This is a genomic window from Thermoplasmata archaeon (assembly GCA_036395115.1).
Classification (GTDB): Archaea; Thermoplasmatota; Thermoplasmata; order RBG-16-68-12; family RBG-16-68-12; genus RBG-16-68-12.
In genome coordinates this window covers 1-57,671 of record DASWDU010000007.1, presented here as the reverse complement: position 1 = coordinate 57,671, position 57,671 = coordinate 1, and the positions used below count along the sequence as shown (strand labels likewise).

The following is a 57,671-nucleotide window of genomic DNA, read 5'->3' as shown; positions in this document are numbered from 1 at the left end:
CAGGGTCGCGACAAATCCCTTATTCGAAGATTGCGAACTTCGATCCCAGAGAAGATTCTTGGGTGTTTCAGTTGATGCTAACGAACGGGAGAAAGATCTACCTGTCCAAGGTCCGAATCGCCTCACAGTCGGCATTCTTCGATGAGCTGAGGCGTCGGGTCGGTGAAGAGGGATCCTGAAATGCTACGGGGCCACGGTCGTCGGCGTGAACGCGGTCGTCGTCCCACGCTCGATCTTCCTCGACTCGAAGTTGCGGAAGGACTTCGACGGCGGGACGTTCTCGCCACTGACGTACGCGCCATTGTACGGGGAGAATCTGAGCCAGTCGAAGGTCTCGGAGAGCGTCGCGGGGACGATCGCGACGTCGCTCTCCGGCGCCGACGCCTATGACGTCCTGAGCCGGCTCCTGCGGAACACGACGAACGTCGTCGTGTATGCGTACGTCGACGTCACGTCGTACGTCGTCCTGATGAACCTCCCATCCGACGTCGTGAAGATCCTCCCCTGGGCCTCCGTGACGATCGGCCCGACCGGCGCGATGCCGCAGGACTTCTGGCAGAAGATCGGGGCCGCCGCCTCGACGGTCGTCAACTCCGTCCTGTGCGTCGGCCAGAAGATGCAGAGGCCTGGCTTGCTCCAAACGTTTTATGCCGCGGCTCGGACCTAATGGCGACGAACCGAGCGGTCGTCGATGCGAATCTGGAGGCGCCGGGCTGCCCAAGACGCGGAGCGGGGAATGCTGCGCGGATACGCGCGCCGTTCCGCCACCCAGGAGACCGAAATCGAGACGCTCCAATTCCTCCTGACGCGGATCAAGAAACGCCACACGTGGGATTGGATCAAGTGCACGATCGCGACCGCGATCCCTGTCTTCTGGATCCTGATGATCGGCCTGAAGCCGTACATCCCGGCCTGGCTCCACCCGCTCCTCCAGGGTGTCCCGGCGATCTGGACGATCGCCGCCTCCCTCGCCATCGCAGGATTCCAGTGGCGCAATCTCATCGACTACCAGCGTCACGTCATCCCGTTGGTCCAAGCGATGTACGAGGCGGCTCTCGCGAGACGGGATCGGGAACTCCTCTCGTTCTTGGGCAAGGTCCTTCGGATCGGCAAACTGAGGGGGTTCTTCCGCAGCCTATTTTCGACGTCGAAATGAGACCGGCGGACCCGCCCGCGAATGGGTTCCTGCGGCCAGTTCGCAAACATTTAAGGCCGTGAGTCCATCGCGACGCCCACCATGGCCCGGGTCGGCTTCTTCGTCGGTTTAGTCCTCCCGGTCATCCTGCTCGGTGTGAACGTCGTCCTGGGATACGGCGGCATCGTCGGGACCATCGCCTTGATCATCTGGATCGGACTCGGCGTGTCCCTCTCGCCCGGTTCGGACGAGGAAACCTAGCCGCCGTCATAGAGGGATTCGCCGGACACGGAGAGTTCGACCCACTCGTCGATCGACCGGACATCCTCGAGGAGGACCGTGACCATCTCGCCCTGCTCGTCTTCGACGATGAACGAATCGAGGACGTCTTCGGCCTCCATCGTGTCCTTCACGACGCCGACGAACTCGCCTTCCGAGTCGACCACGTTCAAGCCGGTGAAAATCTCCGCCGCAGGCCCTTTCAGCGTGACGCGATCTAGGATCTCCGCGACGAACCGCCGGCCGAGCCGCATCCGCCCGGACGAACCCTCGCCCAGGAGGAGGGCGTTCGGCTCCTCGACGGACACGTACCCGACCTCGACGCCTTCGCTGTCGACGACCGCCATGCCGACGAGGGACCGCCCGCGCCGCGCCGCCAACCGAGCACCCCCGGAGCGCCCCGGCGGGACGTCCGGCCGGGCCGTCGAAGGCCTGCCGGCTACTGAAGCTTTTCGGGTGTCGGGGGGACGCGCGTCCGGGCCATATGGTTATCATGCAGGATATCGAAAGCGCGCGATTTATACCCGCCAAGCGGGCATCCGACGCCGTCTGCCCTCCCGTCGCGGAGGGTATCCCCTCGGTTGGAGGCCATGGCCCACTGCCCACTCTGCGAATCGGAGGTCTCGGATGGACGCACCACGTGCGACGTCTGCGGGCAGCCGTTCGACCGCGCGCCGACGGCGCGTGCCGCGCCCGACGTCGTGCGAAAGGCGATCGATGCGGCGCGGAAGGACCTCGTCGCGTCGACCCCGGACTCGGTGGACGCCTCGTTCGCGCGACGGCTGACAGAGCGGGCGGAGCAGACGGAAGCCGCGGGCGACCTCGGCAAGGCCCTGGATCTGGCCCGTGCCTCGCGACGCACGCTCGAAATCGCGAAACGCAAGGCGCGGGTCGTCGAGGTGCTCGCCCGGTCGGATACGATCCTAGAGGAAGCGAAGGAAGCGGGCATCGAAACCCTCGCGTTCCAACGGAATATCGAACAGGCTCGGGCGATCAGTGCCCGCGGGGACTTCGTCACCGCCGAGAAGCTCCTGCGGCGCGTCTCGACCCGGACGCTGGACCAACGCCGCGAGAGGGCGCTCCAAGGCCTGCTCGACAAGGCGGCCTCGCAGGTCCGGTACGCGAAAGAGCGCGGGGGCCACGTCGAGGACGCGGAGGCGCTCGTCGCAGACGGCCGGAAGGCGCTCGCGCGCCGGGAATACGGCAAGATCCGGACGCTCACCGCGAAGGCGATCGAGAAGGCGGAGCAGCAGCGGAAGTACGCCCGGGCGGAGGACATCCTGGACCGCGCGGCGGCGGACGTCGATGCGGCCCGGAAGGACGGCGTCAACATCACCGACGCCCGGAAGGTCCTCACCCAGGCGCGGGATGCGCTCCGGCGCGGCGTGTTCGCGGACATCCCGCTCCTCGCCCAGCGGGCGCGGAACAGCCTTCGGGAGGCGCGGCGGTACGCTGCGGCCGAATCGTCCCTCCGAGAGTCGGAACGCGAGTCGTCGCGCGAACGGCGGAAGGGCGCCGACGTGAGCCACGCGGAAGCGATGTTCGGACAGGCCTCGACGGCCCTCGCATCGAAAGAGTATGCGAAGGTGCGGGCCCTCGCGCGGGACGCTCACGAGGCGGTGCGTGAGGCCGCCCTCCTGAAGTCCGTCCAAGACGCGTTCGCGAGCCTCCGGCTCGACGCGGAAGACCTGCGGAAGCTCGGTGCGGAGGCAGGCGAGTTCGAGACGACCTTGGTCGACCTGACGCGTGCGCTCGAAGACCACGACCTGCCGAACGCACGACGTCTCGTGGCCCGGGCGCGTCGCACCGCGGAATCGGCGCGCGACGCGCACCACCGCTCGATCATGGAGCGGTCCTTGCAGATCATCCTGGCGAACGCGGCCCGGGGCCTCGACCCCGCGGTGGCGCGGCAGCTCCTCCGGGAGGTCGACGACGCGATTTCGCTGGGACGACAAATCGACATGCAGGCGATCATCGACAGTCGGATGGCGGACGCCGACGCCCAGACGGAGGCCCGCCTGAGCGAACACGTGCTCCGCGCCCGCGACGACATCGTCGGATTGCGCCAGGCGGGCCAGACCGACACGGTGGCCCTCGAAGGCAAGCTCGCGGACGTCGCGATCGCGGTCGAGGAACACCGGTTCCTCAACGCGGACGCTCTCCTCGACGGCATCGAGCACGACATCCACGCGACGCGCGAGCTGTTGCGCAGCGCCGCCGCGGAGGTGCTCGGAGAGGCGCGCGGCGTCGTCGTGGGCGCACGGTCGGACGGAGTCCCGATCGAGGGGGCAGAACTGATGCTCTCGCAGGCGGGGACCGCGTACGCGGAGGCGCGATACGGCGACACGCTCTACATCGGCAAGGCCTGCATCTCCGAGATCGAGGAAATCACGCGGACCGCGAACGACACGAAACAGAAGACGGTGAAGGAGGAGGTCCGGGCGAAGCAGGAGCGCACGGAGGCGATCCATCGCCGCACGGAGGCGGTCCGCGCGCAGATGGCGGACCTCGTCGCGAACCACCTCGACCTCGAGAAGGCCACGGAGGTCCTCGACGCGGCGGAACGGGCGATCGAGGGCGGGGCGATGGACGAGGCGGAGCACCTCGTCGCCTCCGCGGAAGGGATCGTTGAGGGCGTCAAAGTCACCTTGCAGTGGCAGGCACGGGAGGCGTCCGAGCGCGCCTGGCGTCTCGCTGACGAGGCGAAGAAAGAGGGCGTTCCTCCGGACGATCTGGATCCGATCCTCGCGACGATGGAGACGGCCGTGAACGAAGGCCGGCACGCGGCGGTCCTCGATGCGCTCGGGGAACTCGAACGGAAGGTCGCGGAGCGACGGAGGGAGCGGTACCTGGAGGAGCAGCGGCGCGTGCTCGACAAGGCACGCGGCGCCGCGACGAAGTTCATCACGGTCAAGAAGCTGATCGAGGACCTCCGGAAGGCGGACATCGACATCGCCGGGGCCGAGGAGGGCCTGCGGGCCGCCGAGCGGGCGCTCGAGAAACGGGACTTCGACGACGTCGACGCGATCTTGGCGAGCCTCGACCGCACCGCGAAGGAGCTGATGGACGAGCTCGTCGCGGCCTCGCGGAACCTGATCGGACGCGCGGAACGGAAGATCCACGATGGCCGCGAAGCCGGGATCGAACTCGCGGAGGCCGTCGGCCTGCTCGACAAGGCCGAAGGACACTTCGAGCGAGGCGAGTACGCGGATGCGGTGGAACACGCGCGGGCCGCCGAACAGAAATTGGCGGAGGCGCTCCGGGCGCAGACGGACGCGAAGGCGGAAGGGCTCCGGAACGCCCAAGAAGCCGCCCGCGCCGAACTCGCCGCGATCCGGAAGACGATGTTGGACTTGGCCCGCGCGGACATCTCGATCCTCGGGTCGGAACGGGCGCTCGCCCGGGCCGAGGCCGCGTTCGAGGCGGCTCGCTACCAGGAGATCGGGCCCGCCCTCGCGGAGACGCGCGACATGGCCGCCGGCCTCACGGTCGGCCTCGAGGCGGCAGCGAAAGACCTCGTGGGGTTCGCGCAGACCGAGATCGAGGAGGTGCGCGCCGGCGGCTTGGATCCGGGTCGAGCGGATTCCGTCCTGCAGAACGCGCGCGAGGCAATCAACGACGGCCGGTTCGTCGAGGCGATCGAATACAAGAAGGTCATCGAGGACATCCTCGAAGAGACGCGCCGCGCGAAAGAGGCCGACGCGGCCCGGGAGGGACTTACCGAACTCCGCGCGAGGGTGGAGGCCACCGCGAGGCTCGGGGCCGACGTCCGCATGGCGTCCGAGCTCCTGTCGAAAGCGCAGGCGGATATCGACGCCGGCACACTCGACGAGGTCGGCGCCTTCTCGAAGCGGGTCGCCGAAGAGATCGACATGGCGCGCAAGGCCCACCTCGGCTCCCTCGTGGACTCGTTCGCGCCCTTGGTTGAGGAGGGCACTTCCCTCGGCCTGCGCCCGGAAGAGCTGGACGAGTACCGGACACACGCCGCGGACGCCGCGCAGGCGGACGACCTCGAAGCGGTGTGTCGCCTTCGGGAGGAGCTCCAGGGACGACTCCTCGACGCGAGACGACATTCCCTCAGGAAGCGGTCGATGGGCGAGATCCAGTCCCTCGAAGAGGTCGTGACGCAGTCGGAGCGACTCGGGATCCCGGCAGGCGACGCGCGGGCCCACCTCGAGGAAGCGAGGACCGCGATCGCCCAGGGGGACATCGAGCGGTTCCAGGCAGGCCTTTCGGAAGCGCGCGCGGCGCTCGACGAATCGCGCGGCCGCCACTTCCTCGACAAGTACGAGTCCCGGGTCCACGCTGTCTCGACGATGATCGCGAACGCGAAGCGCCTCGGCGCGGAACTCGGAGACGCGGAGAGCTCGCTCGACCAGGCGGAAGCCGCGCTCCGCGCGAGCGACATGGCCATGGCGGACATCCTGATCAAGCAGGCCGAGGTCTCGATCGGCATCCAGATCCAGAACTTCATCAAGAACCGCTATCCGAACCTGGCGCTCCGCCTCCCGACCGCGGGCCTGCAGGCGGGCGAGTGGAACCAGTACCTGCTCGAGGTCGAGAACCGCGGGAAGCTGCCGGCCCGGAACGTGCACATCGAGTTCTCCGGGGACATCGAGTCGAAGGGCGTCCAGACGATCCCCGAGATCGGGGTGGGAGAGTCCGTGCCGGTGCGGGTGGGCCTGAAGCCGAAGGGCACCGGCTCCGTGCCCATCGCGGTCGGCATCTCGTACCAGCGGCTGTTCGACGAGAACCGCTACGAGGTCCGCGATACGAAGGAGGTCCGCGTCGAGCCCGAAGCCACGTACCTCGTCGAGGACGTCTTCTTGATTCACTCGGACGGCCGGCTCATCGCGCACCACAGCCGGAAGTTCCGTGAGGAGATCGACGAGGACATCTTCTCCGGGATGCTGACGGTCGTCCAGGATTTCGTCAAGGACTCGTTCAAGGCGCGGACGCGGGTCGGTATGAAGCGGCTCGACTTCGGGGATTCGAAAATCCTGATCGAGCGGTCGCCGCACACGTTCCTCGCGACGGTCCTCATCGGCCAGGAGCCGAAGCTCCTTCCGCTCTACATGCTCCAGATCCTCAAGGAGGTCGAGGACCGGTACGGGAATGTCCTCGAGAAGTGGACCGGCCTCCTGCACCAGCTCGAGGGCGTCGAGGAGGTCATCAAGAAGCTCCTGTTGGTCGCGAAAGATCCCTCGGCGGACATGGGAGCGCTGTCGGACAGCCCCGTGACGCTGACCGCGAGGGTCATCGAGGCGCTCGGTGCGGAGCAGGCGATGGCGGCGAACGAACTCCTGCGCCAGGCGCAGTCCACGCTCGAGAGCGACATCCAGCTCGCATGGCAGTTCATTGAGAAGGCGAAATCCCAGGCGGACTCGATCCAGGCGCAACTCCGGGACCGCATGGCGGACATCCTTGCGGCCGCGCGCGACACCGTCGCGGAGATGAAAGGGATCGGCGCGGACACGAGCCAGGCGGAGCTCCTGCTCCGCGAGGCGGAGGAGGCGTTCGCCGAGGGCAAATACGAGCGGGTGCGGGAGATCCAGCAGGGCCTCCACGAGTCCCTCGAGCGCCAGAAGGGGGAGGTCGCGTCGAAGAAAGTCGAAGTCGAGCTCGCGTCCCTGATCAACGACATCCAGATCGCGAAGAGCCAGAACCTCGACGTCCGCGAGGCGGAATCGTACCTCACGAAGATCGAGGGGGCGATCCAGAAGAAAAATCCCCGCCAGATGGAGGACTTCCTCCGGCGGGCGAAAGAGTCGCTCGCGCGCCAACGCCGGCGGACCATGCTCGAGAAGGGCCGGGCCGACCTCGCCAAGGTCCAGGCGATCGTCGCCCACGCGAAAGCCGTCCACGTGGACGTCAGCGACGTCGAGGCCCTGCTCCAGAAAGCCGAGGACGCCCTGCGGACCGAGGACTTGACGGGGCTCGAACCGCTCATCGATCGCGCCGGACAGACCGCAAAGGCACGCGTCGAGCAAATCCTGAAAGACCGCTACCCGCGGCTCTTCCTCGAGACGAAGGGCCCGGGCCTTCAGGCGAACCGCTGGAGCCGGTTCGAGATGGCGATCACGAACAAAGGGAACTGGCCCGCCGAGCACGTCACTCCGATCGTCACCGGGCCCGTCGACGTGCAGGGACTCAAGGTCATCGAGAAGCTCGAGCCGAACGAAAAGACGACGCTCGAGTTCGGACTCAAGCCGAAGGAGGCGGGCACGATGGACCTCGACTTCGAGGTCCATTACACGCGCCCGCTCGACGAGGGGAAGCACCAGACGACGGACACCGCGATCGTGCGCGTCGAACCGGAAGGCGGCTACGTCATCGAGGACGCCCTCCTGTTCCATTCGACCGGGGCGATCGTGTGCCATGAGGCGCGCGCGTACCTCCCGGTGGAAGACCTCTCGAAGGCAGCGGCGTTCGAGGAGCAGATCAAGGCGTTCGTCGCGAAGGCGTTCCCGGCGGGCGCGAAGCCGGTGAAGCGCACGACGATCGCCGGCGTGCCGATCGTCGCCCTGCGCGCGCCGCAGGCGATCCTCGTCGTCTCGATCCAGGGACGCGAGCCGTCGATCCTCCTGCTCTACCTCATGCACATCCTGCGCGAGATCCACGACGTCTACGGACCGCGCCTCGAGGCGTGGACCGGCGACCCCGCCGAACTTGTCGGCATCCGCGACCTCGTGCGGAAGGCGCTCTTCGCGACCGATGTGGACGGCGTCTCCCTCGGGCCGCTCGAGGACACCGCCGTCAGCAAGATCCCGATGATGATGGAGCGCGGGCTACTCGCCGGCGAAGGAAATCAGGACTTCGTGGGCTGGGCGAGGGCCGCGATCGAGTCGAGAGGGTACGAGCAGGGGGTGGCGGTTCTGCAACAGATCTCGAACGCGACCGTGGGCCCGACGGAGGAGATCGCGAAGCAGATCCGGCAGGCGATCACCGCCTCGAAGGAGGCGGGCACCCTCCAGATCTCGGACGAACAGGTGAACTCCTACGTCGAGTTCCTGCGGCTCACGCTCGAGGCCACGTTCCAGGCGAAGCGCCGCGCGGGAATCGAGCGGTATTGGCCCGTCGCCCGGATCGCTGTCAAGACGGCGGATCAGGCCGGCTACGATGCCGTGAGCGCGTTCCGGAAGGTCATCGTCGGCCAGAGCGGCGCGAAGGAACTCGACCTCGTCCTCCCGGACGACACGTGGCGCGGGATGAAAATCGACGTGCAGGTGCACATGGACTCCGTGAGCGCGTCCTACAAGCTCTGGGCGAGGAAGATCGAGATCCTGCTGCGCTCGCAGGACGCCTGGAAGATCAAGGCGGGCCTCGAGCGAGGCGAATACTCGGTCGGGATCGAGGGACAGAAGGTCCGGATCGATCCGTCGATGGTGTCGTTCGTCGAGTCGGTCCCCGATCACGTCGTCGAGGAGCCGTTCGAAGGCGGCGTCGTGTACCTCGACACGCGCATGACGAAGGAGCTGATCGCGGAAGGCTACGCGAAGGAAATCGTGACGCTCGTCAAAGAAGCCCGCAAAGACATGCACATCGCGGAGGACCGCGTCGTCGAGATCGAGCTGGTCGCGGCGCAGGGGCTGCGCGCCATGTTGCAACCTTGGAAAGACATGGTCCTCCGGGAGGCGAACGCGCTCGAGGTGACGTTCGTGCAGGAGCCGGCGGACGACGCGTACGTCATCGAGGCGGGCTTGGGCGAGGAGACGTTCCTCCTCGGCGTGCGCGCCGCAGAGATGTAGAGACGGTTCTGTGACGTTTGCGGGTAGTGGCGTCTATCGGACCACATCCGCAAGGCACTCGACTCCGCTCGGCTCGTCCCGTGCGCCCGTCCCTCCTCGGGACAAGTCGTAGAGGGGACTCACGACATCATCGCGGAGGGCACCGGGCCGGAACCGTACGGCCCTTGCCAAGGCCTCGTTCGAGGCCACGGCGGTCTTCAGGATGTTCATGCCTGCGTTGATCTGCCGGTCCATCTCCCAGTCGCACGCAAGGCACACGAAATCCTGGCCCACCCTATCTCGGCGCCGGGCGCCACACACTGGGCAGGTCTTGCTGGTCCAATGAGGGTTGACCTTGATGACCGGCACGCCGGCGAGGGGGGCCTTGTACTCGATCTGACGGTGGATCTCGGAACGAGGCCAGGAGGACAGGCGGCGGTTCATTCGACGGGAGCGGCCGCCCGCGCCGTGGAGGGTGAGGTCCTCGAGGACGATCGCCGCCTTCTTGACTTTGGCCGCTGCGATGAGGGCCTTGCTGACCCGGTGGAGCCGCTGACTCACGCGATTTCGCTCGCGCTTTCCCTCCCTGGCGAGCAGACGCCGTTTGACGCGGCGGTCGTGGGCCTTCTTCTTCGCTAAGAGCCGCCGTCGACGGAAGTGAGTTGCCTGAAGCTGGCGAACGCCGCCGAACGGCAGGCTCAAAAGACGATTCGTTTCGCCGTCCGCCTCGACGCCGTCCAAAGAATCCTCGTTCGTATCGAGGGCGACGACAGCTGTCGGTTCGTACGGCTCGGGCGCATCCTTCCGGACGGCCACGACGATCTTTCCGGGTGTCACGGTTAGGGAGCCTAGTCCCCATGCGAGGTCCGACAGGAACGATCGATGCCATTCCGAAACGGGTAGGCTGACCTCGACGCATTCTCCGCGGCGGATTGGGATCCGTAGCTGGCCGGTGGTGCGATCAAGACGGTAAGACTGGTTCTCCGCCTTCAGGAGTAGGCGGCGCATGAACGGGGCCGCGGTCCGCTTTCCCTTCCTCACCCGACGCCGATATACTTTTAGGGCGGCCAAGGCAACTTCGAACGCACTCGGGATGTACTGCTTGTACACACGATGTTCCTCGGACAATCGTCGGTACGCAGTCCTCGCGAGGCGGACCCGGGACCGGATGTCGTCTCGGAGCGCGATCCGGATCGACTTGTTGACGATGAGCCGGAACTCAGCGAGCAGGCCAAGGAGGGAGGGCGGCAGATCCCCTGCGGGGAAGGAGAGGCTGCGGACGACGCGCGGGACGGCCATCGAGGTTGTCATGGCCTTTCGTGGCTTGAAGCTCCAAGGGGGAGGGGGGTGAAAGTGACGATCTCCCGGATGAGTCACAGAACCGTAGAGGCAAAGGCTTTACCGCCGCGCCCCGCATCGCCCCGGAGATGGGGCTGAATCTCGCGGACCTCGTCGCGTCCGAGCCTCGGACCCTCGAGGACTTCTCCGGGAAGATCCTCGCGATCGACGCGTTCAACACGCTCTACCAGTTCCTCGCGATCATCCGCCAGCCCGACGGCACGCCGCTCATGGACCGGCAGGGCCGCGTGACGTCCCACCTGTCCGGCCTCATCTACCGCCTCTCGAACTTCGTCGCCGCGGGAATCCGGCCCGTGTTCGTGTTCGACGGGGAGCCGCCGCGGCTGAAGGCACGGACGCTCGTGGCCCGCGGGGAGGTCAAGCAACGCGCGGAACGGGAGTGGAGGGAAGCCGTCGAGATCGGCGACTTCGCAACGGCGCGGACGAAGGCGATGCAGACCTCGCGGCTCACGGACGAGATGGTCGAGCAGTCAAAGAAGCTCCTCGAGTTCCTCGGCCTACCGTGGGTGCAGGCGCCCGCGGAGGGGGAGGCCCAGGCGAGCGCGATGGCGCGCGCCCGGGTCGCCTACGCAGCGGCGTCGCAGGACTTTGACTCCCTCCTCTTCGGCTCTCCGCGCCTCGTGAAGAACCTCGCGATCTCCGGCCGCCGGAAACTTCCCCGCAAGGACGTTTACGTCGATGTCCAGCCGGAGGAAATCTCCCTCGAGGCCACCCTCGCCGCGCTCGGGATCGCACGGGAGCAGCTGGTGGACGTCGGGCTGCTCATCGGAACGGACTTCAACGACGGCGTGAAAGGGATCGGCCCGAAGAAGGCGCTCGGCCTGATCAAGAAACACGGCTCTCTCGAGCCTGCTCTCGGGGAACTCGGCGTCGACATCGAATCGAAAGAGGAGGTCCGCGAGATCTTCCTTCACCCGAAGGTCATCGAGGACGTCGAGATTGGGTTCCGCGATCTCGATACCGAAGGCGTGCGGCGCATGCTGTGCGACGAACACGATTTCTCCCGCGACCGGATCGACGCCGCCCTCGAGAAATTCGGCAGCGCGCGGTCGGAGCAGAAGCAGCGGTCGCTCGACTCCTGGTTCGGCTGACGGCGAGGGTGCCGCCCGAACTCCCCTTTCTCTTCCGGTGAGAATCGCTCAGGAAAGGCTTTATCGGGTCCCCCATTTTGCCCGCGCGCCGATGCCGATGGACTTCGCGTCCTCCGTCGCAATCAGCACCCTGCTGACCGGGGTCCTCAGTTCCCTCGCGTACTGGAAGCGCGTCCTGACGTGGGACGGCAGCGTCGCGGGGTTCTTCATCGGCATGGTCATCGGTGTCTTCGGCGATGTCACGTGGCTCCTCCTGCTGGTGTTCTTCCTCCTCTCGAGCTTCCTAGCGACCCGCTATCGATTCGCGCTGAAGGAGGCGCTCGGCGTCCAGGAGGGATCGCGCGGCGAGCGACGGGCGACGAACGTCCTGGCGAACGGCATCGCACCGATGTCCGTCGCCGCGGTGTCCCTCGTCATGCCGGATAACCTCCCGAAGGTCATCAGCGGTGTCATCTTCCTCTCGGCGCTGTCCGTGGCGGGGGCGGATACGCTCGCGAGCGAGATCGGCGTCCTGTCGAATCGCGCGTACCTGATCACGAATCGGAAGCCCGTGCCCGCGGGGACGGACGGCGGCGTATCGCGCCTCGGGCAACTGTGCGCGATCGGCGCCGCCGCGTACACCTCCGCCGTCGGATGGGTCGTGCTCTCCGTCCTCGCGCGCATGTACGGAGTCGAGGCGACGATGCCCGCCAATCCGGCGTACCTCGTCATCCCGGCGGTCATCGGGTTCCTCGGCTGTCAGCTCGATAGCGTGATCGGTGCGACGCTCGAGCAACGAGGCCTCGTGAACAAGAAGATCAACAACTTCATCTCGACCAGCACGGGCGCGATCGTCGCGTACGCCGTGCTGATCTCACTGGGTCCGCTTCCCCTGGCCTAGCGCGTTCCGGATGAGCTCAACGCCTTCCGCGGCGAGCGCGTCCGCCCGAGCCAGCGTGCGGGCCTCCGCGTACACGCGGAAGATCGGCTCCGTCCCCGAAGGCCGGACGAGGACCGAGCCGTCCGCCTCGCGGATCTTCACACCATCCGTCGTGTCGACGGATCGGCCTTTCGCGAGCCCGACGAGCGCCGTCAGGACCGCGTCGCGCTCCTCGACCGGCACGGGGACGTTCGCCTTCTTGATGTGATATCGCGGCAACGCCGCCACGAGCTCCGAGAGGGGTTTGCCCTCTTTCGCCAGGAGCTCAAGCATCTTCGCCAGCGCCATCGCGCCGTCCCGACAGAACTGGTGCTCGGGGAAGATCACCCCGCCGTTCTCCTCGCCGCCGAACGCCGCGCCGGTCTCGAACATCGTCCGCGCGACGATCGGCGAACCGACCCGCGTCCGCACGACCGTGCCGCCCTCTCCCTTGACGACGTCGTCGATCAGGCTCGACGTGCTGACGGGCGTCACCACGGTCCCGCCGTGCGCGCGAATCGCGGCCCGCGCGAGGAGCGCGAGGCTCTTGTCTCCCTCGACGAACGCTCCGCGATCGTCGACGAACACCGCTCGGTCCGCGTCGCCGTCATGGGCCACGCCGAGGTCCGCGTGCGTCTCGGACACGACGCGCAAGAGGTGGTCCAAATGCTCCGCGGTCGGCTCGGGCATCCGACCCGGGAATGCGCCGTCCGCCTGGCCGTTCAGGGAGATCACGCGGCATCCTAGGTCGCGCGCGAGGTACGGGGTCGTGATGCACCCCGCGCCGTTCCCCGGGTCCACCACGACCGTCGGGCCGCGCTCGCGGATCGATTCGACGTCGACCATCGCGCGGATCCCGTCGAGGTAGCGCTCCGGCGCCGAGTCGTCCGGCCGGATCGAGCCGACGTCGGACCACGCCGCGATCCGGTAGCGACCCTCCGACAGGATCGACTCGATCGACTCCTCGTCCTCGCGCCGCATCTCCATCCCGCGTGCATCGATCGCTTTCAGGCCGTTGAACTCCCGGGGGTTGTGGGACGCGGTGACGACGAGTGCCCCCTTGAGGCGACCCGACTTCGCGACGTAATACTGTGCGCAGGGCGTCGGGACGACGCCGAGGTCGATCACGTCGCAGCCCGCGGACATCAGCCCGGACGCACCGGCGCGGGCGAGCATCGGCCCGGAGAGGCGGGGGTCGCGCGCGAGGGCGACGGGACCCCCCTCAAAGAACGTGCCGGCGGCGTGACCGACCTTGACTGCGAGGTCCGCCGTCATTTCCTGTCCGACGACGCCCCGGATCCCGTTCGTGCCGAACAGCCGGGTCACGCGGTCACCCGTTCGTCCACGACCGTCGCGTAGGGCGGCACCTGGGCCCCGTCGGCGAGGATCGAGTCGCGCACGTGGGCGCCCTCGCCGATCGCCGCGCCCGCTCCGGCGATCGAGTCGACGACGTCCGCCTTGTCGTCCACGCTCACGCCTTCCAAGAGCGTCGCGTTCCGGACGGTCGCTCGCCCGATCCGGCACGCCTTGCCCATGACGACGTACGGCCCGACGCGCCCCTCGACGAAGGTCCCCGGGCCCGCATACACGGGCGGAAGCAGTTTCCCCGATGCGACGTCCGCATCCCCGGAGATCTTCGCGCGGCCCGCCTCGAGCAGGAGGCGCTGCGCGTTCAGGTAACTCGGCAGGGTGCCCGCGTCGGACCAGAACCCCTCGTACCGGAACGCCGTGAGCCCGCGCGGAATGAGCCGGGGGAACACCTCTCGCTCCAAGGAAACGGCGCGGCCCCCCTCGATGAAATCGAACACGTCGGGCTCGAACACGTATCGTCCCGCGTTCACCAGATTGCTCGGCGCCTCGCCCTTCGCGGGTTTCTCGACGAACTGAACGACGCGGCCTTTCTCGATCGCGACGACGCCGTACGCGGACACGTCGGCCGTGGGCCACACGGCGATCGTCCCGATGCCGCCGCCCGTCTCGTGGGCCTTGACGAGCCGATCGAAATCGATCGTGTCGACGACGTCGCCGTTGTAGACGGCGAAGGGACCGTGGAGGTGTCGTTGCACGTTCTTGATCGCCCCGGCGGTGCCGAGCGGCATCGGCTCGTCGACGACGCGAACGTCCACGCCGAACTGCCGCATCCGGAAGAAGTCCCGCACTTGTTCGAACATGTAGTTGACCGCGACGATCACCTCGTCGCACGAGGCCGGCAACGCCTCCAGGATGTGCGCGATCTGCGGGCGGTCGACGAGCGGGATCAGCGCCTTCGGCCGATACAGGGTGAGCGGACGGAGCCGGGTCCCGAGGCCTCCGGCGATAATCACGAGCTGCATCGGGCGGTCCGATGCGGACCGCTCAATATCTATTTTCTGGCCCCGGGCGTCACTTCGGCACGATCGTGACGACGTTGTTCCCGCGCAGCACGACGGTCCCGACCCGCCGGACGTTGTCTTCTTTCGTCTCCTCGGTGTCCTCGAGGACCATGTTCATGTAGTCGTCGTAGCCGACGAGCTTGCCTTCGAGAATTCGGTTGTCCTTGAGGAGAAGCTGAACGCGCTTGTTGATGGATTTTTCAAGAACGTTGAGAGGCATCACCATAGAAGGACGTTCCCCCCTTCCGATGCCGCGGTATCGTGTGGCCCCACTTAAGACTTTCCGACATTGCGCGATCGGACCTGCGTGCACGGGCACTCTTGCGAATCTTTTTACCGCGTCGCGCGCATTCCTCGGCGGTCCCGATGGAGCGCAAGAAGGTGGGCGAAGTCTTCCACTTCTACGGGAAGATTGGCGTCGCGGCGATCCGGCTGACGGACAGCACGCTGGCGATCGGCGATACCGTGCAAATCCAGGGACCGACGACGAACCTCGAGCAGACGGTCGACACGTTGCAGATCGAGCACGCGGTCGTGTCGCGAGCGGAAATCGGGCAGGAGGTCGGTATGAAGGTCCACGAGCGCGTGCGCGAGAGGGACTTCGTGTACAAGCTCGTCTCACCGAAGACGGCGATCGAGGCGGCACCGGCTCCGGTCGCACCCGCCAAAGCGGCCCCCTCGAAGGCGAAGGCGGCCAAGAAGAGGCCCGCCAAGAAGAGCTCGGCGAAGAAGGTGGCGGCTAGAAAAGCCAGCCGCGCACCGCGTAGTAGAGGGCGCCGAGGCTCCCGAGGATCGCGACCGCGTTCAAGATGACGTCCAGGGCCGCCTCCGCGCCGGGGCTCCTCACGCCGGCGTCGACGAGCATGAACTTGAGCCGGTGGGTCCCGTGGAACAGGGAGCCGCCGATCAGGACGAAGAAGTACACCCGGACCAACGGGCCCTGCCACAGCGCCGAGAACGCGGCGTACGAGGCCGAATCGGTCGGCCACAAACCGAACGGTGCGGCGAAGAACAGCAGGAAGAGGGTCACGGGGAAGAGGAACGCGGTGATGAAGCCGCCGAGGGAGAAGAGGCCCCAGAACAGCGGCTCTACGACGACCTCGGGCTCCGCTTCGGGCATGTCCGCGTGGACGGTCTCGCGGCCGGGACTCCATGCCGTCGTGTCTCGGACCGCCGAGACCTCCTCGGCCATCTCAGAAACCCCCGAAGATCAGATAGACGACCGCCCCGCTGACCCCGAGCCACAGGAGCACGTTGATCGCGAACGCCGTCTTCCATGGCACGGGCTTCGCGGTGAACTGGATCGGCTGCGCCTTGCCGATCAGCATGAACCACGTGATCGCGTGCCACATCACGAGGGCGAACAACACGAGGTTCACGTAGAGGATCGGCGGCGTGCGCAGGACGTCCAGGAACGCCGTGTACGCGGATTCGCCGGCGCGGAGCTCGCGGAGCAGGTTCAGCAAGATGAGGCCGTAGAGGGCGCTGATCACGCCGCCGAACTCCCGCAGCTGGAAGCCGAGGTACCGCGGATTCCGCAGCCACCATCCCGCACGCCGCTTCGCCGGGTACGCGTGGGCCGTCGCATCACCTCGGAACGGACTTGGGCATGAGCAGCCGCCGCATGTGCCGCGTCGTCGCGAGGAACTTGAGCGTCTGGATCGCGGCCGCGGGGTCGACGCCCTTCGGGCAAGCGACGGAGCACTCGCCGACGAAGGTGCACTCCCACACGCCCGACTTCGTGTTCAGACGTGCAAGGCGGGCGTCCGCCCCTTCGTCCCGCGTGTCCCGGATGTACCGCAGGGCGAGCGCCGACGCGGCGGGTCCGACGAATCCGGGGCTCGCGCCGAAGACCGGGCACGCAGCGTAGCAGAGCATGCAGTTGATGCACAGGCTCTGCTGGCGATACGCCTCCACGTCCTCCGGATACTGGACGTATTCGTGCTTGAGGTCGCCCTCCTCCTCGCGGACGATGTACGGCGTGACGGAGGCGAGCTTGTTGAGGAAGTCGTCGAAGTCGACGACGAGGTCCTTGATGATCGGGAAGTTCGCGAGCGGGTCGACCGTCACGACGCCGCGGCGGTACTCCCGCACGTAGGTGCCGCACGTCAGCTTGGGGTGACCGTTCACGTCCGCGCCGCAGGAGCCGCAGATCCCCATGCGGCACGACCACCGGAACGCGAGGGTCGGGTCGACGTGGTCCTTGATGTAGTTCAGCCCGTCCAAGACGACCATGTCGTCCCGATACGGGATGCGGTACTCCTGGTACCTCGGCCGGGAATCCGAGGCCGGCCGATACCGCTTCACGCGGAACACGACGTCGGCGTCGGGCATGTCAGTACTTCCTCTCGACGGGCTGCCACTTCGTGATCGTGACGGGCGCGTAGTCGATCCGCGGCGCGCCGTCCGTGCGGAAGGCGAGCGTGTGCTTGAGGTAGTTCGCATCGTCGCGGTTCGGGTGGTCCGAACGGCTGTGTGCGCCCCGCGACTCCCGCCGGCCCAGCGCGCTGTGCGCGATCGTCGCCGCGACGTCGAGCATGAAGTCGAGCTCCAGGACCGCCGTGAGTTCCGTGTTGAACACGCGGTCTTTGTCCGCGAGGCCGACGAGGGCGAAGCGTTCGCGCAGTTTCGCGAGCTTTCCGCAGGCGTCGCTCAAGCGGGCGTCCTCCCGGAAGATCCCGACGTCCCGGTCCATGAGCTGCTGCATCTCCACGCGGATCCCGGCGACGGTCTCCTTCCCGCGCTCCCGGCCCAGGAGGCCATCGAAGACCCGCGCCTCTTCCACCTTTAGCGCCGTGCGCGCGGCCGAGGTGCTCGGATAGCGGGTGCGTTGCTTCGTGTACTCGGCGACCGCCCGCCCGGTCCATGCGCCGAAGACGAGGCACTCGCTGAGGCTGTTCGAGCCGAGCCGGTTCGCCCCGTTGATCGACACGCACGCCGTCTCGCCGACCGCATAGAGGCCGGGGACGTTCGTCTCGCCTCGCGTGTTCGCCGACACGCCCCCCATCATGTAGTGCTGGCCCGGCCGGACCGGGATGGGCTCGTGGATCGGATCGAGGCCCATGTACTTCTCCGCGAGCTCGCGGACCATCGGGAGGTTGGTGTTGATCGTCTCCTCCCCCAGGTGCCGCAGATCGAGGCCCAGGTACTGGCCGTACGGGCCGTCGAACGCCCGGCCCGCCTTCATCTCCTGGATCATCGCGCGCGAGAGGATGTCCCGCGGCCCGAGCTCCATCTTCCCCGGGAGGTAGCGCTGCATGTATCGCTCGCCCTCCTTGTTGATGAGGTAGCCGCCCTCGCCCCGCGCCGCCTCGGTGATCAGGATGCCCGTGCCCGGGAGGCACGTCGGATGGAACTGGACCATCTCCATGTCCTTCAGCGGCACCCCGACCCGGTAGGCGAGCGCCATGCCGTCCCCCGTCTTGATGAACCCGTTCGTCGTGAATTCGTAGACGCGGCCGCACCCGCCCGTCGCGAGGACGGTCGCCTTCGCGCCGATCGCGACCATCCGCCCGCCTCGGAGATCGATCGCCGTCACGCCGACGCATGCGCCGCCGTCGACGATCAGCGACGTGACGAAGTACTCGTCGAACCGCTCGATCTGCGGGTACTTCATCGACGTCTGGAAGAGCGTGTGGAGGATGTGGAATCCCACCTTGTCCGCCGCGAACACGGTCCGCTTGACGGACATGCCGCCGAACGCCCGCTGGCTCACGCGGCCGTCGGGATCCCGAGACCACGGGCAACCCCAGTGCTCGAGCCGGATGACCTCCTCGGGACACTTCGCGACGAAGAACTCGACCGCGTCCTGGTCCGCGAGGAAGTCGGAGCCTTTGATCGTGTCGAGGGCGTGGAGGTCGAAGGAGTCGTAGTCCCGCAGGACGGCCGCCGTGCCTCCCTCGGCGGATACGGTGTGGCTCCGCATCGGGTAGACCTTCGAGACGAGGCCGATCGACAGGTCGGGGTTCTCCTCGGCCGCGGCGATCGCCGCCCGCAATCCCGCGGCCCCGCCACCGACCACGACGATGTCGTACGTGGCCCGTTCCACGGCCCGCGGAACCGAGTCGGGAGAATAAGCTTTTGGCACATACGGACCGAAGCGTTTCGGGACCCGTCCGCCCACGATCGGTCCAGCCGGCGGAACGGCACGTCACGGTGCCCGGTGATTGTGACGCACACACCCGCGCTTGACGGTTCGGCAAGCGGCTTCGTCTCCCTCCGAGCGGAGTGAGTCGCACGGCTCCGCGCAGAAGTCTCAAGTAGGACGCGCCCGTACGCCGCGAGGCATGGCGGTCATCGAGGTCGAAGGGCTCGGGAAGACGTACCCGGGCGGAACGAAAGCCCTCGAAGACGTCTCGTTCTCAATCCAGAAGGGCGAGATCTTCTGCCTCCTCGGTCGGAACGGCGCCGGCAAGACGACGCTGCTGCGGATCCTGGCGACGCAACTCAAGCCGACGCTCGGCCGTGCGTCCGTCCTCGGCCACGACGTCCTGTCGGAGCCGAAGGCGATCCGGCCGCACATCGCCGTCGTCCCGCAGGAGGCGCGGCCCCAGATGCTCCTCTCGGCGTACGACCACATCTACTACATGTGCCTCATCCGGGGCCGGTCCCGCGAGGACGCCCGCGCACGGACGCGGAAGGTCATGGACGACCTCGGGTTGTGGGAGAACCGCGACACGCTCAACGCCGAGCTGTCCGGCGGACTCCGGCAACGCGTGATCATCGCGATGGCGATGGTCGCCGACCCCGAGGTGTTCTTCCTGGACGAGCCGACGATCGGACTCGATCCCCTCGGCCGGCGGTCCGTGTGGGCCATGCTCCGCGACCTGACGAAGCGGGGCACCACGATCCTCCTGACGACCCACTACCTCGACGAGGCCGAGATGCTCGCGGACCATCTGCTGATCGTCGACAAGGGACGCACCGCGTTCCTCGGGACGGTCGAGGCGGCGAAGGGAGACACGGGGATCGGCATGCGCGTCATCGTGGAGCCAACCTCGGGCAACGGGGCCGAGCGGGAGATCCTCGTCCCACGATCGGACGAAGAGATCCTGGCCATCGTCGAGCGCGGGCTGCGCGAGAAGCGCAGGGTGACGTTCAAGCCGGCGAGCCTCGAGGAGGCGTTCATCAAGATCGTGGGGGGATCGATTGAGAGCGAAGATACGTGAGGCGTTGTACATCGGGCTGTTCGACGCGCTGCCGCTCCTGCGGGACCCGATGCTTCTCGTCGTGATCAGCCTCTTCTCCTTCCTGCCGGTCATCTTCATCTTCGTATTCGCGAACCAGGCGTCCGCCGTGCAGTCGCTCATCGGGGCGATCGTCCTCACCTTCTCCTTCACCGGGCTCTTCGCCTCGCAGAGCGTGTACTTCAACAAGCAATGGTTCCGCTTCCAGGACATGTTCGTCGCGTCGAGAGTGTCGCCGGCGTCCTATGCGCTCGGGCTGTCCGTGAGCGGACTCGTCGTTGCCTTGCCATCCGTCGTCGTCGCGCTCAGCATCCTGATCCTGTCGGGAGTCGCCAGCGTCGTCGGGATCCTCTTGGTCATCGCGACGTCCGCCATCCTGTGGATCGGACTCGTCTTCGTCGGCTTCGCGATCGGCGCCACCACGAAGAACGCGCGCCGGGCGAACTCGATCCCCCAGGTGCTCAGCATCGCTCTCGGCTTCCTCCCTCCGGTGTACTATCCGCTCGACCGGTTGCAGTCGTTTCCCATCGCACAGGCCCTCGCGATGCTCATCCCGACGACCCACGCCGCGCAACTCTCGAAGTACTACCTGGGGCTCATCTCGATGCCCGGGTGGCAAGTCGGGGTTGGGTGGGCGTACCTCCTCGGCTTCGCGGCGCTGATGGGCGTCTTCGCTTCGCGTCGCGCGCACTGGGTCGACCCGTAGGACGGCTCAGTCTTTATCCAGCGGCCGTCGCATCCGCGTCGGATGCGTTTCGAGTTCGAGTACACCGGCCTGCGCGTCCGGGACCTCGACGCAGCGATCGACTTCTTCACGAAGGTCCTCGAGATGAAGCTGGAAGCGCGGGTCAAGGCGGACTGGAACAAGGGGGAATTCGCGAACCTCTGGAGCCCGGACCGCAGGCACAAACTCGAGTTGAGCCGGTACGAGGCGGACAGTCCCGTGGCGGGTCCCTTCCGCGAAGGCGACGAACTCGACCATCTCGGATTCGGGGTCGACGATTTCGACGCGGCCTTGCGGCGGTTGGAGGCCGCCGGCTACAAGCCGGCCCTCGGCCCGTTCCATGAAGGCGTCTGGCATATCGCGTTCGTGCCGGTCGTCGAAGGGATCTGGCTCGACGTATACCACGTCGATGCGCCGAAACAGGCCAAGCGAAAGCGTCCGAAGCGGACCGGGAAGCGCCGGAAACGCTGAATCGGCTCAGGCGACCTTGCCCTCGACCGCTTCGAGCCACTTCCGGACTTCGTCGACGGCTCCGGGGTCCTCGAGCGTCGTCGTGTCGCCGATCTCCTGGCCCGACACCACGGACCGGATGACGCGGCGCATGATCTTCCCGCTCCGAGTCTTCGGGAGCTTCTCCGTGATGTAGATCTCGTCCGGGACCGCGATCGAGCCAATCGCGGAGCGGACGTGCCTTCGCAGGTCCTCGCGCAACGCATCGGATCGCTTGTATCCGGACTTCAGCACGACGTACGCGACGAGCGCTTGGCCTTTCAGCGGATGCGGCTTCCCGACGACCGCCGCCTCGGCGACCTTCGCGTGGCTCACGAGGGCGGATTCGACCTCCATCGTCCCGATCCGGTGCCCCGCGACGTTGATCACGTCGTCGATGCGGCCCATCAGCCAGAAGTACCCGTCCTCGTCGATCCGCGCGCCGTCCCCCGTGAAGTACTTCCCGGGGATCTGGGACCAGTAGACCTGGCGATACCGTTCCGGGTCCTTGTACAGCGTCATGAGCATCGCGGGCCAAGGTTTCGAGATGACCAGGTACCCGCCCTTGTTCACCCCGACGGGCTGGCCCTTGTCGTCGACGACCTCCGCCTCGATCCCGGGGAACGGGAACGTCGCGGACCCGGGCTTCGTCGTCGTGACGCCGGGAAGCGGCGTGATGAGGATCATGCCGGTCTCCGTCTGCCACCACGTGTCGACGATCGGACAGCGGCCGCCGCCGATCGCCTTGTGGTACCAGCGCCACGCCTCCGGGTTGATCGGCTCCCCGACGGTCCCGAGGAGGCGGAGGCTCGAGAGGTCGTGCTTCTTCGGCCACTCGTCGCCCCAGCGCATGAACGCGCGGATCGCGGTCGGCGCGGTGTAGAGGATGGTGATCCCGTACTCCTGGATGAGGGACCACAAGCGGTCGGGATGGGGCCAGTCGGGAGCCCCTTCGTACATGAACGTCGTGGCGCCGTTCGCGAGGGGCCCGTAGACGATGTACGAGTGACCGGTCACCCACCCGATGTCGGCGGTGCACCAGTACAAATCGTCCTCCTTGATGTCGAAGATCAGCCGGTGCGTCGTGGCGACGCCGACGAGGTACCCGCCGGTCGAGTGCAACACTCCTTTCGGCTTGCCCGTCGTGCCGGACGTGTAGAGGACGAAGAGCGGGTCCGTCGCCTCCATCGGCTCGGGGTCGCACCGTGGGTCCGCCTTCGCGACCGCCTCCTCCCACCCGATGTCCCGGCCCGCCTGCATGGGGACCGCCTCCTTCGTCCGCGCGTAGACGACCACGTGGCGCACGACCGGGAGGTCGGCGACCGCCTCGTCCACCGTCCGCTTCAGCGGCACGATCTTGCCCCGTCGATAGCCGCCGTCCGCCGTCACGACGACCTCGCTCTCCGCGTCCTCGACGCGGTCGTGGATCGCCTTCGCGCTGAACCCGCCGAAGATCACGCTGTGAATCGCGCCGATCCTCGCGCACGCCAACATCGCAATCGGGAGCTCGGGGATCATCGGCATGTAGATCGTCACCCGGTCCCCGCGCTTGACGTCGAGGCCTTTCAGGACGTTCGCGAAGCGGTTCACCTCGCGCGACAGCATCGCGTACGTGAGGACGCGCTTCTCCCCCGGTTCGCCCTCCCACACGATCGCGGCCTTGTTCCGCCGGGCCGAGACTGCGTGGCGATCGACGCAGTTCTGCGACACGTTGATCGTCCCGCCGACGAACCACCGCGCGAACGGCAGCTTCCACTCGAGAAGGGTCGACCACGGCCTCGACCAATCAAATTCCTTCGCGCGCTCGCTCCAGAACCGCTCCGTGTCCTTTGCGGCGTCCCGCGCAAACTGATTGTCGTGGACCCAGGCGACCTTGCGGAACGACGCAGGTGGCGGGTACTGTTCCTTCTCCTTCAGCAGGCTGTCGATGGTTGTGTTCGGGACGACCATGTTCGATCCCCCGAGGACCGATGCCCATCCGGCCGATGCAGCCGGTAGAGCCGTTTCCCGTTAAATAGGGTATGAGTCACCGTGACTCTGTCCACAACCCGGATGGCACGCCGCCGGCCGATTCGCTCGGCCTTAGAACGTGCGACGAACACACATGATATCGTATGTAAACACCCCGCTCTTACCGACGTGCTAATTCCTGGCGCGGCATGGCGACGGCGGTCGGGCAGGTTGCGGGTCCTCAAGCTGTCACAAAAACGTTCAGCATGCCGTTTATCGTCGCGGCGTCCGGCACCGGGACGCTCATCGAGTGGTACGACTTCTACATCTTCGGGTCTCTGGCCACATTGATGGCGGGGATATTCTTTGCGCCCGGTTCCGGAGCGTTTCTCCTAACCCTTGCGACGTTCGCGGCTGGCTTCGCGGTCCGGCCGTTCGGGGCGGTCGTCTTCGGACGAATCGGTGACTTCGTCGGTCGAAAATACGCCTTCCTCCTCACGATTACAATCATGGGCATCGGGACAACCCTGATCGGGCTCCTGCCGACGTACGCACAAGTCGGGGTCATCGTTCCGATAACGCTCCTAGGACTGCGGGTGATCCAGGGACTCGCGCTCGGAGGCGAATACGGCGGCGCAGTCGTCTACGTCGCCGAGCACGCGCCGGATGCGAAGCGAGGATATTGGACGAGTTTCATCCAAACCACGGCCACGCTCGGATTGTTTCTCGCCCTTGGAGTCGTTCTCATCCTCAAGGCAGTCATGGGCCTCGCGGCGTTCAACGAATGGGGATGGAGAATCCCCTTCCTGCTCTCCTCGGTGCTCGTAGCGGCGTCCCTTTACATCCGCTGGAAACTTCGAGAGACCCCGCTGTTCGCGCGGCTCAAGGCGGAGGGCCGTACATCGAAGGCGCCGTTGCGGGAAGCCCTCGCCCATTGGGCGAACTGGAAGCTCATCCTGCTTGCGCTCTTCGGGGCCACTGCAGGCCAAGCGGTCGTCTGGTACACCGGCCAGTTCTACGCCCTGTTCTTCATGCAAACGTCGCTGAAGATGGATGCCACGCTTGCCTCCCTCATCATTCTAGTCGCCTTGGCCCTTGCCACGCCGTTCTTCATCGTTTTCGGTCGACTGTCGGACCGGATCGGACGAAAGAAAATCATCATGGCGGGATGCCTCCTCGCGGCCGTGACGTATTACCCAATCTTTGCCGGGATCGCGGCGTTCGCGAACCCGCCGAATGTTCCCGTCCTTATTGCGCTGAACTTCGTTTTGGTATTCTACGTCACGATGGTGTACGCTCCAATCGCCGCCTTCCTCGTTGAGTTCTTCCCTGCGCGGATTCGATACACGTGTCTCTCGGTCCCCTACCACCTCGGAAACGGAGAGTTCGGTGGCTTCACACCGGTCATCGCAACGGCCATCGTCGTCGCGACGGGAAACATCTTCTTCTTCCTGATCTGGTGCATTTCAATTCCGGTGATGACCCTCCTCATCGGGATGAAATACTTGCCCGAGACGAAGGACACCAAGATCTGGGAAGAGGTCACCCCGGCCCCGGCGGGTGTCGGAGCCCCAAGGCCAACGGGCGCAGCAACCGAGTCGGCACGCCGATGAAGTGAGAATCCGGGCATTACCGCCGAGAACCGTCTGCGGGACCGGCTTCCAGCTCAGGGTCGCAGGATGACCTTGATCGAGTCTTGCGCCCGCGCGACGAGCCGGAATCCCTCGGCGGCGTCGGCGAGCGGGAGGACGTGCGTGATCAAATCCACGACTGCGATCCGTTTCCCCGCAAGGAGTCCGATCGCGTCGCAGATGTCTCGGGGGCTTCCGCCGTACGAGGACGTGACGGTGATCTCCTCGCGCCACAGCGCATTGAAGGGCATTTCGATCTTCGACGCGGGCTCCGTGGGAGCGAAGAGAAGGACGGTCCCCCCTCGGTCTACGGATGCGAATCCCTGCGCGACCGCTTTCGGGGCACCCGTGCACGTGATGACGAGGTCCGATAGGTTGCCTTCGTTCGCTCGCTTCACCTCCGTCGGAACGTCGTGGCGGCCGTCGATCACCAAATCGGCTCCCGCCTTGCGTGCGGCCGCCTTGCGGTATTCGACGACATCCGTGGCAATGACCTTTCCGGCTCCGGAGGCTTTCGCGAGCTTCGCGTGCAGCAGTCCCGCGACGCCGCTGCCGATGACCAGCACGGTCCCACCGGGACGGAAGCCCGCGAGCCGCTGCCCGCGGATCCCGCACGCCAAGGGCTCGACGAACGTCGCTTCGTCATCCGAGATTTCGCGGGGCAGCGCGAACACCCCGTGTTTCACGTTGATCGCGGGGACGCGGACGAACTCCGCGAACCCACCCGGATCGAAGTTCGTCGTGCGAAGGGTGTCGCACACGGTCTCGTGGCCCGTGGCGCAGTACCGACAGGAACCGCACGGGACATGGTGGGACACGAACACCCGATCCCCCACCTTTGCCGTGCCGACGCCGGCGCCGACTTCCGTGACCTCCGCGGCGATCTCATGGCCGAGGACGAGCGGCGCCTTCGGCTTGCGGTACCACTCCATGACATCGGAGCCGCAGATGCCGCTCGCCTTCACCCGGACGAGGATTTCCCCCGCGGCGATCTTGGGCTTCGGCAGGTCCACGATCCGCACATCGTCGTTCGCGTAGTACATCGCGGCGCGCATGGGCCGCCTACTTCTTCGACCTCGGGCCCTTGACGAGCTCGAGCGCCTCTTTCGGGGTCGCGCGCTCGTGGACGACCGCGCGGATCCCGCGAATCATGCCGACCGGGTTCGCGGACTGCCAGATGTTCCGGCCCATGTCGACGCCTCGCGCGCCGTCCTGGATCGCGTCGTAGGCGAGTTCGAGCGCGTCGAGTTCCGTCTCGAGCTTCGGGCCGCCCGCGACGACGAGCGGCACGGGACACGACTCGACGACCTTGGAGAAGTCCTCGCAATAATAGGTCTTGACGAAGTGGGCGCCGAACTCGGACGCGATGCGACACGCGAGGCCGAGGTACCGCGCGTCCCGTTTCTCGAGTTCCTTTCCCACGGCGGTCACGGCGAGGACGGGCATACCGGTTTCCTCGCCCTCGTCGACGAGCTTGCCGAGGTTCACGAGGGAATCGTGCTCGTGCGCCGCGCCGACGAAGATCGACAGCGCGACCGCCGACGCGTTCAGCCGCAGCGCCTCCTTCATCGAGGTCGTGATCTTCTCGTTCGACAGGTCCTCGTTGAGGATGCTCACGCCGCCGCTGACCCGGAGGACGATCGGCACGTCCGCCCCGGGATCGATCGACGTGCGCACGACGCCGCGCGTGACCATGACGGCATCCGCATGAGGGAGGAGCGGCTCCAGCGTCTTGCGCGGGACCTCGAGCTTATGGGTAGGGCCCAGGAAGTATCCGTGGTCGGCGGCGAGCATGACGGTCCGGCCGTCCGTCGGCCGGATGATCCGCGAAAGCCGGTTCTGAAGTCCCCAGGGCATGTAGGTTCCCCGCGACGTCTTCCTGGCGCGTCGAATTCGACCGCCGGTTTAAAGTCTTTCCCCCCCGCGGTTGGAGCGGGACGGATCCTCGCAGGTCCGTCCTACGCGCGCCTCGGAGGGCACATCAGGGCTGTCGAATCGTCTTGTCGACGTGGCATCGGGCTGAATCGCCCGAATCGTACACGCGCTGCGGGCATTCCACCGAAACGTTTCAATCCCCAGACGACGACTACGTACGCAGGGAGTGAGGCGAGATGGCCCGGTGCGGTCGATGTGGGTTCCGACGGATAGGCCTTGCGCGCTCGCGGTGCTTCGTCTGCGGCGCCCCCGTCTGTGAGAACTGCCAGATCGTCGCCGGATTCACGCAGGTCCCCCAACCGGAGGCCTTTTTCGACCTCCCATGGAGTGGAGAATTCGCGATCGCGCACCATACGGTCTGTTCGTGGAATTGCTTCGACCAGTGGGCCTGGGGCTTCATCTCGCGAGGACATCCGCCGAGGCGTTTCGGGCGTGAGTACAACTTCGGCGGAATCCGTCTTCACCCCGCTGCGGCGCGACGTGCTGTCGCGATGTCGGAGGACTATCGGCGCCGCCAGCTGCTGGAACACGCTCGACACCTGGTTGAAGCGGAGGACCACGAGGACGCGGCCAGAATCTACCAACAGCTCCGGATGTGGAAGGAGGCGGGCGAGACACGAAGGGCGGGGCGGCGGCGCGTCGTGACCCAGGTCCACGTGAACTTGAACGACTTGGTTGACCAAGTGAGGAGGGCGGGAATTGTGACGGACTACACGTGTCCCGCGTGCCGCGGCCGTATCCACATCTCCGGAGAAACGACCCTCGAGAACCTGAGGAGCTGCGAGTACTGCGGGTCCGTGATTCAGACGACGGACCTCGTGGACTTCCTCGCGAAGGTGCTCGGCAATCCGTAGAGCGGCCTCGTTCAGGCTTCAAGCACCCAACAGACCGCTTTCGCGAGCTCTTCTCACCGGTTTGCCGTTCCGGGCACCTTTAAGCCGGCGGAACACGATTCGAGCGGTGTGTGGAGTGTCCAGGACACCCTGTTGATATTCGTCGTTCTCGTCGTTGCCGGATCCGCGATTCCGAGCCCGGTGCCTGCGACCGCACCGTCGGCCCCCATCGCACAGGGCGACCTTCCTGTTGCCGCGGCCGCTCGCTTGGCAGGTTGGTATCCAATCTACCGCTTGGGTGGCGCGGCTTGGCATCTCGAAGTCGATGGCGAACGAGGGAGGATCGTCGTCGCCGTGAGATACTGGGGCCTGGACCCGAACGCGTCCGGGTCGTCCGAGAGTTCCAACCTGATGGTTTTCGACCTTTCGGGGAATCTCCTTCACAACCTTTCTCTGTCGTCCAGCGGCGTGGACATCGTCGACTTCGACGTGGATCGCTCGACCGGCGACGCCTACGTCGCGCTGCGCAATGGGACGATCGACCGAGTTGATCCGGGTGCGGGACAACTCGTGAAATCCTGGACCTACTGGAGCTCTCTCACGGCGATTGCCGTGCAAGGGGGAGACCTGTTCGTCGGCCCATGCTGCCAGCGGGGGAGCGTGATGCGGCTCTCCGGCACCACCGGCGCCGTCGTGCGGAACTACACCGTGGCGGGACAAGGCGACGCCGCCTCGATCGCGGTTGACCCGGCGGGACGCTGGTTCTTCGTCGTGTTGACCGCCCCCCTGGTGGGCGACATCTACCGAGTCGACATGACGACGGGCCTCTCGGGGCGGTTCGGGAGCGGGAATGATGTCGTACTGTCCGCAGACGGTCGGCGCGTGTGGTTGTGCGGATGGGGAGCGCTCTCGTGGTACTGGCTGGCGAACGACACGTATGCGGGCTCGGGCGTCTCGTGCCCGGAGGCACCCGCGGAGAACCCGGGGAGTGGCGTCCTCGCCCTCGCGAGTTCAGGTCGGTTCATCGTCGAGGCGGGCGACGTCGGGACGTTCCACGTGCAGGCGGTCGGCTCGGAGCCCGCGCAGGCGAGTTCCGTCGGCTGGACGGCGGACGGGACCGCCCTGGTCGCCCTCGCGTGGTCCACCGCGGGCTACGTCATCGGTCTCTGGGACGGGGACCCCTGGCTCAACGCCACGGATGGGCAGCTCCTGAATTCACGCACGGATCCGATCTGCTACCCGCTGGTCACGGCGGGCGGCGTGAATGAGAGCTCGATCGTCCTGTACCGGGACGAGGTCGCAATCGGAGGAGGGACGTTTGGCATGACCGAAGCCTGCTTTGGATCGCCCGGGTATCCTCCGGTCCCGCCGGCGGACGGCCCGCACGTCGGACGGATCACGGGCCTCGATCGGGTCGGCCGAATCTTGGACGACAGCGTATCGTTTGAGACCGATGGGACGCCGCCCCAACTCATCATCACGTCCGCGATCGCCACGGCCACGTCCCCCTACACGCTCTCGGGCACGGTCGACGACCCTCACCTCCTCCGCGTGTACGCCGGCAACGTCCCGGTGACCGTCTCTGGCCGCGATTGGTCCGTAGCGGTCCGCCTGTGGATCGGCAACAACACGGTGGGAGTGGGCGCCGAAGATACGGTCGGGAATACCGCCAGCAACAGCGTGGTCGTGCGTTACTGGCCTTCGTTCGAGAATCGGATCGTCGACGAAGCGGATCGCTTCCAAGTCTCCATCCCTCCTGAGTGGCGGGGGTACCCTGACGTCTCGCGATCCAGTGTCAAGTTCGGCGCGATACTCCTCGCTCCTCCGGAGGGAACGTACGTGTACAACACAAGCGCGACGGTCGAGGCTCGGCCGCGGCCGGGCATCGACGAGACGCAGGCCGCCGCGTACGCGGAGGCGATCAAGGGGCTCCAGGAGGTCGCCAAGTACGCCGTGAACCGACCGGCCTTCCTGCAGAACACGACGGTCGATGGCTATCCTGCGGCTCGCATCCGGGCGATGGTAGGCAGCAACATCATTGGCACGAACACGAGCGCGACAATCCTCACCCAAACATACGTCGTCTCGGCGGCGCAGGGACGCGTGTACGTGATTTCCATGAACATCTCGTGGATGCAGTCGCAGTACCGCGAAACCGAAGACTGGATCCTCGAGAGCTTCCACGTCGGATCGGCGGCGCTCCAGCCATCCCCCGCGGCCCCGTCCATCCTGCTGATCGGCGCATCGACCGGTGGCGTCTCGGCCGTGGCCGTCGCGCTCTTCATCTTGTGGCGTCGACGGGCGAGGGGATCGCCACCGGTCGGACCCGGCTAGTCGCAGATGGCGTGGACCTCCGCAATGGAGAATGGCGTAACGGGCAGACGCGAGATGGATACCTTTATTGGCGCCGCGATTCTTCGTTCCTGCGGGAAGCCTGGAGGGCGGATGCTGAATCGGTTGACCACGTATGTCGGCGCCGGGCTGCTCGCGCTCGTCTTGCTCGCACCGGCTTTTGCGGCCTCCGGACCCACCGCGGACGTGCCATTCGGGTTCCTCGACCGATGGGGTCCGCCGCAGACGAGCGCCTGGGCTGCGGAGGTTGTCGCATCGAACATGACCGGGCTATCCGTTGCGTACACGCTTGTCCTGGTGAACAATACGCTCGTCCGCGGGAATTTCCTCGCCGCGAACGGTTTGGGGCCCGCGGCGATCGCCTACGACATGGGCAAGGGAGAAATCTTCGTCGCAAACACGCAATCGAACAGCGTAAGCGTGATCTCCGACCAGACGAAATCGCTCGTGGCGATCATCCCCGTGGGGAACAGTCCCCAGGGAATCGCGTATGATGGCGGGAAGAGCGAAATCTACGTCGCGAACGGATACTCGGATACCGTCAGTGTGATTTCCGATGCGTCGAACACCGTCATTGCGACCATCCCCGTGGGATCCCGGCCATGGGGAGTGGCCTACGATGCGGGGAAGGGAGAGGTGTTCGTCGCAAACCAGGGCTCGAGTACGGTTAGCGTGATCTCGGACGCGACCCACGCGGTCGTCACCAGCATTCCGGAGGGAAGCAATCCTCTCGGCCTCGTGTACGACGCGGGCAAGGGGGAGGTGTTCGTGACGAATTTCAACTCCATGAACGTTGGCGTGATCTCGGATGCGACGCACACGGTCGTGGCGACGATCCCGGTAGGGGATCGGCCATATGGCATCGCCTACGACGAGGCCAAGGGAGAGATTTTCGTCGCGAACAAGTTCTCTGATTTCGTAAGCGTCATTTCCGATGCGACGAACACCGTCGTGGCGAACATCCCGGTGCCGGGATATCCGAGCAACCCGGAAGGCGTCGCCTACGACGCTGCGAAGGGCGAGGTCTTCGTTGCGGCGTACGATTCGGACACGGTCAGCGTGATCTCGGATGCGACGGACACGGTCGTCGCGACGATCCCGGTGGGACACGCACCGGAAGCGGTCGCGTACGACGCTGGCACGGGAGAAATCTTCGTTTCCTACCAATATTCAGCGGTAATCGGGGTGATTTCCGACACGCAAAACACCGTCGTCGCGGATGTGCCCGTAGGCCGCTATCCTTCGGCGATCGCCTTCGACGAGGGTAGAAGGGAAATCTTCGTCACGGACTCCTTCTCCAACAGCGTAGGCGTGATCTCGGATGCGACGGACATGGTCGTCGCGACGATTCCCGTAGTACGCCCGGGTGCCCTCGCCTACGATCGTCCCAAGTCAGAGCTCTTCGTGACGAATCCAGGAGCGAACACGGTCACCGTCATCTCCGCCGCGACACACGCCATCGTGGCAACCATCCCGGTCGGTTCTCGCCCCGCCGCAATCGCGTACGCCGATGCAAAGGGAGAGCTGTTCGTCGCGAACTACTTCTCCGACAACGTGAGCGTGATCTCCGATGCGACGAACAAGGTCGTCGCGACCGTCCCAGTGGGGCGTAATCCCGGGGGAATCGCCTACGATAGCCGGAGAGGAGAGGTGTTCGTTGCCAATCGTTTCTCGAACAACGTCAGCGTCATCTCGGTTGCGACGCACGTCGTCGTGGCTTCCATCCCGGTAGGGTTCAACCCAGAAGGCGTCGGCTACGATGGGACGACGGGCGAGCTCTACGTCGCGAACGGATCCTCGAATACCGTCAGCGTGATTTCCAATTCGACGAATGCGGTCGTTGCGACCGTCTCGGTCGGAAGGAATCCCACATTCATCGCACACGACGCGGGGACGGGACGCATGTTCGTCACCAATTACGACTCGGCCAACGTCAGCGTCGTCTCCGGTGCGACGCACGCGGTGGTGGCCGTGGTCCAAGTGGGCACCGGACCCGCTTGGGTCGCGAGCGACTCCGTCACGGGCTCCGTTTATGTGACGAATCCCTACCAAGGGACCATCTCCATCATCGGGGGCTCGCAAGGCCCTCAAGGTCCGGCATTCGTTGGCCTCCCGGCTTGGCTGGCGTACCTGATCCTGCTGATCGTCGTAGCGGTCGTAGCGGTCGTCGCGGGGTTCTTGGTCCTCCGTTGGTTTCGGACCCAATCGGAGCGGCCGCCGCGTTCGGAGTGAAGACCGACGGCGCCGCTTTCCTGGACCGCGATTGCGGAATTCGTGAGGTGGAGACCCCTATGAATGGTGACCTGAGGGCCACCCGAATTGAGGGGTCTCGAATCCCCGCACGCCTGTCTCGCGGCGAACCGCCGAATCATGCATCGGGCCGGGGTCGAAGTCAGCCACAGTCGCGCGGAGGTCTCCACGCGAAACGAACACGAGGGACGTAAATAGCGGTCCGGCGTCGTGGAGCCGGGATCGGAGATGAGGTTCCGACAACGCCTCCTGGTCGGCCTGGTGATTACGACCCTGGGATTGATGGCCTTGGTCACAAGCTCCGTTCGGGCCGCGGCGACCGAGACGAATTACCAGAATCCGGTCACCGCGCTCCCGCCGCTCGTCCGCCCCGCCACCGCGAGCTGCCTGGTCACGCTCGCCGAAAACTTCGCGTTCGGCCCGAACGGTTACGACGCACCGGCGACCGGCACACTGACGCCCCCCGCCGGCTGTCCCGCGCCGTGGTCGATGGTCGTCCTCGACTACACGGGGAGCGTCGCGGGCCGCCAGTTCGACCGCGAGACGGAACTCTGGGTCGGGGGCGTGATGATCTACTACGGCACGACGCCGGAGCCGACGCCCGCGGGCATCACGTGGCACGTCGAAAAGGATGTGAGCGAGTATGCGCCCGTCTTCACGTCCTCGCAGCCGTACGCGCTCCACCTGCCGAACGTCGTGAACAACATCTACACGGGGATCATCTACGTGACCGCGACGTTGACCTACTACGCGGTCGGCCCCGACTCGCCCGAGGCGGCCCACCCGGACACGATCGTCGGGTTGTCGAACGATTGGATCTTCGACCCGGGACGCGCGCCGGTTTCTGCGGCCGCGGTCACCTTGCCGACCAATCCGGACCGCGTCGTCCTCGAGCTCTTCGCGAAAGGGAACTCGTGCGACGAGTTCTGGTACGGCGCCGAGCCGGACGAGTACGCGGCCGCGAACGGCCTGTGTAGCGGCGGCGCCTTCCGGGAGATCCAGATCACCCTCGACGGGACCCTCGCGGGCGTCGTGTGGCCGTTCCCGTACATCTTCACGGGTGGGGTGAACCCGTTCCTGTGGAGGCCGATCGCCGCGGTCGCCGCGTACGACGAGGCTCCGTACGTCGTCGAGCTGACGCCGTTCATCGGGACGCTCGCGAACGGGAGCCCGCACACGTTCGCCTTCACGGTCGTGAACAACGGGTTCTACTGGCAGCTCGGCGGCAACCTGCTCGTCTACCAGGACCCGTCCCTCGCCCAGACGTCGGGGGCGCTCACGGCGCACGACGTCGTCGCGGATGCGGACCAAACCGTCGCGCAGACGACGGGGACGAACGGGGCCACGTTCGATTTCGCCGCGAGCCGATCCCTGACGATCGCGGGCTACGTCGACACGTCCGCGGGGCGCGTCTCGACGACGGTCCACCAGGACTTCGCGTTCGCGAGCCACCAGGTGCTGAACCTGATCAACTTCATCGAGAACGTCGAGCAGACGGAGTCGATCACGACCACGACGACGGTCACGGACGCCGCAGGCAACGTGGGCGTCACGACCCTCGTCGACTCGTATCCGATCGCGCTGGCGTCGGGCTTCATCATCCCGCCGGGTTCGGAGGGGTTCTTCCAGCTGCCGGCCGAGGTGGACCAGACGTTCGCCCGCACGGTCACGAGGATGTGGAACGGGGAGACCGTGTTCACGAGTTCCCTGACGGACGCGACCGCGGCGTCTGCGGTCCTCAAGCGGAGCCTGAGCACGGGCCGGAACCAGGTGGCCACCGGTTGGGACAGCGAAGTCTACGCGTACGCGGATTCCACGGGCGCCTGCTACGGGCACCGCCTCGAAGGAGCCCAAGGATACGTGACGGCGGACATCCGCCTGTGTTGAAGAGAACGGCACCTGAAGCGGAATCTCCGATGCCCGGACGTCCCGTCGGCTCGGGTCGGGAGGCTCGTCACTTCCTCAGGATCAGGTGGCTGTCTCCGAACTCGTGCCATCGGTAGCCGTTCGCGATCGCTTCGCGATACGCCTCCATGACGCGCGGCACCCCGATGAACGCGGCGAGCATCGCGACGTGGCTCGTGACGGGATCGTGGAACCCGGTGAGGAGGCCGTCGACGGACCGGACCGGGTTTCCCGGATGCACGAAGAGACGCGTGAATCCGTGCCGAGGTCTGAGCCCGTCCGGCGTCCACGCGGACTCGAGCGCGCGCACGACGGTGGTGCCAATCGCGACGACGCGGTGGCCGGCGTCGCGCGTGCGGTTGACGAGGTCCGCCGTGGCCTCGGAGACGTGGAACGGCTCCGGGTAGACCGCCTGTTGCTCGACGGTCTCCGCCTCGATCTCCAGGCTGCTGACCCCGGAATGCAACAGGACCGACGCGAACCGGACGCCCGCCTCCGCCAAGGCCCGCTGGATCCTCGGGGTGATCGGCCGCGCGGCGGACGGCATCTCGGCGCTGCCCGGCACACGGGAGAAGAGGCTCTGGTACGCATCCAGAGGCCACGGCTTCCCAACGTAGCCGTAGTGGATCGGCACCCCCACGCGCTCGAGGATCGGCTCCAACGGCCGATCCGCGTCGATGAACCAGAGCCGCGGGATCCCGGGATACGGCACGACATAGCGGACCGTCGCCTCGCCGACCTGCGCCTCGTCTCCGGGGTGGATCGGCATCGGGCCCGGGTGGGCCGGATCCCATCGCGGCTCGGCGAGCCAGAGGCGGTCGGCGTATCGGGTGCTCAGGTCGAGCGTGTACGTCCCGGAGGGCCCGCGGGCCTCGAGGCTCGCGGCCAAGGTCTTGCTCTCGTTGGCCACGAGGAGGTCCCCCGTCCCCAGGAATCGGGGCAAGTCTTCGAACCGGGCGTGGACGTCTCCCGCCGGAATCGTGACGAGGAGGCGAACCTGGTCCCGCGAGCCGCGGTCGACTTCGACGGGCGTGGCGGCGAACAGCTCGCGGGGCTGCTCGAACGCAAGTTCCTGCCGCTTCACGCGGCCACCTCCCAGAGGGCGCCTTGCGCTTCGAAGCGCTGGCCCGTGATCCGCGACGGGTCCTGTCCCTCGAGCCACGCCCAGAACGGGAGCGTGACGTCCGGCAGGGGCCGGTCGCCGATGTCTTGCCCCGGGAACGCGTCCTGGTGCATCTTCGTGCGCAGGTCTCCCGGGTCGACCGCGACGACGCCCACGCCCGCCTCCCGGAGTTCGTTCGCGAGCGTCTTCGTGACGAGCTCGAGGGCGGCCTTGCTGCTGCCGTACCCGCCCCACCCAGGATACCCGGCGCGGCCGGCGTCGCTGGTGATGTTCACGACGAGGCCTCTGGACGCCTTGAGGAGCGGAACGCATTCGCCGATCAGCGCGAGGGGCGCGAACACATTCACTTCGAAGACGCGCCGCAGGGCCGGAAGCGGATGGTCCAGGAGGTGTGGGAGCGGGGAGGCACCCAGTTCGGACGCGTTGTTGACGAGGAGGTCCAGGCGGCCGGCTCGAGCCGCCACACGTGCGAGCTCGCGTCGATGCGCCGCGTCCGAGACGTCGCCGGGCACGATCGTCAAGGTCGCGCCGGTTTCCCGCAACTGTTCCGCGGCCTTCCTGAGGGCGGTTTCGTCACGGCCCGTGAGGATCAGGGTCCACCGCTGGCGCGCGAGGAACTCGGCGAGCGTATATCCGAGCCCGCGGCTCGCTCCGGTGATGAGCGCGACACGATCCGTGCTCGACATGACCCCAGCAAGGCCGTCCGCGATTTATCTAACTTCATGTATACAAAATCTACAAAACCGGGAGGTTCGGGCAGCGCCGATCCGGAAAGAGCGCCACTCACGTGCGCGAGGATGTCCGGATGATCCGAACCGCAGGCTTATACGCACGACGATTCTTCGGTCCGCCGACGGGACGGGATCGATGGCCGAGACGTCCACGATTCAGGAGAAGGCACTTCGCGGATTCTGCGAGCAAGTCTTGATGAAGCTCGGTGTGCCGCCGGAAGACGCGCGCATCACGACCGACGTCCTCGTCCTCGCAGACCTGCGCGGGATCGACTCGCACGGAGTCGCGCGGCTCGGCCGCTATGTCGGCGGCCTGAAGGCCGGCTACATGAAGCCTCGAGACGAGAGCCGCATCCTCAAGGAGACGAAGGCGACCGCCCTCCTCGACGGCGGCCAGAGCCTCGGGCAGGTCGTGGGCAAGAAGGGGATGGACCTTGCCATTCGCAAGGCGAAAGACACCGCGGTCGGCGTCGTCGCGGTGCGCAACTCGAACCACTACGGCATCGCGGGATACTACGCGCTCATGGCCCTCGAGCACAACTTGATCGGCGTGAGCATGACGAACGCGGGCCCGCTCGTCGTGCCGACGTTCGGGCGGACCTCGGTGCTGGGCACGAACCCGATCAGCCTCGCCGCACCCGCAATGAAGGAGAAGGCCTTCGTCCTCGACATGGCGACCTCCACGGTTCCGCGTGGCAAGGTCGAAGTGTTCAACCGCCTCGGGCAACCGATCCCGCACGGATGGGCGGTCGACGAGACGGGCCGGAGTTCGACGGACCCGGCCCGCGTCCTGAACGCCCTGGCGAAGCGACTCGGCGGCGGCCTCCTGCCTCTCGGCGGGGAGGGCGAGGACCTCGGCGGCCACAAGGGGTACGGCCTCGCGCTCATGGTCGACGTCTTGTGCGGCGTGCTTAGCGGCGCGGCCACGGGCTTGCAGGTCTACGCGGATGAGAAGCGGCCCGATGTCGGTCATTTCTTCATGGCCCTCGACCCGGCCGCGTTCCGGTCGCTCGACGAATTCCGACGGGATATGGACCGCCTCGCGAAGGAGCTGAAAGACAGCCCGAAGGCGCATGGCCAGGACCGGATCTACGTGCACGGCGAGAAAAGCTTCGCGCGCATGGAGAAGTTCCGGGAGGAAGGCATCGCGCTGGATCCGAAAGTCGTCGAGAGCCTGAAGAAGATCGGGACGGACCTCGGCGTGCCGTGGCCCGCGTGAATCCCGGCCTGCCGAAAGGTCTATTAGCCGCGCCACGCCATGCGCGGCCGAGGGGAGTTCTTGGCGGAGATGCCCGAAGAGGAGTTTCTCGGGGAGCTGAATGAGAGGACGACGTCCGTGACGATCGGGGAGTTCACGCCGGATGGCGTGAAGATCTCCTACAATTTTCAAGGGACCGTAAAGGGCCAGTACGAAGCGGCGCACATGGAGACCGTCGATGCGGTCTTCAAGCCCGACGGGACGTACGAGTTCGAAACTCGGGCGCTGGACCAGATTGACGACGGGGACGTCGTGATGATTCGAGCGAACGGAACGGGACGTCAACTCAGCCCGACGTCGATCCACGCGGAAGGGGAGGTCACATACCAGACGACATCGGAAAGGCTCAAGTGGCTGAATACCGCGAAAGGCCGGTTCGAGGGCACGTACAACACGCAGACCGGCGAGTTCGCAGCGAAGATCTTCGCTCAAAGGTAGGCCACCGAAGGACGCCCGGATTCCGGGCGGGTCCGCTTTTCCCGTGAGGGGCCGAAAAAGGAACGCGGGCACTTCGCGCCGTGTCGAATAGAGGATAAATCCCATCCCGCATGTTCGGGCGGCTTGCCGGGGAGCAGTCCGTACGGGCGATACGACGCGACGGCTGAACACGTTCGATGTGACGAACCTCGTCGTCGGGGCCATCATCGGCGCGGACGTCTACGTGGCCACGGCGATCGGCGCGCGGCTGATCGGTCCCGCGTCCCTCCTCGTCTGGGTCCTCGCCGGCGTCATGGCGGGCGTCATCGCGCTCTCGTTCGCGTACTGCGTCATGTTCCTCCCGAAGGTCGGTGGGCCCTACGCCTACGTCAAGGCCGTCTCCGGACCGTTCCCTGGATTCATGGTGGGCTGGGGCCTCTTGCTGGCGGAATGGTTCTCACTCGCGGTGTTCCCGGTCGCCTTCACGCAGTATTTCGTCGCCCTCGTGCCGGGTATCGACGATCTCGGACGTGCGCTGCTCAAGGCGGCGTTCATCGCGATCGTCCTCGGGACGAACATCGTCGGGGTCAAGATGGCGGGCCGGGTCAACGACCTCCTCACGATCGCGAAGCTCAGTCCCCTCGTGCTGATCATCCTCGGAGGGCTCGTCTTCGTCGGCCTCCGGCCCGACACGGTCGCGTCGAACCTCACGCCCTTCGTCACGGGCGACCTCCGCGCGTTCGGGCAGGCGCTCGTCCTGATCTTCTGGGCGTACGCGGGCTTCGAGCAGTCCACGCTTCCCGCGGACGAGATCGAGCGGCCCGCTCGGACGATCCCGAAGGCCATCGTGTTCGGCATGCTCATCGTCACCGCCTTCTACTTGCTCACGAACTTCGTCGTCGTCGCCGCGGTCCCTCAGGCCACGCTCGCGACATCGAGCAGCCCCTTGATCGACGCGACGGCCGCGGTCTTCGCGTCGCCGGGGATCCTCACGGCCGGTGCGATCGGCGTGGTCGGGGTCGGCGCGTTGCTCTCGATCACCGGCGCGGACGAATCCGGCACGATCGGGACCTCGCGTCTGGCGTACGCGATGTCCTTGGACGGCTTCCTGCCGAGGGAGTTCAGCCGGCGGCACGGGAGGTTCCGCACGCCGTACGTCGGACTGATCGTCCTCTGCTCCGCGGCGTACGTGGCGAGCCTCGTCGGCGGATTGGCCGCGTTGATCAATGCGTCCGTGTTCCTCCTCGCGGTCGCGTACCTGGCCACGTGCGTCTCGGCGATGCGCCTGGCGAAGCGGCATCCGAGAATCGCTTCGGAGCTGCGCGGAAAGATCGTCGTCCCCCTCCTCGGGGCGGCGTTCTCGGTCCTCCTCATCGTACTCGTGGATCCGTTCCAGATCGCCGTCTCCCTCGCGCTCCTTGCGGCCGGGATCCCCGTGTATGTGTTCTTCGCCCCGAAGGTGGAGCTCGCGGATTTGAAGGAGGCGTTCCTCTCGGCCGATGAGATCCGTAAGCGGGCGCTCCGCCAGGCGACCAGGTTCCTGGCGTACCCGTTGCACGCCCTGAGGTCGACGCTCCGCCGCGTCCGTACGCAGGGATAATAACCCGGGGCTTCTTCCGCTTCAGCGGACCATGGAGCCGTGGGACGTCACGGTTGTCGGGGGCGGGATCCTCGGCACGTCGTTCGCGTATTGGCTTGCGCATCGCTACGACGGCCGCATCGCGGTCCTCGAGAAAGAAGCGCAGGTCGCGCAGCATACGTCCCGGCGGAACACCGGCGTCGTGCATCGGCCGTTCTATCTCGACCCCGTCGGGCGCAAGGTGTTCGCGCGGTCCGCCCAAGTCGCCTACGGCATGTGGAAGGCGTACGCGGTCCAGCGCGGACTCCCATGGACGCCCATCGGGACGTTCGAGGTCGCGACGCGGGAGGAAGCGGTCCCGCGACTCGAGACGTACCGACAGTGGGGCGTCGCGAACGGGATGGGCGACGACGAGTTGGAGGTCCTCTCCCCTGCCGAGGTGCGGCGGCTCGAGCCGAACGTCCGTTCCCACGGCGCGATCTGGTCCAAGACCGACACCGGCGTGGACTACGCCGCGTTCACGCAGGCGATGCGCGACGAGGCCGAGCAGGCCGGCGCGCGATTCCTCCTCCAAGCCGAGGTCGATTCGATCGACGTCGCAGGGGACGTCCTGGAGGTGCGCCTCACCGACGTCGGGGGTAGCGGGACGTACGTGGACCCGCGCTCCCGGATCCGCGTGCGCGTCGGCCGGAGCTCCGAGCCGATCCGCACGCGCCTCCTGATCAACTGCGCCGGAGGCAACTCGATCGACATCGCGCACAAGCTCGGCGTCGGCCGAGAGTACGCGGACCTCCACTTCCGCGGAGAGTACTGGGAGGTCGACCCCGAATGGCACTCGCTCTCGAGCCGGAACATCTACGCGGTGCCGAGGCACCCGGAGCTCCCGTTCCTCGACCCGCACTGGATCGTCCGAGCGGACGGGCGACGGGAGATCGGCCCGAACGCGGTGCCCGTGCCCGGGCCCTACACGTACCGCGGCTGGATCGACGACCCGAAGGAGGCCGTCGCGAAACTCTTCGAACGGCCCTTCCGGAACAAGCTCCGCGCCATCGTGAACCCGGACTTCGTGACGCTCGCCTCGGAAGAGTGGGCGTCGTCCCTCTCGAAGCGCGTCATGGCGGAGCGGGTGCGGGAGTTCCTTCCGGCTCTGAAGGAGGAGTACCTGACGCGGCCCGGCACGGCGGGCGTTCGGGCGCAGGTCATCGACCGCCACGGGGCGTTCGTGAAGGAGGCGATCGAGATCACGGGCCCGCACTCGTACCACATCACGAACTACAACTCGCCCGGGGCGACGGGCGCGCCCGCGTACGCGGCGTGGACCGTCAACCGCCTCGCGCAGAGCGGCGTGCTCGATCATCTCAAGCCGAAGCCGCCGAAGGCCACGGGCCTCGGGGATTTCGATGCGATCTGCGCCGCGATCGAGGCACCAGTCGCCGCGTGACCCTCCCTGACGAAGCGCGTCCCGGGGCCCGGCCTCGCAAGTGTTCTCCGTAACGATTAAGAGAGGATGACCGCCTCCGAGCCGCTAGGACGATTGGCAGGAGGTGGGACCTTGCAACCGAGTCCGCACGAGGAACACGACCGACACCGGGTGTGCGACAACGTGGGACGCTCGGCGACCAACGGGCCTTATCCCCCTCGGCGTGGCGCAGATTCGATTCACCTCGGAAGATGATGGAGATGCCCGCCGACTACGCGAACCGCACCGGCCGCCGGATCGTCATCGCCGTGGGCATCGCACTCGCGTTGCTCTCAGCGGCCGTCGCCCAGCCGGGGCCTCTGTCGAGCGTTCGAGCGGAGCGGCAGTTCGTCTTCGGGGCAGCGGGGGATTTCGGATATCATGTCACGGATAGCGATCCCGAAACGCGGGAGGCATGGACCTCCATGGGGAACGGCGGGCTGGACTTCGTGCTCGCAGTCGGAGATTTCTCGTACGATGAGACGGACACAGGCACTTGGTGCTCCAACTTCAAATCCCATATTCCCAACGTCGTGGTCATCAGCGGGAACCACGACGCGAGCTCGATCGACGGGTTCGCGGCGGCCTGCCCCTTCACGTTGGGGCAGATGACGGGCGACTACGGGAAGCGGTTCTACTTCGACTATCCGCAGCCGAACCCGCTCGCCCGGTTCATCCTCATCTCGCCAGACATCTTCGGCTCGTACTCCGCCGGAGACGCGGATTACACATGGACAGCGGAGGCGATCGACGGCGCTCGGTCGGCCGGCATCCCGTGGGTCATCTTGGTCATGCACAAAGTCTGCATCACCACGGGATCGAAGTCGTGCCAGATTGGCCCGGACGTGCTCAATCTCTTCCTCGAGAAGCGGGTGGACCTCGTCCTCGCCGGGCACGACCACGACTACCAACGGAGCAAGTCGCTCGCCCATTCCGACTCGTGCCCGACGCTCTCCCCGGATTCCTTCAACGCGGCGTGCGTGGCGGCCTCCGGGCCGACGTACCCGAGCGGAAACGGGACCGTGCTCGTGATCCAGGGCACTGGGGGCCAGGGGACGGATTCCGTCAGCTCGAGCGACCCCGAGGCGGGATACTTCGATTCCTACACCGCGTGCTGCCACGGCTTCGTCAAGTACCAAGTCTCGGAGTCGGCCATCGAGGGCGTGTTCGTCAACGACGATGCGCCGGGTTTCACTGATTCGTTCTCGATCGGGCCGCGTGGCAGCTCCCCAGGCGGACCGGATGACGGCAACCCCGGCGGGGCCGATGGCGGCCTCCCTGGCGGCGCCGGTGGGAACAACTACCTCGTCCTCGGGTTGGCTCTCGTCGGCTCGATTGCATTCGTCGGGATCCTGGTCTACATCGTCCGGCGTTTCGCGAGACCGCCTCGTTGAAGGATCGTCGCGAACGTCCCTTCCACGGGCCGGGCAGAGGCTTCCCGACTGCCCGCGATCCTGGAAGCCGCGGGTGCTCCCATCCGCGAGCGGAAGGGTCGGAGGCGAGGCGGACCGCTGCGGTGCCTTCCAGGGCGATGCACCCGGTCCTTTTACGCAGCGGCTCGCCCGCGAGCACGCGGAGATCCTTGAGGCGGAGTGCCGTTTTGTAGGCCGGCACGGGTAGAGACGCTCGGGCCCTCGCGAGCGGTACCTAGTCCGACAGCCCCGGGACGCTCAGCTGGCCCCGAATCGCTCCGGCAGGGAAATCGGCGTTGTGGACGTTCACATAGTACTGATCCGGGAAGTCGATGATGTCCTGGAGCAACGCAGGGTCGTCCAACCCGATCCTGCAGCCGGTCGGAACGAAGGATCCTTCGACCGTGAACGGGAGCACGACGCCTCCCGCGACCCCCGCGGGGGCGTGGTGGATGTGATACGCGGTCGGGGTGGCGATCTCCGCCCAAGATACCGACCAGCACACGCGATCCAGGCCCACGTTCAGGGTGACCATCGCAAATCCGGTGCCATCGGGATCCGCAGAGCCCGTCTCCTCCGCCCCGCTCAGGGTTGTGGTCCTCGGAGCGCCGCCACCGGCCGCGGACACCCAGCCCGCAACCATGACGCTTATCAGCAACGCAGCCAAAATCGCATGAGACTTCATCTTCCTCCTCCTTCACGTGGCAAAGCATTCGGGAGCGTTAACTTTTCCCCAACTCCCACAGGTTTCGGAAACTGATAACGACGACCATTCATTTTCGGCGCAAGGCCTTCAAGCGCGTCCGGGCCCCCTCGGCCGTCACCCACGCCTTCTCGAAGATATCGAGGTGCGCCTTGACGAAGTCCGGGCTGTTCGTCCATAGGGCGGTCTCGGCCTCCCCGCGGATCGTCCGCTCGTCCTGGATCAGGAAGGCGAACATCGAATCGCGGTCCAGCAGGATGAACCGCCCCCGCTGGCGCTCCAGGTGGCGCAGGGGCACGCGCGCCGCGACGCGCGCCATCAGGGCGACGTTGCCTTCATCGATGTCCGCGATGAGCCGCGGCTTCGCGCCGCGCCGCATCGCCTCCACGAGAGCATCGTTGATTCCCGCCCGGTACGAGCGCTGCAAGCCCTTCGCGGTCGTGAAGGCGAGGACCTCTCGTTTCGCCGAGCCGATCAGCTGTCGCAAGGTGCGGTAGATTTGCGTGCGGCCCTTGATCACCTGCAGCCGCACGGAGGGGGTCTCGCCGGCCCGGCCGGAGATTCGGGGCCAGGCTTCTGCGATGCCCTTCCGGACCGCGTCGAGCCTCTCGAGCTCGGCCCGCTTCTCTTCCGCGATCATCTCGAAGACGTCGTTGATGGCCCGGGCCGCGTATCGCCGGGGGCGGTCGAGCGTGACCTCGACGAGCCCGCGCGACTCGAGGCTCTCCAGCGCCCGGTACGTCTGCACCCGGTTCACGCCGCTCGCCCGTGCAACCTCGCCCGCGGTCGTCGCGCCCGCGCGCGCCAGGTTCACGAACACGAGGGCCTCGTAGCGGCTCAGCCCAACCTGTTGGAGCGCATCCGTCGCGTCCGAGATCCTCATCGGCGATGGTATCCGGTCGAGCGTCTATTAACTACGGTGTAACGACGGCTGTTACAGTGTCGCGAGTCGTCCCTATCTGAGCGCCCGACGAGTGTCGCACGAACTGTTTCAACGACGGAAGGAAAATGCGCTCGTCCGGCACGGCGAAGACGTGGGGAGAAAGAAAAGAAAAAGGGTTGGAGGTTGCGGCTCAGCTCCGCGTCCCTATCGAGTGGACGCGAGGCTCCAGACGGCTCCGGCGAGGAGGAGCAGGCCTGCAAACAGGCCCACCTGCGTCGCCACGAGGACCACCAGCGCCAGTCCGGCGATGGCGGCCACGATGGAGCCGTTCTGCACGTTGTGCTTCGCCACGCCGTAGCCGATCATGCCCACGAGGCCGAAGATGACGAGGTAGGCCATCTCCGTCGTCGCCGGCACGATCGCGCCTGCGTTGGCCGCGGCGAAGACATAGGTCAGGATGCCCACGAGCAGCGCCACGATCGAACCAAGCACAACAGGCACTTGGTACGTCGGAGCGCGCGCGAGTTCGCGCCACGATTGGCCGAACCCGGTGGCTGACCGCGTGCGGGTCGCTTCCATGGTGCTTTCACCTCCTTGACTGCCATCGACGAATCGGGGGGCTTATCGCTATTGGGACAGTTTTCGAACGGCCGGTCTTGGGTGATAAGCGTGACGTGGCGCGGGCCCTGACAATCGCTTGAAGACCCCCTCGCTTTAGGCGGTACCTTCAAGAGGTCCCTTATAAGGAGACAATCCCCGACGGTACCCCCCGAAAGAGGGGAATCCGGCGCGCCGCACGACGCCGGTGTGTCGGGTCCGTACTCTCAATCGTGAGAATGCTCGTACCCCTCGTACGGCGTCGCGAGATAGGGGAACGAGGCGAGGAACGGCAGGTCCTCCTTCGTCCCGTCCATCAGCAAGGCCGCTGCACCGTCCGGGGTGAAGGCCTTGTCGATCAGAGGGTACGTGACGCCCGCGATCGCCCGCAACTCGACCGCCGTGATGTTGTCGAACACCCGACGTCCGTTCGGGAAGCCGTCGAGGTCGCCTCCGAGGAGCCCGAAACGTTTCGCGCTGTCCCCGGGCGGGTTGATGCCCGACGCGGTCGCGTCGTAGCTCGGTGCGAACGCGAGGTTCAGGCGCAGCTCATCGGCCTGGGCGGGCCCGTTCGAGTTCTGGAACCCTGGGATCACGCCCGGCGGGATCCCCGTCAGCAGGATCGCGATCAGGTCGGCGCGCGAGGCGCCCGACGCCGAGAGCGCCGCGAGGTTCGGGAAGACGCCCGGATAGAGGACCGGCAAGAGCGCCTGGAGCTGCGGATGCGCGTAGTCGTCGAGGAATTGGGCGTCCGTGGAGGGCGCCAGGCTGTTCCACAGGTCCTTCTCGCCCAGCTCGATGACGACCTCGTTGATCAGCGGTTCCCCGAGCCGGGACACCTGCACCCACGGGCCCGTCTGCACGATCTGGCCGTTCCTCTCCCGGACGCTCGCCTTCCGCCGGCTCGCGGCGGACCACACGCCGATGACGGATCGCGCGTCCGCGGGATCCGTCGGGTTGAATCCGCCGCGCGTGAGGTCCGTCTTCGGGACTTGGACCGCGATCGTGTGGACGTTGAACCCTTTCGTGCCGTTCACGCCGGGCGCGGCCGGGGTCGGGATGAGATGGAGGTTTTGGAACGGCCGGAGGGCGCCGAGGTCGAAGACCGAGCCGAGGTCGACGTAGAACCCCTCGCCCCGCTGACCGGCGAACGTCTTCACGCCTCCGCCGAGGTCCCGGATGGCGGCGCTCGCGAGGCCCTCGTAATTCGGCGTGGACCGCGGCCCGATCCGCACGGGCGGCGTCGGCAGGTCCGAGCCGAGCAGCGAGGCGGTCCCGGTCCGTCGCGGCCCAAGGACTTTCGTCACGGAATACAGCTGGCGGACGTTCCAATCCGCGTCCGTGAGGGAGTCGATCGGCCCCGTGTTGTACAGGAACGTATCCGGGTTCGTCGTCAGGGTCTTGAACCGGAACTGGTACGTGACGTCCTCGACGCCGTCGCCGTCGTTATCCGCCAGGATCTCATAGAGGACGTCGTCCCCGAACTGGAAAAAGTTCGGGCCCCCGGCGGGCTCCTCGAGCGGGATGAAGTTCGCGAGGATCGTCACCTTCGAAGGATCGGAGGGGTCGACGAACGCATACAGGTCCGTATTGTCCGCGACGGGATCCTTCGAAATCGTCGGCGCTTCGCGGTGAGAGGACATCGCCCCTCACCCCCTCGTGTACGTCGCGAGGCGCGAGACGAGCGCCGTGTCCTTCGCGACGAACTCCTTCGTGCCCCACATCACGACGACGGTCCCCGAGGACGCGTCCCTCACATAGGCCATGAGCGGCGCGGTCGGGTCCCCCGAGGGAAGGCCCGCTTGCGCGTTCTCCGTCATCGTCAGGAGCGTCGGCATGGCCGCCACCGCCGCAACGCCTGCCGCCCCCACGGCGCTCTTCTTCACGAAACTGCGTCGAGACATTCCCTTCTCGTCGTCTTCCATGGTGATCCCCTCCGTTCCTGGCGCGGAGGAGGAACCCGTCCCCCGCGCCTACGTGGGGGCGGACCGCGCGATCGGTATTTTGTCGTGTGTAACATCGGGTGTTACAGATGTACGCGGGGTCGATGAAGCGACCATCGATCGCGGCGACGGCCCTCGAAGAATCAGAGCCGCTGACCGCACTTGCTGCAGAAATCCGCGTCTTCCGTCTCCAGGTATCCGCAGTTGCGGCACTTCACACGGATTGCGTTGCTGCCCGTTGGGCTTGGACCAAAACCGGCCTGCCGCAACCCCTGTCCGATCGCGGTCACGGCGGTTTCGATGCCGGGACTCGCCTCGGTGGCGACGTACGTCGTCACCGGCCGGACGAGTCCGAACCGGAGGGCATATCCGCCAATGCCCATCAGGACCATGCCAATTCCAGAAAGGACGAACGATAAGAAGAACGAACCCAAGACGACGCCAGGAGCGGTCCCCCACGGATCCGAGGCGAATTGGTTGATGGCGAGCAGTACAGGCAAGATCGCCAGGAAGAAGAGAGCCAATCCGACCGCCAAGAGCGCGACGCCGAGCCGTCGCAACCGCGGGCCCGACAGCCCGAACAACGTGGCGCCCGGGGGCACTGGACCCGTTCCCCCCGCCATGTTCCCAGCCCCATCGAAGGCCGATCCTCCCATCAAAGTTTCCAGGGAAACCGATGACGAGTGTCGGGGCGGGGATTCGAACCCCGGACCTCCGGATGCCTCAGGAGCGCCGCGGTCGACGGAACGGCGAAACCCTATGAGTCCGACGCTCCACCAGGCTGAGCCACCCCGACGGCGCGCCGAAGACCCAGCGAAGCATAAAGGATGCGGGCTCCTGGCGGCGTTGTTCGTCTTGTGGATCTCGCGGAGGACTGCAGGCTGCCGTTGAACGGAAGTCACATGGATCAGCGGGCTGGCGCTATCCAACGCGGGGCCCAGAAGTCAGTCACGGAAAAATACATGAGACCCGGGTCGGTTACGCGGCTGGAGAGGGGAAGATGTATTGCCCAAACTGCGGTGCCTTCGCAGGAGAGAGAGACAAGTTCTGCGTCAAATGCGGTGCGCCGATGCTTTTGGCCAGCCCGGCAATTTCCGCCGCGCCAGCGGTTGCCGCCCCGACCGCGTGGCGGTCGCGGGCCCAGGGCGGCAGCGCACCCCCATCGCCCCAGCCCGCTCCGTTGTGGTCGCAGTCCCCTCTCGCGCAGACGATTTTCATGGGGCTAGGCAATCCCGCGATCGCCATGGGAGCGATCGTCTTCGTCGTCCTCGCGATCATCGCTGCGATCGTGGCGGGGGGACTCTCTTCGAATCAGGCCCACGATTGGGCCGCGGGGATCTACGCGCTCTCCGCCGTCCTCGTCATCCTCGCAGCGTTCCTCTTTTTCCTCGCGAAGCGAACGCCACCGGCCCCGCATTAGGCGGTCCCGGACCAAAGGGACCGACGTCATCCTACCATCGGCGGTGGGCCTCCGAATCCCGCGGACACCAAGGGCGCCATAGAGGCTGCTCGGAACTGCAACGACCGAACCGGAGACCATCAAAGAAGCTCGCGCGGCGGTGGAGAACGGAAATCCGCCGGCTCACCGGAGGGAGAGCGGCGCGCCGAGCCGGTCGCCCACTTCCCGCAGGAAGGAGCCATCGCGTCGCAGATCGGGCGCGAGGAAGAACAGGGCGCCGTACGCCCCTCGAGGGGACGTCACGACGACCCCGCGCGCCTCAAGGAGCCGCAGGTGGTGCTGGACGGTCTTGTAATGCATCGCGAGATCGCCGGCGACCTGGTTCGTGTTCCGCGGACCGTCCCACAGCGCCCGGACGATCTCGAACCGCGTCCGGCCGCCTTTCGTCCCGAGGAACAGGTACGTCCACATGCGATGTCTCGGAGAAGAAGTCAGGGACCGGCTCAGCAGGACGACAATCTGGACTCCGTCCGTCCGCGCTGCAGAGATTCCCATCACCCCGTGGGCTCGCGGTCCCGGAGACGACGACCGCGCGGCACAAGGCTCCCTCGCCGCGGGATGGGGCACACTATACGAGAAAAGCCATGCAAACGTATTCCCTCGAGAATGGGTCCCTACTCCGGCCGAGCGGGCGATCGCACTTAAGGGTCATTGGACGTTGGTCGAACGAGCCGCGGGTGGCGGGCGCGCGCGGGCCCCGGAACGGACAGACTACGCCGTCCCGGCGGCCTCGACCTCGTCATCGACGGGGCATACAACGTCGCCCCGGGACGAGCACGTCCACGGATCCGGTGAGCATCGGATTACCGGCGGCGCACGGATCGGTCGCCCGTCCGCGGATTCCATCGGGCACATGATCGCCCTAGGCACCCCGGACGAATCCGCGGGTGCCGTCCCCCGGGCCGGGCCCGCCCCAAGTGGAATCGAGGCCAATACGAGGCCCACAACGGCCACGGCCGCGAGGACCGCAATCTGCCATCCGCGCATTTCGGTTTACCTCGACCTCCCTTCCGTGTTGTGAGGCATGATAAGCACTGTCCGAGAAGCTTCCCACATCGACCCGAGATTCCCGCCTCCCGCGGAGCGCTCGCAGAGAGGGGCATGGGCAAAAGAAGAAAAAAGGGAAAGGAGCGGTGTCAGCCGCATGGGAAGAACCCGGCTATGGGTTCGGCTGCGGCCTGGCACCAGACGGGACCTCGGGGCACGCCGACGTCGAGGTGTTGCAATTGACACCTCCGCCTCCGCCGCCATTGCCGTTCGGCTGTGGGGTATTCCCGGCGGGGACCTCCGGCGTCGCGCTCGTCGATTGTCTCGTTGCGAGAGCCGCTGACGCGAAGACCATCGTGGCCAGGAGCGCAACGATCGCGCCGAGCGCCACAACCTTCGTAGCTTTCAGGTAGTCACCTCCTGGATTCCACGTGGATCGCATCCGTCATGCCCGTTTCCCGAAATCTCTCCGAAATCCCACCGAATCTCCCGCGGGTCCCGTGGCCGTACGTCGAACCGCGCGAATCTTCCCGAGCCCATTAAATAGGCCGAGAATCGTCGTTCCGGCGTGGACCCTGAATACGGGAAGCGGGACGCGCGTGCCGTCGAGGACCCGATCGCGGCAATCTTCGACCTCGCGGAGTCCGTCGACCGCGAGACGCCGACGATCCGCAAGACGCTCCGCTATGTCCGCGTGTTCGTGTCCCTCTGGCTCCTCCTCGACTTCTTCCTGATCATCGTGATCTCCGCCCTCACCGGCTTCCCAGGGGTCACGTTCCTCCTGTTCATCCCGATCACCGCGATCCTCCTGGGGATGCGCCGCGTCTCCGGCCGGAACGGGAGGCTCGCCCTCCTGGTGTTCGCGGGGATCTTCGGCGCGCTGCAGGTCGTCTCGATGGGCGGCCTCCTGTTCCTCGGGATCGTCCTCGTCGCCCTGTTCATCCTCGGCTTCCTCATCCTGGAGTTGATGCGGGACCTCCGCTCGTTCTTCGACTACTTCGCGCTGCGGCATCGCGTCATCCAGCGCGTGCGCCAGGCCGATCCCGTCGTGTACGTCCCGGAGGGGAAGGACGCGGTTCAGCGCATCCTCGCCTACCTAGGGGCGACGAGCGCCGACGTCCGCGGCATCTTGGCAATCCCCGGTTCCGTGGCCGTCCCCGCCTTGCTCACTGGGAAGACCGGCCTCACGTACTCGTTCGATGCGTACATCCGACAGCCGCCCTCCTCCATCTGGCGCATCCTGAACGTCGGGCAGCCGGGCTTCGCGGTGTTCATGAAAGCGTTCGATCGCCCGCCGGCGCTCGCGGACCTGCAGTCCCTGAAGGTCGCCGTCGAAGACGTGGCCGTCTCGACCCGAATTCCTCCCGCTCGGATCCTCGTCCTCTGGCGCGCGAAGAAAGACGAGAGCGTCACGAGCGACGTATATGAATTCTTGACCAGAGAGGCCGCACGCGTGCGGATCCGTGGCGCTACGTTCGCCTGTTCCATCGAGCTCGCGGTGGAGCGCGAGGACGGCACATACGACTTCATCCCCGTCGTCGTCGAGCCCGCGATGCTCACGGCCGGCCGGCCTTCCCTCGCCTGAGGTCTCGGTGCGCACGGCTGAGACTTCGTGATTCGACCCGTCCGAATGTGCTCCAACCGCACCGCCCTGAATCGGTGGGGATATTACCGAGAATGAGAATATCACATTTGAGAATCGAGCGGAGCTACCCCGAATGGCCAAGAAGCCTATCGAAGTCGAGTCGTGGACCGCCGAGAGCCTCACGGCCGAGGCCTCCCGCCACGGTAAGACCGCGTACGCGTTCGGGACCGAACTCCTGGAGGCCGCCCTCCGCTTGTGCTCCGAAGGCGGTACCCCGGCGGAGATCTTGCCGGCATGGAAGACGATGCGGCTGTCGAAAGACGTCGGCGGAATGCCGCTCCTCCCCCGGTCCCTCATCGGGAAGATGGTCGATCGACTCTACGCGACGGACCCGGAATGGCTCGAGCGCGAGTGGTTCCAGGGCGGGAAGCAGCTGGGCGACGTCCTCCGAGTGAAGTATCCGACGATTGAGGATTTGCAGATCGGGGCCGAGAAGCTCATGCCGCTCGTCGCGGAGCGGGTGATCGACGTGCGGCGGGTGACGAGCGAAGACGAAGGCCCCTCGAGGATCCGCGTCCGCGTGGAGACGGACCTGACGCTCGGGACGTCCGCGGTCGGGGAAAAGTTCCTCGCGGGCATGCTGGCCGCGTATCCGTTCCAGGCGACGGAGGTCCACCTCGCCGAAGGAGCGATCGAGGTCATCGGCGTTTACCAGGGTCGGCATGCCCTGAGGCCGCGATCCGAAGCGGAACAGACGCTCGCGCAGCCCCCCGAGGGCGGGGCCCACCAAGCCTAGTCGCGGAGCCAGAACGGCGCTCTCGTGAAGCGATAGTGGTCCCGGATCTGCTCGTCGTAGATCTTCCGGTAGAACTCGTTGTAGCGGCGGATGTGGAGCACTCCGTCCCGCGTGATGCGGATCCGGTACCGCCCGTCGACGACCTCCACGGTGACGTGGCCCTCCTTCTGCAGCGCCTCGATCACCCGGTCCGTCATGAAATGGTTCGACTTGATCTCCCGCTTCACCTGCTCCTTCGAGAGGCCTTCCTGCCGGGGCAGCACGACGTCCAGTTTCATCTCGAGGCCGTCCTGGTACAAGTCGATCCCCATGTCCGCCACGAGCCGGTTGAGGACGAAGCATCCGTAGATGACGAGGTCCTTGTACGGCCGGGAGGGCATGGAGCGGCGCGCCGATGATGAGGCCGCTACTTAATGCGTCCTCCGGCGGCCCGCGCGGACCGTTCGCCTCCGTCGGCCGCGGCGGCGACCGCGCCGCCCTCTGGGTCCGCCGCCAGGAGCGCTTCCTCGACCTCCTCCGCTTCGATCGGGGCCTGCGCAGGTCCCTGCCACGCCGCCGGGATCCCGGCCCACGCCGTGGCGGCGGGAAGCGTCTCGCCCTTCATCACGAGGGAGAGCGCGTCGAGTCGCGAGCCGTCCTCCATGAACGAGTCGTACAAGACGACGGACGCCGCCCCGACGGTGCAGCCGTTCCCGATCCGGAGGCGGGACGCTTTCAGGACGCGGTCTTCGAACAGGTGCGTTTGCACGATGCAATCCTCCTCGAGCGCCGCTCCGTCGCCGATCTCCACGAGATCCCATTCGAGGAATCCCGTCGTGTCGAGGAACACGCGCCGTCCGATGCGCGCACCGAGCAGACGGAGGTACGCCGGCAGGAACGGGGTCCCCGCGAAGGCCTCGAGGCCGATTGGCACCGCGAAGAACTCGTACATCGCGTTCACAAACTCGAGCCTCCAGACGAGGTTGCTCCACAGCGGCCGGACGAACGGTTTGTACCGCCCGATCGCGATCCACTTCGCGAGGGCGACCGCGAAGATCGCGACAAGGCACGTGACCAGGTAGAGCGCGGGCAGGAGGGCGAGCGTCAGGAGAAGTCCGAGGCGGACGAAGCCCTCGAGTGCGAATGCGGTGACGAACGATGCGACGAGGAAGAACCCCGCGGACGGCCCGGTGAGTCGAAGGATCTCAAAGAGGCCGCGGGCGAACCGGAGCCGCCGCGGCGGACTGTACGTCCGGTGGTCCGTGAACGGGGTGCTCGGCTGCCGCCGCGGCAGGGAAATCGGAGGCGAGCCGAGCCACGCGGCGCCGGGCCGCTCGGCCTCAGGCCCTTCGGAGGGAGCGATCGACAGGACCCCGACGAGGGAGTCGTCCCCGAGGTTCGCCCCCGACGGGACGACGCCACTGTTGCCAATGAAACAGCGACGGCCGAGCCGCGTGTGTCCGAGCGTGACCCACCCGCCTTCGACGCGAGGCGCGCCGAGCGAACTCTCGTCGGCGATCGTGCTGCCGTCCTCGAGTTCGAGGAGGTCGGGCGTCATCGCGGCCGCCGTCGACAGCTCGACGTTCTTGCCGATCTTCGCCCCGAGCGCGCGGTACCACGTCCCGACGTACAGGGTCGCGTAGATCTGGCCGACGAACTCGAGGCTCTGTTTGAGCAATTGGTCGACGAACCAATGCCGCACGGCGAATCCGCTGTACACGGAGTACTTCCCGGGCCGGACCCGGCCCAGGAGCGCCCACTTCACGAAGACCATGAGCGTCAGAGCAAGCGCGAGGAACAATCCGGCAGCGACCGGCGTCGCGAGGAGGTACGGGATCGGGTCGATCAGGAGCCGGTCGGGCGCCAGCAGGAGCATCGAGGGCAGCACTGCGAAGAAGAGCACGACCCGGAAGAGAGGGTTGAGCACGGCGTACAGCGTGGACAGGCCGGCCCGGCGGGCCCGGCTCGGGCGGGGCGGCGGGGCGACCGGCGCGTGCGGTCCCCGCATCTTCCTCGCGGGGGAGCCGCCCCACGTCTCGCCGCGCGGGACCCGCGCCGCGCGGGGCATCATCGACAGTTCCTCGAGCCGCGCGCCGTCCTCCATCACGGCGCCCTCGCCGAGGACGGACCACGTGCCGACGAAACAGTCGCGGCCCACGGTGACGGGCCCGATCACGAGCTCCCCGTCCTCGATGGAGTGGCCTTCGGCGCTCACGAGTTCATTGATGCTCGAACCGTCGCCGATCGAGATGAGATCGTACGCGCCGAGTCGGTCCGTCCCGAGGAAGACGTCTTTCCCGATCTTCGCCCCGAGCAACCGGTAGACGGCCGCCAGGAGCGGCGTGCCGGTGAGTCGCCGGAGCGGCAACGCGCCGACGATCGAGTGGGTGAACCACCAACGCAAGTAGTACGAGCCCCAGAGCGGGTAGCTGCCCGGGCGCACGCGGCCGAGCACGATCCACTTCGTTGCGACCGCGATCCCGAGCAGCGCAGGGAACGTCAAGGCGATGCTGACGATCGCCCACGCGGTGGAGACGAGCAGCGAGCTGCCGGCCTCGAAGAAGTAGAAGAAGACGATGTACGGCGTAACCCATGCGATGCACCGGGTCGCGAAAATGGGGATGAGGCTGAGCCCTTGGACGATCGCGGCGCCGATGTGCCGTCGGCGCTCCCCCTGGCGGTGCCCCTCCCGCGCGGGGTGCGGCGACGCGGCCGGGCGCACCCGTTTCGGGCCTGGCTCCTCGGCTGCCAGGGCGGCCGAGAGCTTCGCGATCGTCGGGTGCTCGTACACGTCGCCGACAGAGACGCGCGCGAACCGCGCGTCCTTCCGAAGCTCGGAGACCATCTGCGCGGCCAAGAGCGAGTGGCCGCCGAGGTCGAGGAAGAAGTCGTCGTCCAACGACACGTCCTGGAGATGGAAGAGGCCCTCCCAGACCTCCTTGACCCGCCGCTCCGTCGCGTTCCGAGTACGCCGTCCTTTCGCCTCGCGGACGCCTTCTCGCCCGCGCGGCGCCGGCAGGGCGCGACGGTCCAACTTCCCGCTCGGGAGGATGGGAAGCTTAGCGATCGGTTCGATCAACGCGGGGACCATGTAAGCGGGCAGCCGGCTCCGCAGGTGGGAGAGGAGCCGCTCCTCGTCCACCGGACCTCCGTTGTTCGGGACCACGTACCCGACGAGTTGCTGCCGACCCGGACCGTCCTCGAGGACCGCGCACGCCGCCGCCTGGACGCCGTCCGCCTGCATCATCACCGCTTCGATCTCGGGCAGCTCGACGCGGAAACCGCGGAGCTTGACCTGCGCGTCGCCGCGGCCGAGGAACTCGATGTCGTCGTTCTCATCGAGTCGACCGAGGTCCCCGGTCCGGTAGAGCCGGGCGTCCGGCTCGTCCGGCGGCGCGAACGGATCGGAAACGAAACGCGCTGCGGTCTGCTCCGGCAGTCCAACGTACCCACGGGCGACGCCGGGACCTCCGATGCAAATCTCCCCGACCTCGCTGTGCGGGACCGCATGCAGCTGCTCGTCAAGGAGGTGGACGCGGTATCCCGGTGCGGGCTTCCCGATCGTGACCTTTTTGCCGGGAGCCAGTTCCGCGTACGTCGCGATGACCGTGGTCTCCGTCGGGCCGTACGTGTTGATGACCTTCCGGCCGGGCCGCGCCCAGCGGCCGACGAGTTCCAGCGGGAACGCCTCGCCGCCCGAAATCAGGAGGCGCACCGTCGGCACGTCGGACGGGAGGACGGAGAGGAGCGACGGGACCGTCGAGAAGATCGTCACGCCGGCGCGGGCGAGGAGTTCCGGGAGGTCCGGCCCGGCGCGGACCATCTCGGGCGTCGCGGCGACGAGCATCGCGCCGACGTTGAACGCGAGCCACATCTCCTCGACGGACAGGTCGAAGGAGAGGGAGGCGCCCTGGTACACGCGGTCGTCCGGCCGGACCCGGTAGATGCGCGCTTCCGCGCCGACGAGATGGCAGACGTTCCGATGTTCGACCATCACGCCTTTCGGCCGGCCCGTCGACCCCGACGTGTAGATGATGTAGCACAGGTCCCGTGGGCCCACCCGGGCCTCGCGCGCGACGCGGGTCGGGCGCTCCGCCGCGATCGAATCGCGGTCCGCGTCGATGCGGACGATCGGACCGCCGAACGGCACGTGGCGCCCGAGTTCCTCCGTCGTCACGAGCACCTTCGCGTCCGAATCGCGGAGGATGTACGCGACGCGGTCCGCCGGGTACGAGGGATCGATCGGGACGTACGCCGCGCCCGCCTTCAGGGTCCCGAGGATCGCGACGTACGCGTCCAGGGACCGCGGGAGCAGGAGCGCGACGATGGACGCGTGCCCGGCGCCTTTCCCGCGGAGGTGCCGAGCGAACCGATTCGCGCGGGCCTCCAGGTCCGCGTACGTCAGCTGATCCGTGCCGAAGACGACCGCCACCGCGTTCGGGTTCGCATCGACCTGCCGCTCGAAGATGCCGTGCAGGACGTCGGCGCGCGATGCGTGGAGCAGGACGAGGGATCGCCGCACCCCGACGGCACCGGCGAGGAGCCCGACGAGGACGACGACGATTACGGCGAGAGAGCCGTTGGGGATCGCGACGAACGGGTTTCCACGGGACGGGCCGGCCGCCGTGAGGCAGGCGACCGTGAACGTCCCCGTGGCCACCGTGCCGAGGTCCGTCGGCACGGTCTGCCGCACGACGACCGTGTACACGCCTCCCGTGTCCGTCGCGACGGTCCCGCTCGCCGGGAGGAACGCGACACTCGGGTACGCGAGGGACACGTCTCCGCTGCCCCGACTGTCGGCCGGAATCACGGCGGTGGCGACCGCCATCCCGGCCCCGCCGGGTTTCTCGACCGTAACCTGGACCGTGTACTCGAGGTTCGGACGGCCGTCGTCGACACGGATCGTGACGTTCGCTGCGGTGCCGCAATCGAGCTCCTGGTTCGGGCTGACCGCGACGCCGAAGCGCGGAAGGGCGGCCGTCGGCGCCGCGACCATCGGGGCGAGCAAAGACGCGGCGAAGACGACCGCGAGTAGGGAGAGCGCGAGTCCGCTTCGATAGGGCGTGGGCTTGGGCTGCATCGCTCCTCACACGAACCAAACCGCCCGCTCGTCGTGATCCTCGGATGCGGTTCAGAATCTTGGCGGGGCCGGCCTTCATAACCTTTGTGTGACGCCCGTCGAACGGTTCCTCCCCCCTCGGTCGACGAAATCACTCCTGATAACTTCGTTCGGCGGGACGGACGGCGAGGTGGGCCGCTCGGCCCTATATGAAGCCATCGGGAAGACTCTTCCGGGCCTTGATAAGCCATCCCGCCCGCGTACGCATCGGTAAAGGTGGCAATCCCGATGCAAGCTTATTGCGTCTCGAAACGCCCGCCACGCGCCCTCCTCGTCGTGCTGGCGGCTGCGCTTGGAGTGGTCGCGGTGAGCGCCGTCGTCCTCCCGAGTCTGGGCGGTGGCCTCGCGCGCGACGGAACGTACCTGCGCCTCCTGGGCTATCGGCCCTCGAATAGCGGCGCAACCCTCACCGCGCTCGGCGCGGAGGATGCGAGCCAAGGCCGCGGGATCCTGTCGGCCTCGACCGCTCCGGCTGCGACGCCGGCTCCGCCCGCCGCGTACGTCGCGTCGACGGAACCTTCCGGCGCGCCCGCCGATTCGACGGCCGCGCCGGCCAGCGAGTCGGAACGGAACCCGGACCCCGTCGGGACAGACGTGCCCGCACTCCGTGAACTGAACGAGACGCGGGACGACTTGAACAACGATTCGCTCGACTCCCTCGGTTTCGGCGTGGTGCCGCACGACGCGGACGCCGTGCGCGGCGCGCCGGACCTCGAGCAGTTCGTCGCCCCGAAGGCAGGGGACGATGGCTGCTCGTGGACCCGAGAGATCACCGCGACCGACGGGAACCACGATGGAAACCCGGAGTACGTCCACGTCCGCATGCTCGGCACGTGCGTCCTCGATGAGGACCACGACGGGAGGGCCGAGGCGGGCCTGATGGTCGCCCGGGACTTCCAAGTGTGGGACAACGACTCGAACGGGAAGTTCAACGCGATCGAGGGCCGACAAGGCGTCGAGGCGTTCGCCGATCCGGACGAGAACGGCGTATACGAGTACACGGCGCAGGCGCTGTGGACCTTGAGCGTGAAGGACGCGGACGAGGACCAGAAGCCGGAGAGCCTCATGGCGACGTTCGCGGGCGAGCAGCGCTTCGACCGGAACGAGTCGGGCAACGCGGAGTTCGTGCGCACGGTCTCCGGAGATTTCTGCATGACGGACGCCGCGAGCGACGGCACGCAGGACGCCGTGGACCTCGAAATCCACGTCTTCCAGACGTACGACATCGGCGACGACGGCACCGCGGAGTACCGCGGGGCGCTCGACCTCGCCGCGAGCACGCGCGACGCGGACAGCGACGGCCACAACGAGAGCGCATCCGTCGGTGTGAGCGCGTACGAGGCGCTCGACCGCAACATGGATGGCTACGATGAGCTGGCCCACGGACTCGAGCTCTCGTTCGCCCGCACGGACGCGAACTCGAACGGCTTCGCGGAGGAAGTCGACGGCCGCATCTACGTGTACGGCCGCGCGGACCTCAACTCCGACGGCGTGATCGAGGTGCGGAAGGCGCTCGAGATCACGG

The 57,671-nt window shown here is 66.7% G+C and carries 46 protein-coding genes, 1 tRNA gene and 1 pseudogene; 24 read left to right on the top strand and 24 right to left on the bottom strand.

What is annotated here, in order from left to right; translation table 11 throughout:
* The first annotated feature begins 205 nt into the window (after window positions 1-205).
* The 3 genes from VF992_01900 to VF992_01890 all read left to right on the top strand — a co-directional run bounded on the left by VF992_01900 (window position 206) and on the right by VF992_01890 (window position 1,396).
* The gene (locus tag VF992_01900) at window positions 206-667 is read left to right on the top strand and encodes a hypothetical protein (GenBank protein HEX9339912.1); all 462 of its coding nucleotides are present in this window, start codon (window positions 206-208) and stop codon (window positions 665-667) included.
* Between the two features lie 24 nt (window positions 668-691).
* Entirely contained in the window at window positions 692-1,156 is a 465-nt protein-coding gene (locus VF992_01895; protein ID HEX9339911.1) for a hypothetical protein, read from the top strand.
* Window positions 1,157-1,237: 81 nt separating this feature from the next.
* The gene (locus VF992_01890; protein HEX9339910.1) at window positions 1,238-1,396 is read left to right on the top strand and encodes a hypothetical protein; all 159 of its coding nucleotides are present in this window, start codon (window positions 1,238-1,240) and stop codon (window positions 1,394-1,396) included.
* Here VF992_01890 and VF992_01885 read toward each other — a convergent pair.
* Window positions 1,393-1,794 carry a hypothetical protein gene (locus VF992_01885; GenBank protein ID HEX9339909.1) on the bottom strand — a complete coding sequence of 134 codons (402 nt, stop codon included), beginning with the start codon at window positions 1,792-1,794 and terminating at the stop codon, window positions 1,393-1,395. The two genes, VF992_01890 and VF992_01885, sit on opposite strands and share 4 nt — an antisense overlap.
* Before the next feature lie 210 nt (window positions 1,795-2,004).
* Here VF992_01885 and VF992_01880 point away from each other — a divergent pair, with 210 nt between their 5' ends.
* Window positions 2,005-9,162 carry a DUF5915 domain-containing protein gene (locus VF992_01880; protein ID HEX9339908.1) on the top strand — a complete coding sequence of 2,386 codons (7,158 nt, stop codon included), beginning with the start codon at window positions 2,005-2,007 and terminating at the stop codon, window positions 9,160-9,162.
* 33 nt (window positions 9,163-9,195) lie between these two features.
* Here the strand turns inward: VF992_01880 and VF992_01875 are convergent, their stop codons facing one another.
* The gene (locus VF992_01875; GenBank protein HEX9339907.1) at window positions 9,196-10,440 is read right to left on the bottom strand and encodes an RNA-guided endonuclease TnpB family protein; all 1,245 of its coding nucleotides are present in this window, start codon (window positions 10,438-10,440) and stop codon (window positions 9,196-9,198) included.
* A gap of 128 nt (window positions 10,441-10,568) precedes the next feature.
* Between VF992_01875 and fen the strand changes: the two genes are divergently transcribed.
* Window positions 10,569-11,591, top strand: coding sequence for a flap endonuclease-1 (fen, locus tag VF992_01870; protein ID HEX9339906.1), 1,023 nt, complete (start codon window positions 10,569-10,571; stop codon window positions 11,589-11,591).
* Between the two features lie 91 nt (window positions 11,592-11,682).
* On the top strand, window positions 11,683-12,471 hold the full coding sequence (locus tag VF992_01865) for a DUF92 domain-containing protein (GenBank protein ID HEX9339905.1): 789 nt from the start codon (window positions 11,683-11,685) through the stop codon (window positions 12,469-12,471).
* Here VF992_01865 and glmM read toward each other — a convergent pair.
* The 3 genes from glmM to VF992_01850 are packed head-to-tail and all read right to left on the bottom strand — an operon-like array spanning window position 12,445 to window position 15,087.
* On the bottom strand, window positions 12,445-13,815 hold the full coding sequence (gene glmM / locus VF992_01860; protein HEX9339904.1) for a phosphoglucosamine mutase: 1,371 nt from the start codon (window positions 13,813-13,815) through the stop codon (window positions 12,445-12,447). The two genes, VF992_01865 and glmM, sit on opposite strands and share 27 nt — an antisense overlap.
* Entirely contained in the window at window positions 13,812-14,822 is a 1,011-nt protein-coding gene (locus VF992_01855; protein ID HEX9339903.1) for an NDP-sugar synthase, read from the bottom strand. The genes glmM and VF992_01855 overlap by 4 nt, the downstream gene beginning before the upstream one ends.
* A gap of 49 nt (window positions 14,823-14,871) precedes the next feature.
* Window positions 14,872-15,087, bottom strand: coding sequence for an LSM domain-containing protein (locus VF992_01850; protein ID HEX9339902.1), 216 nt, complete (start codon window positions 15,085-15,087; stop codon window positions 14,872-14,874).
* Window positions 15,088-15,227: 140 nt separating this feature from the next.
* Here VF992_01850 and VF992_01845 point away from each other — a divergent pair, with 140 nt between their 5' ends.
* On the top strand, window positions 15,228-15,674 hold the full coding sequence (locus VF992_01845; protein ID HEX9339901.1) for a hypothetical protein: 447 nt from the start codon (window positions 15,228-15,230) through the stop codon (window positions 15,672-15,674).
* Here the strand turns inward: VF992_01845 and frdD are convergent.
* The 4 genes and pseudogenes from frdD to VF992_01825 all read right to left on the bottom strand — a co-directional run bounded on the left by frdD (window position 15,601) and on the right by VF992_01825 (window position 18,909).
* Window positions 15,601-16,053 carry a fumarate reductase subunit FrdD gene (gene frdD, locus VF992_01840; GenBank protein HEX9339900.1) on the bottom strand — a complete coding sequence of 151 codons (453 nt, stop codon included), beginning with the start codon at window positions 16,051-16,053 and terminating at the stop codon, window positions 15,601-15,603. The two genes, VF992_01845 and frdD, sit on opposite strands and share 74 nt — an antisense overlap.
* Window position 16,054: 1 nt before the next feature.
* A pseudogene (locus VF992_01835) lies at window positions 16,055-16,426 on the bottom strand (hypothetical protein).
* 22 nt (window positions 16,427-16,448) lie between these two features.
* The gene (sdhB, locus tag VF992_01830; GenBank protein ID HEX9339899.1) at window positions 16,449-17,195 is read right to left on the bottom strand and encodes a succinate dehydrogenase iron-sulfur subunit; all 747 of its coding nucleotides are present in this window, start codon (window positions 17,193-17,195) and stop codon (window positions 16,449-16,451) included.
* A gap of 1 nt (window position 17,196) precedes the next feature.
* Window positions 17,197-18,909 carry a succinate dehydrogenase/fumarate reductase flavoprotein subunit gene (locus VF992_01825; protein ID HEX9339898.1) on the bottom strand — a complete coding sequence of 571 codons (1,713 nt, stop codon included), beginning with the start codon at window positions 18,907-18,909 and terminating at the stop codon, window positions 17,197-17,199.
* 238 nt (window positions 18,910-19,147) lie between these two features.
* Here VF992_01825 and VF992_01820 point away from each other — a divergent pair, with 238 nt between their 5' ends.
* The 3 genes from VF992_01820 to VF992_01810 are packed head-to-tail and all read left to right on the top strand — an operon-like array spanning window position 19,148 to window position 21,242.
* Complete coding sequence (locus VF992_01820) at window positions 19,148-20,029, top strand: ABC transporter ATP-binding protein (protein HEX9339897.1); 882 nt, start codon at window positions 19,148-19,150, stop codon at window positions 20,027-20,029.
* Window positions 20,010-20,753: an ABC transporter permease gene (locus VF992_01815; protein HEX9339896.1), complete on the top strand. Its 744-nt coding sequence runs from the start codon at window positions 20,010-20,012 to the stop codon at window positions 20,751-20,753. The genes VF992_01820 and VF992_01815 overlap by 20 nt, the downstream gene beginning before the upstream one ends.
* 42 nt (window positions 20,754-20,795) lie before the next feature.
* Complete coding sequence (locus VF992_01810; protein HEX9339895.1) at window positions 20,796-21,242, top strand: VOC family protein; 447 nt, start codon at window positions 20,796-20,798, stop codon at window positions 21,240-21,242.
* Window positions 21,243-21,248: 6 nt separating this feature from the next.
* Here the strand turns inward: VF992_01810 and acs are convergent, their stop codons facing one another.
* Window positions 21,249-23,210, bottom strand: a complete 1,962-nt coding sequence (gene acs, locus VF992_01805) for an acetate--CoA ligase (GenBank protein HEX9339894.1) — start codon at window positions 23,208-23,210, stop codon at window positions 21,249-21,251.
* A 266-nt stretch (window positions 23,211-23,476) separates the two neighbouring features.
* On the opposite strand from acs, the gene VF992_01800 reads away from it, so the two are divergent.
* Window positions 23,477-24,823, top strand: coding sequence for an MFS transporter (locus VF992_01800; GenBank protein ID HEX9339893.1), 1,347 nt, complete (start codon window positions 23,477-23,479; stop codon window positions 24,821-24,823).
* A gap of 53 nt (window positions 24,824-24,876) precedes the next feature.
* On the opposite strand, the gene VF992_01795 is transcribed toward VF992_01800, so the two are convergent.
* On the bottom strand, window positions 24,877-25,896 hold the full coding sequence (locus VF992_01795) for an alcohol dehydrogenase catalytic domain-containing protein (GenBank protein HEX9339892.1): 1,020 nt from the start codon (window positions 25,894-25,896) through the stop codon (window positions 24,877-24,879).
* Between the two features lie 7 nt (window positions 25,897-25,903).
* Window positions 25,904-26,698: a 3-hydroxy-5-phosphonooxypentane-2,4-dione thiolase gene (gene lsrF / locus VF992_01790; protein HEX9339891.1), complete on the bottom strand. Its 795-nt coding sequence runs from the start codon at window positions 26,696-26,698 to the stop codon at window positions 25,904-25,906.
* 569 nt (window positions 26,699-27,267) lie between these two features.
* Here lsrF and VF992_01785 point away from each other — a divergent pair.
* From VF992_01785 to VF992_01770, 4 genes are all read left to right on the top strand, one after another.
* Window positions 27,268-27,630 carry a hypothetical protein gene (locus VF992_01785; GenBank protein ID HEX9339890.1) on the top strand — a complete coding sequence of 121 codons (363 nt, stop codon included), beginning with the start codon at window positions 27,268-27,270 and terminating at the stop codon, window positions 27,628-27,630.
* A gap of 108 nt (window positions 27,631-27,738) precedes the next feature.
* A complete protein-coding gene (locus VF992_01780; GenBank protein HEX9339889.1) occupies window positions 27,739-29,943 on the top strand; it encodes a hypothetical protein in 2,205 nt (734 codons plus the stop codon).
* Window positions 29,944-30,054: 111 nt separating this feature from the next.
* Window positions 30,055-32,193 (top strand): hypothetical protein, encoded by a 2,139-nt coding sequence (locus VF992_01775; protein HEX9339888.1) that lies wholly within the window; start codon window positions 30,055-30,057, stop codon window positions 32,191-32,193.
* A gap of 246 nt (window positions 32,194-32,439) precedes the next feature.
* A complete protein-coding gene (locus tag VF992_01770) occupies window positions 32,440-34,098 on the top strand; it encodes a peptide-N4-asparagine amidase (protein HEX9339887.1) in 1,659 nt (552 codons plus the stop codon).
* Between the two features lie 67 nt (window positions 34,099-34,165).
* Here VF992_01770 and VF992_01765 read toward each other — a convergent pair whose 3' ends face one another.
* Window positions 34,166-35,200: an S-adenosylmethionine:tRNA ribosyltransferase-isomerase gene (locus tag VF992_01765; protein ID HEX9339886.1), complete on the bottom strand. Its 1,035-nt coding sequence runs from the start codon at window positions 35,198-35,200 to the stop codon at window positions 34,166-34,168.
* Entirely contained in the window at window positions 35,197-35,925 is a 729-nt protein-coding gene (locus VF992_01760; protein ID HEX9339885.1) for an SDR family oxidoreductase, read from the bottom strand. The genes VF992_01765 and VF992_01760 overlap by 4 nt, the downstream gene beginning before the upstream one ends.
* A gap of 181 nt (window positions 35,926-36,106) precedes the next feature.
* Here VF992_01760 and VF992_01755 point away from each other — a divergent pair, with 181 nt between their 5' ends.
* The 5 genes from VF992_01755 (at window position 36,107) to VF992_01735 (ending at window position 42,077) form a co-directional block, all read left to right on the top strand.
* Window positions 36,107-37,189: an Ldh family oxidoreductase gene (locus VF992_01755; protein ID HEX9339884.1), complete on the top strand. Its 1,083-nt coding sequence runs from the start codon at window positions 36,107-36,109 to the stop codon at window positions 37,187-37,189.
* Between the two features lie 39 nt (window positions 37,190-37,228).
* A complete protein-coding gene (locus VF992_01750) occupies window positions 37,229-37,666 on the top strand; it encodes a hypothetical protein (GenBank protein HEX9339883.1) in 438 nt (145 codons plus the stop codon).
* Window positions 37,667-37,760: 94 nt separating this feature from the next.
* Complete coding sequence (locus tag VF992_01745; protein ID HEX9339882.1) at window positions 37,761-39,245, top strand: APC family permease; 1,485 nt, start codon at window positions 37,761-37,763, stop codon at window positions 39,243-39,245.
* Window positions 39,246-39,276: 31 nt separating this feature from the next.
* Window positions 39,277-40,665: an FAD-dependent oxidoreductase gene (locus VF992_01740; GenBank protein HEX9339881.1), complete on the top strand. Its 1,389-nt coding sequence runs from the start codon at window positions 39,277-39,279 to the stop codon at window positions 40,663-40,665.
* A gap of 239 nt (window positions 40,666-40,904) precedes the next feature.
* On the top strand, window positions 40,905-42,077 hold the full coding sequence (locus VF992_01735) for a metallophosphoesterase (GenBank protein HEX9339880.1): 1,173 nt from the start codon (window positions 40,905-40,907) through the stop codon (window positions 42,075-42,077).
* A gap of 253 nt (window positions 42,078-42,330) precedes the next feature.
* Here VF992_01735 and VF992_01730 read toward each other — a convergent pair whose 3' ends face one another.
* The 7 genes from VF992_01730 to VF992_01700 form a co-directional block, all read right to left on the bottom strand.
* The gene (locus VF992_01730; protein HEX9339879.1) at window positions 42,331-42,738 is read right to left on the bottom strand and encodes a CHRD domain-containing protein; all 408 of its coding nucleotides are present in this window, start codon (window positions 42,736-42,738) and stop codon (window positions 42,331-42,333) included.
* Window positions 42,739-42,868: 130 nt separating this feature from the next.
* Window positions 42,869-43,681 carry a helix-turn-helix domain-containing protein gene (locus tag VF992_01725; GenBank protein ID HEX9339878.1) on the bottom strand — a complete coding sequence of 271 codons (813 nt, stop codon included), beginning with the start codon at window positions 43,679-43,681 and terminating at the stop codon, window positions 42,869-42,871.
* 204 nt (window positions 43,682-43,885) lie between these two features.
* A complete protein-coding gene (locus tag VF992_01720; protein ID HEX9339877.1) occupies window positions 43,886-44,260 on the bottom strand; it encodes a hypothetical protein in 375 nt (124 codons plus the stop codon).
* Window positions 44,261-44,505: 245 nt separating this feature from the next.
* On the bottom strand, window positions 44,506-45,921 hold the full coding sequence (locus VF992_01715) for a DUF4331 domain-containing protein (GenBank protein HEX9339876.1): 1,416 nt from the start codon (window positions 45,919-45,921) through the stop codon (window positions 44,506-44,508).
* A 6-nt stretch (window positions 45,922-45,927) separates the two neighbouring features.
* Window positions 45,928-46,203, bottom strand: a complete 276-nt coding sequence (locus tag VF992_01710) for a twin-arginine translocation signal domain-containing protein (protein ID HEX9339875.1) — start codon at window positions 46,201-46,203, stop codon at window positions 45,928-45,930.
* Window positions 46,204-46,364: 161 nt separating this feature from the next.
* A complete protein-coding gene (locus VF992_01705) occupies window positions 46,365-46,844 on the bottom strand; it encodes a zinc ribbon domain-containing protein (GenBank protein HEX9339874.1) in 480 nt (159 codons plus the stop codon).
* A gap of 61 nt (window positions 46,845-46,905) precedes the next feature.
* Window positions 46,906-47,017 (bottom strand) — tRNA-Met (locus tag VF992_01700).
* Between the two features lie 447 nt (window positions 47,018-47,464).
* Here VF992_01700 and VF992_01695 point away from each other — a divergent pair.
* A complete protein-coding gene (locus tag VF992_01695; GenBank protein ID HEX9339873.1) occupies window positions 47,465-47,641 on the top strand; it encodes a hypothetical protein in 177 nt (58 codons plus the stop codon).
* A 162-nt stretch (window positions 47,642-47,803) separates the two neighbouring features.
* Here VF992_01695 and VF992_01690 read toward each other — a convergent pair whose 3' ends face one another.
* On the bottom strand, window positions 47,804-48,175 hold the full coding sequence (locus VF992_01690; GenBank protein HEX9339872.1) for a winged helix-turn-helix domain-containing protein: 372 nt from the start codon (window positions 48,173-48,175) through the stop codon (window positions 47,804-47,806).
* 1,060 nt (window positions 48,176-49,235) lie between these two features.
* Between VF992_01690 and VF992_01685 the strand changes: the two genes are divergently transcribed.
* Both VF992_01685 and VF992_01680 read left to right on the top strand, forming a co-directional pair.
* Window positions 49,236-50,252 carry a hypothetical protein gene (locus VF992_01685; protein HEX9339871.1) on the top strand — a complete coding sequence of 339 codons (1,017 nt, stop codon included), beginning with the start codon at window positions 49,236-49,238 and terminating at the stop codon, window positions 50,250-50,252.
* A gap of 133 nt (window positions 50,253-50,385) precedes the next feature.
* Window positions 50,386-51,048, top strand: coding sequence for a hypothetical protein (locus VF992_01680; GenBank protein HEX9339870.1), 663 nt, complete (start codon window positions 50,386-50,388; stop codon window positions 51,046-51,048).
* Here the strand turns inward: VF992_01680 and VF992_01675 are convergent.
* Window positions 51,045-51,428, bottom strand: a complete 384-nt coding sequence (locus tag VF992_01675) for a hypothetical protein (GenBank protein HEX9339869.1) — start codon at window positions 51,426-51,428, stop codon at window positions 51,045-51,047. The two genes, VF992_01680 and VF992_01675, sit on opposite strands and share 4 nt — an antisense overlap.
* Before the next feature lie 26 nt (window positions 51,429-51,454).
* Window positions 51,455-56,107: a Pls/PosA family non-ribosomal peptide synthetase gene (locus tag VF992_01670; protein ID HEX9339868.1), complete on the bottom strand. Its 4,653-nt coding sequence runs from the start codon at window positions 56,105-56,107 to the stop codon at window positions 51,455-51,457.
* 255 nt (window positions 56,108-56,362) lie between these two features.
* On the opposite strand from VF992_01670, the gene VF992_01665 reads away from it, so the two are divergent.
* A partial coding sequence (locus tag VF992_01665) for a hypothetical protein (GenBank protein ID HEX9339867.1) occupies window positions 56,363-57,671 on the top strand: 1,309 nt, incomplete at its 3' end.

Bases quoted from the DNA above. Each gene is read 5' to 3' on its own strand.
- VF992_01865 (HEX9339905.1), top strand. From the start codon at position 11,683: ATGCCGATGGACTTCGCGTCCTCCGTCGCAATCAGCACCCTGCTGACC.
- VF992_01705 (HEX9339874.1), bottom strand. From the start codon at position 46,844: ATGGCGGGGGGAACGGGTCCAGTGCCCCCGGGCGCCACGTTGTTCGGG.
- VF992_01755 (HEX9339884.1), top strand. From the start codon at position 36,107: ATGGCCGAGACGTCCACGATTCAGGAGAAGGCACTTCGCGGATTCTGC.
- VF992_01670 (HEX9339868.1), bottom strand. From the start codon at position 56,107: ATGCAGCCCAAGCCCACGCCCTATCGAAGCGGACTCGCGCTCTCCCTA.
- VF992_01710 (HEX9339875.1), bottom strand. From the start codon at position 46,203: ATGGAAGACGACGAGAAGGGAATGTCTCGACGCAGTTTCGTGAAGAAG.
- VF992_01855 (HEX9339903.1), bottom strand. From the start codon at position 14,822: ATGCAGCTCGTGATTATCGCCGGAGGCCTCGGGACCCGGCTCCGTCCG.
- VF992_01875 (HEX9339907.1), bottom strand. From the start codon at position 10,440: ATGGCCGTCCCGCGCGTCGTCCGCAGCCTCTCCTTCCCCGCAGGGGAT.
- VF992_01690 (HEX9339872.1), bottom strand. From the start codon at position 48,175: ATGGGAATCTCTGCAGCGCGGACGGACGGAGTCCAGATTGTCGTCCTG.
- VF992_01795 (HEX9339892.1), bottom strand. From the start codon at position 25,896: ATGCGCGCCGCGATGTACTACGCGAACGACGATGTGCGGATCGTGGAC.
- VF992_01810 (HEX9339895.1), top strand. From the start codon at position 20,796: ATGCGTTTCGAGTTCGAGTACACCGGCCTGCGCGTCCGGGACCTCGAC.
- VF992_01735 (HEX9339880.1), top strand. From the start codon at position 40,905: ATGCCCGCCGACTACGCGAACCGCACCGGCCGCCGGATCGTCATCGCC.
- VF992_01750 (HEX9339883.1), top strand. From the start codon at position 37,229: ATGCGCGGCCGAGGGGAGTTCTTGGCGGAGATGCCCGAAGAGGAGTTT.
- VF992_01760 (HEX9339885.1), bottom strand. From the start codon at position 35,925: ATGTCGAGCACGGATCGTGTCGCGCTCATCACCGGAGCGAGCCGCGGG.
- VF992_01820 (HEX9339897.1), top strand. From the start codon at position 19,148: ATGGCGGTCATCGAGGTCGAAGGGCTCGGGAAGACGTACCCGGGCGGA.
- VF992_01845 (HEX9339901.1), top strand. From the start codon at position 15,228: ATGGAGCGCAAGAAGGTGGGCGAAGTCTTCCACTTCTACGGGAAGATT.
- VF992_01770 (HEX9339887.1), top strand. From the start codon at position 32,440: ATGAGGTTCCGACAACGCCTCCTGGTCGGCCTGGTGATTACGACCCTG.
- sdhB (HEX9339899.1), bottom strand. From the start codon at position 17,195: ATGCCCGACGCCGACGTCGTGTTCCGCGTGAAGCGGTATCGGCCGGCC.
- VF992_01695 (HEX9339873.1), top strand. From the start codon at position 47,465: ATGGGAGCGATCGTCTTCGTCGTCCTCGCGATCATCGCTGCGATCGTG.
- VF992_01675 (HEX9339869.1), bottom strand. From the start codon at position 51,428: ATGCCCTCCCGGCCGTACAAGGACCTCGTCATCTACGGATGCTTCGTC.
- lsrF (HEX9339891.1), bottom strand. From the start codon at position 26,698: ATGCCCTGGGGACTTCAGAACCGGCTTTCGCGGATCATCCGGCCGACG.
- VF992_01890 (HEX9339910.1), top strand. From the start codon at position 1,238: ATGGCCCGGGTCGGCTTCTTCGTCGGTTTAGTCCTCCCGGTCATCCTG.
- VF992_01895 (HEX9339911.1), top strand. From the start codon at position 692: ATGCGAATCTGGAGGCGCCGGGCTGCCCAAGACGCGGAGCGGGGAATG.
- VF992_01880 (HEX9339908.1), top strand. From the start codon at position 2,005: ATGGCCCACTGCCCACTCTGCGAATCGGAGGTCTCGGATGGACGCACC.
- VF992_01800 (HEX9339893.1), top strand. From the start codon at position 23,477: ATGCCGTTTATCGTCGCGGCGTCCGGCACCGGGACGCTCATCGAGTGG.
- VF992_01740 (HEX9339881.1), top strand. From the start codon at position 39,277: ATGGAGCCGTGGGACGTCACGGTTGTCGGGGGCGGGATCCTCGGCACG.
- frdD (HEX9339900.1), bottom strand. From the start codon at position 16,053: ATGGCCGAGGAGGTCTCGGCGGTCCGAGACACGACGGCATGGAGTCCC.
- acs (HEX9339894.1), bottom strand. From the start codon at position 23,210: ATGGTCGTCCCGAACACAACCATCGACAGCCTGCTGAAGGAGAAGGAA.
- VF992_01730 (HEX9339879.1), bottom strand. From the start codon at position 42,738: ATGGTTGCGGGCTGGGTGTCCGCGGCCGGTGGCGGCGCTCCGAGGACC.
- VF992_01715 (HEX9339876.1), bottom strand. From the start codon at position 45,921: ATGTCCTCTCACCGCGAAGCGCCGACGATTTCGAAGGATCCCGTCGCG.
- VF992_01680 (HEX9339870.1), top strand. From the start codon at position 50,386: ATGGCCAAGAAGCCTATCGAAGTCGAGTCGTGGACCGCCGAGAGCCTC.
- VF992_01775 (HEX9339888.1), top strand. From the start codon at position 30,055: ATGCTGAATCGGTTGACCACGTATGTCGGCGCCGGGCTGCTCGCGCTC.
- VF992_01785 (HEX9339890.1), top strand. From the start codon at position 27,268: ATGTCGGAGGACTATCGGCGCCGCCAGCTGCTGGAACACGCTCGACAC.
- VF992_01850 (HEX9339902.1), bottom strand. From the start codon at position 15,087: ATGGTGATGCCTCTCAACGTTCTTGAAAAATCCATCAACAAGCGCGTT.
- VF992_01725 (HEX9339878.1), bottom strand. From the start codon at position 43,681: ATGAGGATCTCGGACGCGACGGATGCGCTCCAACAGGTTGGGCTGAGC.
- fen (HEX9339906.1), top strand. From the start codon at position 10,569: ATGGGGCTGAATCTCGCGGACCTCGTCGCGTCCGAGCCTCGGACCCTC.
- VF992_01720 (HEX9339877.1), bottom strand. From the start codon at position 44,260: ATGGAAGCGACCCGCACGCGGTCAGCCACCGGGTTCGGCCAATCGTGG.